The sequence below is a fragment of the Pantoea sp. USMM079 genome (assembly GCF_037153115.1).
In the GTDB taxonomy this organism is placed as follows: domain Bacteria; phylum Pseudomonadota; class Gammaproteobacteria; order Enterobacterales; family Enterobacteriaceae; genus Pantoea; species Pantoea communis.
The window spans coordinates 1-57,671 of the sequence record NZ_JBBCKX010000011.1 but is presented as its reverse complement, the minus strand read 5'-3'; the positions used below and the strand labels follow the sequence as shown (position 1 = coordinate 57,671).

The window sequence follows — 57,671 nt, the reverse complement described above, 5'->3', positions numbered from 1 at the left end:
TCCCTCATCACACCGATTTAGCCGCGCTGGTGCAGCAGGTACAGGCGGAAATCCGCAAAGCACGCCGTCATCAGCGCTATGAAGCAGAGCAACTGCGTCGCGATCTTGGGTTGGTCGGCAGCAGCCAACAGCTTTACGGGCCGGTGATTAACGTCAAGGTCTACCATGATGATCTGCAATTCGATGGCATTCCGGCGGCGACCCAAACCTTAGCCATGGGCCCGGTCGATGATATCGAGTTTGAAGTGGGCTTCCGTGATGGCGCATTGCAGTTAACGCTGGTGGCTAACCCGACGCGCTACGACGCGCAAATGTTACAGCGTCACGCCGATCGCATTCGTCATCTTCTCATGCAGTTCGCTGCAGAACCACAAGCCACCCTCGATACGCTTTCGATCATTGCTCCGGACGAACAGGCTGATTTACAGCGCTGGTCCACCGGCCCGAAAATCACCCCGCCAGCGGGGGCGACCACTATCGTGGATATGCTGCTGCAACGCACGGCACAAAGCGCTGACCTGACGGCAGTCGTCTGCGGCACACAGTCACTGACGTATCGCCAGCTGACCGACCGCGCCATGCAACTGGCACATGCCTTGATGGCGCGTGGCTTACAAGCAGACGACGTGGTGGCGATCGGTATTCCGCGCTCGGTGGATTCGCTGGTCGCCATCTTTGGTGTGCTGGCGAGCGGCGCGGCGTATATGCCGCTGGACCTCGACTATCCACGCGAACGTCTGGCACTGATGTGTGACGATGCCCAACCCGCATTATTGCTGACTCACTCCACGACACTGGCGCAGATGCCAGCCCTTTCCGCACTGTGCATCGATCAGCTGGAGAGCGAATTGGCGTCACAGCCGACCAGCGTACCGAGCACCCTGCAGTGCGGTGACGATCTCGCCTATATGATCTACACCTCCGGATCCACCGGCCGGCCAAAAGGGGTAATGAGCACGCACCAGGGGCTGTTGAATCTGTTCCTGTCACACCGCGAGCATCTGTTTGGACCGGCGATTGACCGTTTCCACGCCAGCAGTCCGCGCCGCATGCGCGCCGGTCACACGGCTTCGTTCTCGTTCGACTCTTCGTGGGAACCGCTGTTCTGCATGCTGATGGGCTGCGAGCTGAATATCTTCGACGAAGAGCTGCGCCGCGATGCCTGGGGTTTGATTCAGCAGATGAACGCGGTGCCGGTCGATCTGCTGGACATCACGCCGTCATTCTTCTCTCAGATGATCGACAGCGGATTACTGGAAGAGGAAAACCACCGCCCTGCGTTTGTCATGATTGGCGGTGAAGCGGCCACGCCGACGTTGTGGAAACTGATGCAGCAACAGCAGCAGATGGAAATCCACAATTACTACGGCCCGTCTGAGTACACCATTGATACCCTCGGTGCCAGCGTGCTGGCTTCCCCGCAGCCGGTGATTGGTCGCCCGGTGGGCAACAGCCAGGTTTATCTGCTCGACAGCCAGTTGCGTCCGGTGCCGATTGGCTGCACCGGCGAACTCTATATTTCCGGAACCGGCATCGCGCGCGGCTATCTGCGCCGCCCGGATCTGACAGCCGCCCGCTTTGTGGCTAATCCCTTCCGCGAAGGCGAGGTGATGTATCGCAGCGGCGATGTGATGCGCTGGCGTCATGATGGTCAACTGGCGTTTATCGGGCGCGTGGATCACCAGATCAAAGTGCGAGGTTTCCGCGTCGAACTGGGTGAAATTGAAAACGCGCTGGTGGCGCTGCCCGAAGTCAGTACCGCAGTGGTGATTGCCGAAGTGATGGGCGCCACTCACCGTCTGATTGGCTACTGCTCAGTGCAGGATGATGTCCTGCGCGCCGATCCGCAGCTCAGCAACCGCTTGCTGGCGCAGTTGGGTAGCCAGTTGCCGGACTATATGCTGCCAGCCGTGCTGATGGTGCTGGATGACCTACCACTGAATGTGAATGGCAAAATCGACCGCCAGGCACTGCCGAAACCCCATCAGGCTCAGCAACAGCAAAGCCGCGCGGCGCGCACCCCGCAGGAAGCGTTAATTTGCCAGGCGATGGCCAGCCTGCTCGGATTGGAGAGCGTCGGCGCGGAGGATGACTTCTTCTCACTCGGTGGTGACAGCATTTCGGCGATGGGCCTTAGCACCGCCGCTCGCCGCGCTGGTTATATGCTGCGCCCGCGAGACATTTTTGCCGAACGCACCGCCGCACGTATGGCGCAAGATCTCGCCCTGCTAACGCAACACACTCAACATGCCCGCGTGTCGCAACAGGGCGCAATTGGTGGTCTGCCGATTCTGCACTGGTTCCATGCGCAGGCGGGCATCAACGCGCGCTTCGCTCACGGCGTGCTGCTATCGGTGCCACCTGAGCTGCAACTTTCGCAGCTGGAACAATTGATTGAGCAGCTCGCCAGCGCGCATCCAGCCCTCAACGCCTTCACGCGTGATAAGCAGTTAGTGGTGGGCGAATCGCTCTCTGCGCGCCCTGCGCGTTGTCGTGTTATCGAAGTGTCAGCATGTGACCAGGCCGCCGATCAGGCCTTCCGTGACGATGCAGCACGCCTCGATCCGGCGACAGGATCATTGCTACAGGCAACCCTGCTCCAGACACAAGGTGCAAGCTGCGGATTGGTGTTAACGCTGCACCATCTGGTGGTGGATGGCGTGTCATGGCGAGTATTGCTGGATGAACTGCAACAGGCCGGTGATGCACTGCTAAGCGGTACACCGATCACGTTGCCTGCCGAAGAGACCTCACTGCATGACTGGTCCGCTACGCTGCTGGCTAACCTGGCATCACGCGCCAGCGAAATGCCGTTCTGGCAACGCATGCTGGAACAGCCGCTGCCGGCGCTGGGTGAGCGAGCCTTAACGGGTAACGAGCGTGTCTTGCATCAGCGCACCCTGCTGGATGTGGCCACCAGCTCTGCCTTGCTACATACCCTGCCGCAGCAATTCCGTGCCACCAGCGAAGAGTTACTGCTGACGCTGCTCTCACTGGCGCTGCGCAGCATGAACGGCAGTGCGTTACAACGCGTGACGCTGGAGTCACACGGCCGTGCCGAGTTGCACGATCATCAGGATCTGGCGCGCACGGTGGGCTGGCTGACAGCGGAGTTTCCTCTGCTGCTCGCCCTGCCTGCTTCGGCCGACCTCAATGACAGCGTGCGCGCGGTAAAATCCGCGCTGCGTGCCGTGCCGGATCGCGGCATCGGTTATGGCCAACTGCGCTGGCTGGATGCCCACCGTGGCATTACATTGGCGAAACTGGCCGCCGACCATGCGCCACAGGTGCTGTTCAATTATCTCGGCCGCTTCACTCAATCCGCCGGTCACTGGCAGCCTCAGCGGACCGCGCAGCAGTTCCGCGACACTTTTGCGGTGATTCAGGACGATGCCATGCCGTTACAGCACGCACTGGAACTCAACGTGTTTGTTGATGACCAGCAGCTGGCGCTGAACTGGAGCTGGGCGGAGGGCGTCTTGCATGCCGATCAGATTGAGCAACTGCATCAGGCCATCGCTCTGGGTGCGCAACAGCTTTACCACTTCGCAGAGCAACAGCCACAGCAGGCCGCCAACACGCTGGTCGCTGCGGAAATCAATCTTGAAGGCGTTGATGATGCGCTGCTGCAACGTTTGCGCGCACGTCACGGGGCCTTTAGCCACGTCTTGCCGCTGCTGCCGTTGCAGAAAGGATTACTGTTCCACGCGCAGACCAGTGGCGCGCAAGGCAGCTATAACTCACTGACGCGATTAACCCTCAGCGGTGATGTGTCGGTAGCATCGGTGCAGCAGGCGCTCAACCAGGTGTTGCAGCGCCATCCGCAGCTCGCCGCCAGGTTTGATAGCGAACTCAGTCTGCAACCTTTGCAGTTGCTGCCGGAAGGCGATCTGCATTGGCCGCTACAGGTGCTGGAAGTCGAGGATATTGACGCCACTGAACATCAGGCGCTGTCACAGGATCTGTTCCGGCAGCCGGTGATGTTGCAGGCGACGCTGATCCCGCATCGCCATGAAGCACGCTGGACGCTGCTGCTCAATGCGCATCATCTGGTGGTGGATGGCTGGTCAACGCCGGTGATTTTAAACGATTTACTTAGCGCATTGCGTCAACAGCCGCTGGCCGCCCAACGCACCCATTATGCCGACATCGTGCGCCAGCTTAGCCAGCGTGATGAGCATCAGGCTCGCCAGCAGTGGCAAGAATGTCTGCGCGACGTGCGGCCCACATTGCTATATCCCAATGCCGCCGAGAGTGCTGTTCAGGAAAAACGCATTACGCTGGACGCCTCGCTGGAGCGCGAACTCTATGCGCTGTGCCGCACTCGCGGATTGACCCTCAACACCGTGATGCAGGGCCTGTGGGGCATGATGTTGTCGATTGCCAGTGGTCAGCAGGACGTGATATTTGGCGCACCGGTTTCCGGTCGTTTCGGCCAGATTGAAGGGATCGATCAACATGTCGGTCTGTTCAGTAACACGCTGCCGGTGCGCGTGCGGTTTGATACTCAACGCCCGTTGCTGGAGCAGTTAGCCGCGCACCAAAATCAGCAGATCCAGCTGATTGAGCAGGATTGCCTTGGACTGGCTGAAATCCAACAGCTGGCGGGTGCGGGTACGCTATTTGATACCCTGCTGGTGGTGGAGAACTACCCTGATAATCAGACATTACTCGACGCCAACGCGAAGGTGCGCTGCGACGCGATCCACAACCGCGGCTATACCCACTACCCGTTAACGCTGCTGGTGCTGCCGGGTGAACAGTTGACGCTATTAATGGAATACCGCGCCTGCGTCACCGATGCCGACCGTCTGGCTGAACGCCTGTTGCTGCTGTTACAGCAGCTGGTGACCACACCGGATCTGCCGTTAACGCAGTGGCGTTTGCAAACCCTCGCCGAGCAATCGCTGCTCGAGTGGGTCAATAACACCGGCGTGCAGCTGGAAAATGAAACCCTACAACAAGCCATCGCCCAGCAAGCCGCACGCACACCGGACGCGCTGGCGCTGTGTGATGTTGAGCATCAGCTCAGCTACCGCGAGATGCAGCGTCAGGCCACATTGCTGGCCGATCGACTGATCGAAGCGGGCGTGATGCCAGGCGATATCGTTGCCGTTGCCTTGCCGCGTTCGGTTCGTCTGAGTATTGCCCTCACTGCCATCTTGCAGGCGGGCGCAGCCTGGTTACCGCTGGACATTGGCTATCCCGATGAACGTCTGGCGTACATGGTGGACGATGCAAGACCGTGGGTGGTGATCACCGAATCGGCCTTGGAAAGTCGATTCGCCAACTTTGGCACTCTGATGATGTTCGATCGCCTTGCCAGTGAGCAGAGTGTGGCACGTCATCCATTGCCTAAACCCGACGCGCAGCGACCGGCTTATGTGCTTTACACCTCAGGTTCGACCGGCAAGCCAAAAGGTGTGGTGGTCAATCAACGCGCCATCGTTAACCGCTTACGCTGGATGCAGGCCAGCTATCCATTGCGTAGCGACGACGTGGTGTTGCAGAAAACGCCGTGCAGCTTTGATGTTTCGGTGTGGGAGTTCTTCTGGCCATTGATGACCGGCGCACAGCTAATGATGGCGCCGCCGGATGCCCATCGCGATCCACAGGCGCTGTGGCAGTTGATTGACGATTATCAGGTCACCACCCTGCACTTCGTTCCGTCGATGCTGGCCGCCTTTGTCGGGCATGTCAGTGCGCAAACCGATCGCGCCTGCGCTTCACTGCGCCGCGTATTTTGCAGCGGAGAAGCGCTGGCCTGCGATCTGGCGCGCAGCTATCAGCAGGTGATCGCCGCTCCACTGCATAATCTGTACGGCCCGACCGAAGCCGCCGTGGATGTCACCTGGCAACCCGCCAGCGGCAACGCGCTCGAAGGCCTGAATGGCCCTGGCGTACCGATTGGTCGTCCGGTGTGGAACACCCAATTGCATATCCTCGATAACCTGCTGCGCCCGGTGCCGGTCGGCGTGCCGGGCGATCTTTATCTCAGCGGCATCCAGCTGGCAGATGGCTATCTGCATCGTGCCGATCTTACCGCGCAGCGCTTTATTGCCGCTCCGTTTGCTGATGGCGAACGTATGTACCGCACCGGTGATATCGCCTGCTGGCGTGAGGATGGCGCCGTAGAGTATCTGGGGCGCAGCGACGATCAGTTAAAGATGCGCGGACAACGTATCGAACCGGGTGAAATTGAGCAGGCGCTGGTGGCATTGCCGGGCGTGGCGCAGGCAGTCGTGGCTGCGCGCAATTTGACACAACAGGCGGCGGCGGACGTCGATAATCGCCAGCTGCTCGGCTGGCTGGTGGCTCAGCCTGGCGTGGCACTGGACATCGAACAGGTAAAACATCAGTTGAGCACTCGCCTGCCCGCCCACATGCAGCCGGTGAGCTATTTGCTGCTGGACGATTTGCCCCTCAGCGCTAACGGCAAACTGGATCGTAAAGCGTTGCCGTTGCCGCAACGCAGCACGCAGGCTGGCCGTCTGCCGGAAACGCCTCACGAGCAGATTCTGGCAGAACTGTTCCAGCAGCTACTGGGATGTGAGCAGGTGTATGCGGACGATGATTTCTTTGCGTTGGGCGGTCATTCCCTGCTGGCGATGCGACTGGCAGCAGAAATGCGCCGCCGTGTAGCGCAGCCGGTGAGTGTCGGACAGATCATCGCCGCACGCAGCGTGGAGAAACTGGCAGCGCTGTTGTCAGGCGATGCCAGCGACAGCAGCGGCAACGGGGAACTGCTGCCACTGCGTGCCGGTCAGGGGCCGACGCTGTTCTGCATCCATCCGGCATCGGGTTTCGCCTGGCAGTACAGCGCGCTGCTGCACTATCTCGACGGCGATTTCCCGATTGTGGGACTGCAATCACCGCGCCCGGCGGGTGTTATCGCAGCCTGTACAAGTGTAGAAGCCATGTGCGATCGCCATCTGGCTGTGATTCGCGAGCAGCAGCCGCATGGGCCTTATTTCCTGCTGGGCTACTCGTTGGGCGGCACGCTGGCACAAGGCATTGCGGCGCGTCTGCAGGCCAATGGCGAAAGCGTGGCCTTCCTTGGTCTGCTGGATACTTACCCGGCCGAAGGACAGGACTGGCGCACGCCCGATGCTGAAGAGGCGGAGCAGGAAGTGGCGCGGGAACAGGCCGAGTTTATGGCTGCTACTGAAGATGAGCGCGATCCCCTGTTACGTGCCGAGAAAGCCGCGATGTTTAGCACCATCGTCGCCAACTACAAGGACGCAGTCGCACGGCTGGCGGAAGCGCGTACGCCGCGTTATGCCGGTAAAGCCACGCTGTTTATGGCAGAGAAAACCCTGCCTGCCGAAATGGATGTGCCTGCGACCTGGAAACCATTTGTTTCAGACCTGGAAATCTGGCCGCTGGATTGCGAGCACGCTGACATTTTGTCTGCCACCTCGCTGAAAGTGCTGGGTCCGCTGATCAACCGGTTGCTGACGGCAACTCGCTTATAACCCGGCCCTCGGCCAATGAATGTGGGCGCGCTAATGTGCGCCCCAGCTCATTTTTAACAATGGATATTTATGGCTAAGCCTTCAATTCTTCTAGATTTCAGCCTGTTGAAAAACAACGCCGCGTTTCGCGCTATCTTCTGCGCTCGCATGCTATCCGTGTTTGCGCTGGGCATGCTGGCAGTGGGCGTGCCGATCCAGATTCAGGCCATGACCGGCTCGACCTTGCAGGTCGGCGTGGCCGTGATGCTGGATGGCATCGGCATGTTTATTGGCCTGCTGCTCGGGGGCGTGCTGGCGGATCGTTATGATCGCCGCAAGCTGATCCTGTTTGCGCGTGGCACCTGTGGTATCGGTTTTGTGTTGCTGAGCCTGAACGCGTTTAGTCCTGCCCCTTCATTGTGGGCGCTCTATTTCCTCGCCTTCTGGGACGGATTTTTTGGTGCGCTGGGCATGACGGCGCTGATGGCGGTGATTCCGCTGATTGTAGGACGCGAGCATCTGGCGGAGGCCGGTGCGTTAAGCATGTTAACCGTGCGGCTGGGTGCGATCCTGTCTCCGGCGCTGGGTGGCATGATTATCGTGGCGGCAGGAGTCGGCTGGGCGTTTGCCGTGGCCGCCCTCGGCACGCTGGCGACGCTGATCCCGCTGGTACGGCTGCCCGCGATGAAACCTGAACAGCAAGAACCAGAACACCCTTTGCGCGCGCTCGCCAGTGGCATTCAATTTGTCTGTCAGCACAACGTGGTGGGTGCCGCGGTGTTGGTCGGCTTACTATTGAGTATGGTGGGCGCGGTACGCATCCTGTTCCCGGCACTGGCGCAAACGTGGCAGGTTGATGCTTCGGCGCTCGGGCTGATGTATTCCGCCGTGCCGCTGGGTGCGATGATCGGCGCATTCACCAGCGGCTGGGTGCGACAGTTGTCACGACCTGGTCTGGTGTTGTTGATTAGCGCGCTGGCCGCCTTTGGCTGTATCGCTTCTTTGGGGCTGTATAGCCAACTAATCCCGGCGTTGCTGGCATTGGTGGCTTATGGCTACAGCAATGCTATCGCTTCACTGCTGCAATTTATTTTGATTCAGCACCACACGCCAGATGCCCTGTTGGGTCGGGTCAACAGCCTGGGCACCGCGCAGGATGTGAGTGGCGATTCGCTGGGTGCGCTGGGGCTGGGTGCACTAGCACGCATGCTGACAGCGCTCAACAGCGTGCTGTGGTTCGGCGGCGTGGCGGCGGGTTTATTGCTGCTGGTCGCGCTGGCCGCACGCGGTTTGCGCTCGGCACAGCTACATCATGAACCACCGGCCACTGAGCAGGCCGCTGCTTAGTGCACGAACTGCCGTTCTATACTGCTGAGTATATTGCTGCCGATTAGTGTGCGAACTGCCGCTCAATACTGCTGAGCATATTGCTGGCACTGTAGTAATCGAGGCGGAAGGTGTCGTTACCCATAGCAAAAATGTCGTGATGCTGTACGGCAGGTAGATGTGCGAGGAACGGATTCTTCGCCACCTGCGGTACCGTTTTTTCATCGGCGGCGAACAGCAGCAGCGTATTGCCGGTGACGCCATCCGCCATGGTCTCGCCGTTGAGTTGGATGATGTCGTTGCGTTTGCCCATGCTGGTACTGCCCTGCAGGCTGGCAGGCGGCATCGCCAGCGTAAAGCCCAACGCTTTCAGTAACTCTCCCTGCGCCGAAGCCGGCGTCCACACATTCATGCCCCGCCCATCTTCGTAATAAACAATCGCAGAGGTCGGCTGCGGCGGCAGGGTAATTCTGCTGCGCAGTGTCTCGACGCGTTGGTCAAACTGCGCGATTGCCTGTTTCGCCTCCGCCTCGTGACCGGTGATGTGACCCAACTGCAACGCCAGCGCCTGCCAGCTCTTATCACCGTAATCAACCACCAGCACGGGCGCGATGGTTTTCAGCTGATCGTAGAGTTTCAGCGCGGAATCGCCGCCGGTCGCCGCGATAACGATCAGATCGGGTGCCTCGGCGGCAATCGCTTCCGCGTTCGGCTGGCTGACATACAGCGGCTTGACGTGACGGGCTTTGGCGACCTCCCCCCACTGGGTAAAGAAGCCCTGGGCATCGGACACGCTGCTGTTACGACTGGTGGCGCCAGAACCAATCAGCGGCGCGTTAATCGCCAGTAAGGTGCCGCTCAACGTCACGCTGGTAGAGACAATGCGCTGCGGTGGCTGCTGTAAGGTGAATGGGCCTTGCGGAGTGGGTATGGTGCGTGGCCAGCTGGCTGAATCTTCAGCGGCGGTAGCCTGGTTAAACACGGAAATGAGGCAGAAGAGTAAAGCCAGAACGGGCAGACGCATCAGGTTATCCATCACTTGATAATTGAGAATGGATATCATTATCAAAATAAAGATGGGGTGCAAGAGGATTTGGTGGCCAGGGCTAAGGAAGGTTGCCGAGGAGTGGTTGAGGGTTGATGATTGGTGAAATTTGATGCTGGAGCGCGGATGAAGATTGAGTGGTCATGCCGAATGGGCTAGTGGTTGCGTTCTGCGTTCTGCGTTCTGCGTTCTGCGTTCTGCGTTCTGCGTTCTGCGTTCTGCGTTCTGCGTTCTGCGTTCTGCGTTCTGCGTTCTGCGTTCTGCGTTCTGCGTTCTGCAGGTTAGAGCATAAAAGGTGAAAGGTGAAAGGTGAAAGTGTATTGCGGGCCAGCGAATTAGCCAGCCCGCACACCGGTTACTGCTCCAAAGAATAACGTGTCATCGGTGCCACATCTTTGATCAGCCCGTTGGCTTTCATATATTCACCAAACGCCTGATACCTTGCTTTATCAAAGGTGGCGCTGTGCCCATCAAATAGCGGCAATGTCGCTTCCCATGCCTGATGATTGAGTTTGGTGTTCAGCTCAGGATACTGCTTAATAAACGCCTTCCAGGCTTCTTCCGGATGCGCACGCAACCACACCACACCCGCGTCCAGACCGCGTAAGAATGCCGGAATACGCTTGTCCTGAGCGGCGCTCTTGTTGTTCGCCAGAATGATCAGCTCATCATAAGCGGGCACACCATAATCTTCGGGTTTGAACACCACCGGCTTCGCGCCCTTATCCTGGAGATCGATCAGCTCGTAATTGCGGAAAATGGTCATCGCGCCATCGATTTTGTGCGTCAGCAGCGCCGAAGTGGAATCCATATTCAGGCTGATCAATTTCACCGAATTGACATCCACGCCCTGCGATTTCAGCATATTGCGGATCGCCACATCTTCCGATCCTGGCACCGCATAGCCCAGCGTTTTACCCGCTAAATCTTTGAGCGAATGAATATCGCTGGACACGGTGGTCAGCGTATTCAGCGGCTGACCAATCAGCGTGCCGACGCGGATCACCGGAACGTCTTTTTCCACCAGCGTGTAAAGCTGTGGCTGATAGCTGATCGCCAGATCGGCCTTGCCTGCCGCCAGCAGCAGCGGCACCGACGCCGAATCAGCCGGGGCGATCATCTCGACATCCAGCCCTTCCTTCTTGAAAGCGCCGCTGTACTGCGCGGCAAAAATGGCTGCATGGTTAGGGTTCACAAACCAGTCGAGCAGCAGGCGAACTTTTTGTTCGGCGTGCGCGCTGGTGGTCGCCAGCAGCAGCAAAGCGGTAATCGCGTTACGTAGGGTGTTCAAGGGACGTCCTTATGTTGAGTGCCAGAGGAATTTTTTACGCAGCAATGCGACGCCGCCGGAGAGCAGCAGCGCCAGCATCAATAACAGCAACAAAGCAGCAAAGCTGGTGGCCGTTTCCAGCCGGGCGTTGGATTGCATCATCAGATAGCCCAGCCCTTCGCTGGCACCGACCCATTCGCCAATCACCACCCCAATCGGGGCCAGCACCACCGCCATCTGCAAACCGGAAAAGAACTGCGGGAGCGCTGCGGGCCAGCGCACGTGCCAGAAAATCCGCGCACGTGAAGGATTCAGCGTGCCCGCCAGTTCCAGCCAGCCGGAGGGCGTGCGGCACAGGCCATCAAATAGCGACAGACACAGCGGGAAGAAAACGATTAACGCCGCGACTACCACCTTGGAGGCGATGCCAAATCCCAGCCACAACACCAGCAGTGGCGCCAGCGCAAACACTGGAATTGCCTGGCTGGCGGTCACGAGCGGAAACAGCACGCGACGCAACGTTTGGCTGCCTGCCATCAGGACCGCCAGCATCACGCCCGTCCCAACGCCCAGCAGCAGCGCCAGCACAATCTCTGCCAGGGTAAACAACGCGTGATGCGCCAGCAGCTGGCGATGCAGCCATAATGCCTCCAACACCGCCAGTGGCGAAGGCAGCAAAAAGTCAGGCACGCCATGGTGCCGCGCCAGCAGCCAGCCACACAGCAGCACCGCGATCAGATAGATCGCGCTAAACAGTTTTTTCATCTTGATTCAGTCGGGAAAAGAGTTCGCCCTGCGCCTGTAGCAGGCGAGGATCATCAAGGGATCGGGGAGCATCACCCGCAGGCACCGGCCAGCTTTCAACCGCTAACGGCTGGCCATGCAACAGCACGATGTCATCGGCCATACGGCAGGCTTCGAGCGGATCGTGCGTAACCAGCAGCACCGTTTTGCCCTTGAGCAGCGTGGCAGTCAGGGTTTGCAGACTGAGTTTGGTCATCACATCCAGCGTGGCGAAGGGCTCATCCATCAGCACCACTTCGCGTTGGGCATACAGTGTACGTGCCAGTGCCACACGCTGCCGCATCCCGCCTGAAAGCTTATCCGGTGAGGCTTGCGCCACCTCACTCAGCTTCACCTGCTCAAGCAGCGCCAACGCACGCGCGCGGTCAGGTTTTTCACCGTTGAGCCGAGCGGAAAGCATCACGTTTTCCAGCACCGTCAGCCATGGATACAACAGATCCTGTTGCCCCATCCACGCCACTTTGCCCGGTAAGCCACTGATTTCGCCCTGTTGTGGCTGCAACAAACCTGCCACCAGCCGCAATAAGGTGCTTTTCCCAATGCCGCTGCGCCCCAACAGCACGGTGGTTTTACCGCCGCGCAGTTGCAGATTGAGTTGCTGGCACAGCGCCTGTTCGCCCCAGCTAAAGGTGATGTCGTTAAAACAGATCGGATTCATGGTCGCTTTGCCGCCAACATTGCCAGACGGGTAAACCCTCGCGCTTCCAACACCGAGGCCGCCTGCGCCGCGCGAATGCCGCTGGCACATACCAGCACGATGCGCCGTTCCTGCGGCGGCTGCCAATCGACTATGGCGTGCGGCAGAATGCGTTCGACGATGTTCGCTACGCTGACGGGGGCTTCTTCCACACTGCGCAACTCGACAATGCAATCATCTTTCGTCAGCAGTTGCTCATCGATAAAGGGCACGCTGTTTTCTGGCTCTTCCGCGCCGTCAAAACGAAATGCGCGCATATGCCAGTTGATGAAGTCACAGTTGATCACACTGCCGAGGGGTGAAGGTTGCAGATCCAACAGCACGCTGAGTGCCATCTGCGCCTGCATTGCACCCAAAGTCGCCACTGCCGGTCCCATCACGCCTGCGGTGTTGCAGTTGGCTGCGGAGGCGGGTAAGCGTGGAAACAGTGCCCGATAGCTCGGCGCGCTGCCGCAGAAGCCACCGACGTAGCCCTGACGACCTAATACTGATGCACTGATCAAAGGAATCTGCGTTGCCAGACAGGCGTCGGAGAGTTGATAGGTCACCGCGAAGTTATCAGCGGCATCAATCACCAGATCGATATCCGTGAGGAGGTGCGGCAGATCGCTGGCGCCGATAGCCCGTGGCACCACCTCTATCTGCACCTCGGGATTACGTTGCAACAGCGCCTGTTGCGCACGTGCTGCCTTGCTGTGACCGATGTCCTGCATCGTAAACAGCGTCTGGCGATGAAGATTGTGTAAGGCCACTTCATCGTCGTCACACAGGCGGATAAAACCGACGCCTGCGCCAACCAGCTGCGGCAGTAATGTAGCGCCCAACCCGCCTGCCCCCACCACCAGGACGCGCGCATCCGCCAGCTTTTGCTGACCTTCGACACCGATTTCCGGCAGCATCATCTGCCGTTGATAGCGATCCATGATGGCTCCTTAACTCAGACTCGCCAGACCGAAGATCGGCGTGGACGCTGCCGCCATATCGCGCTTCTCCATCAATCCGGCGCTGCGTGCAGCCTGTCCCGCTTCAATCGCCAGACGGAAACCGTTCGCCATGCCAACCGGATCGCCGGCTTGCGCCACGGCGGTATTGAGCAGGATGCCATCGAAGCCCATCTCCATCGCCTGTGCGGCCTGTGATGGCGCACCGATGCCTGCATCAATTATCAACGGGATGTCGCTGAACCATGCCCGCATCGCGCGTAATCCTTCAATGTTGCGCAGGCCCTGCCCGGAACCGATCGGCGCGCCCCACGGCATCAGCAGTTCACAACCGGCTTCCAGCAGCTTCTCACCGACGATCAAATCTTCGGTGGTGTACGGGAAGACCTGAAAACCGTCCGCACACAGGATGCGTGCCGCTTCAACCAGCGCAAAAGGATCGGGTTGGAGCGTGTCGGCATGACCAATTACCTCCAGTTTGATCCACGAGGTATTAAACAGCTCGCGCGCCATCTGCGCGGTGGTCACCGCCTCTTTCACCGTGTGGCAGCCTGCGGTATTGGGCAGCACGCGAATGTCCAGCCCGGTCAGCAGCTCGCGAAAAGCCGCACCCGCCGCGCCTTCACGACGCAAACTGACGGTGATGATTTCCGTGCCAGAGGCGGCAATGGCCTGTTGCAGAATCGCCGGTGATGGATAGCCCGCGGTGCCAAGCAGAAAACGTGACTGGGGATCGAAATCGTAAAACATGTTTCAACCTCCCTGCATCGGGGACAAGACTTCCAACTGACAGCCCTCTTCCAGCTGCTGGCTGCTGTACTGACTTTTAGGCACAAAGTTGCCGTTGAAAGCGCTGGCAACGCAGGCGGCATCAATTTGCTGCTCGATCAGCAATTCGCTGAGCGTGCTGGCCTCAGTGCGGATCGCCCGGCCGTTAAGCTGAATATTCATAGGATTGTTCCCCGAAAAGGCGCTGCATCAGTTGTTCTGCCATCATTGGCGCCAGCAGAAAACCGTGGCGATACATGCCGTTAAGATAGTAAGTGTCGTTTTGATAATGGATTTCCGGCAGGTTGGCCGGATAAGCAGGCCGTAAACCGCTGCCGCTTTCCACCACGCGGGCTTCGGCAAGAGCAGGATGAATGGCGTATGCCGCGCTGAGCAGTTCCATCAAGGCGCGTGCGCTGATCGCGCTGTCATCGTCGCTTTCCACCATGGTGGCGCCGAGCATGAAATGGCCGTTACTGCGCGGCACCAGATAGCACGGAAAGCGCGGATGCAACAGACGAATCGGACGCGAGAACTGCACCTCTTCGCTATGCAGAATCACCATCTCGCCACGCACCGCACGCAGACGCGGAAGGTCGGCTTTGGCATGCATGCCACGACAATCAATCACCCGACCCGAAGGGTGTTGTGCATCAAAACGCACGCCGCGCTGTAACAGCTTTTCGCGCATTTCGGTGAGCGCCAGGCGCGGGTCGAGATGCGCCTCCTCGGCAAAAAACAGCCCACGCGCAAAACGCCCGGCCAGCAGAGGTTCAAGCTCACCGGGATCGACCCATTGGTGCTGTTCGGTCATGCGTGCGAAGCGAGTCAGTTCCTGGCTATCGCGCGGTGGCGCCACCACCAGCGTTCCCTGATGTGCCACGCTGTTGACACGCTGTTGCCACCAGGCCGCAGCATGCTGCCCAAGAGAGATCACTTCCTGCGGTGCACTTTCGGATTCGCACCAGGGTGCAAGCATGCCGCCAGCAAACCACGACGCGGGCTGGCGGGAGTCGTCGCCAATGACGTCGACCTCTTCGCCGCGTTCAGCCAGCAGCGTTGCCACGCACAGGCCTGCCACACCGCAGCCTAATACCGTCCAGCGGCTCACAGCAGGTTATCCGGGATATAAAGGGAATTCACATCGGCCTCTCAGTGTTGACTGAGACCCGCAGATACAGGAGGAGGGAAAGGGCGCGAGCGATCCTCTGCGCCAGACAACACCGGAGCGGTGCTGTCAGTCTTCCTACGCCAGTATCAACTGGGTCAGGTTCAAAGGGTCGCTAAGCCGCGCATTGCGCTTTTAGCCTCTCAGTCTCTTAGGCGAGACTCCCCCGACGCGTCTATTTGTATTGCAGGCGCAGGTCGCCGTCAAGCACGGATTGCCGCAAATAGCCATCACGTCATCGGATGGCATTTATCGCTACGTGCACGTTCTGGATCGAAAACGTAACATATGGTATACAAAGGCATTATTGCTACTTTTCAAGCGCAAAGAAATTACAGGTGATGTTGGACTCATTATGAAAAATATTAGAATTGCCTTTATTAAAGCCGGTTGGCACAAAGAGATTGTGCACAATGCTTTGGTGGGTTTTGAGCAAGAATTAAAAGCACAGAACGTTGAAGCGGAATTAAAAGTGCTGGAAGTGCCGGGCGCATTTGAAATGCCGCTGCTGGCAAAACGCTTAGCGGAAACCGGCAAATACGACGCGATCGTAGCGGCTGCGCTGGTGGTGGATGGCGGTATCTATCGTCACGATTTCGTTGCTGCAGCCGTGGTTGATGGCCTGATGAACGTTCAGCTGACCACCAATGTGCCAGTGTTCTCTGTCTCACTGACGCCGCACAATTTCCAGCCGGTCGATGTGCTGGAAAACTTCTATACCGAACACTTTATTAAGAAAGGCAAAGAGGCCGCGCGTGCTGCGCTGGCGATTCATAATTTGTCGATCGATTAATTCCCTCTCAGGAACACTTCATTATTCGTGGTGAAGTGTTCTTGCTCTCAATAATACCTCCCTGCCCTTAAGAACAATATGTTCTACGTTATTTCGAAAATCGCATAAGCCACTTTCTTTACTCTCCTCTGCTACTTCAACTTACGTAAATTTTTGTCGTAAACAGCAAAAGGTGTACAAAAACACTTCACATTCATAGCATTCACTATAATGTATAGCACATGCTATACTTCTCAGGAGATGACTATGTTGATCAGGCACGTTGTATCGGTTGTGATGCTTACGCTCGCGATGAGCACTTCGGCGTTTGCTGCCGACAAACTCAAAGTGGTCACTACTTTCACGGTGATCGCAGACATGGCAAAGAACGTCGCAGGTGATGCCGCCGAAGTGACATCCATCACCAAGCCCGGTGCGGAGATCCATGAATACCAACCAACCCCCGGCGATATTCGTCGCGCGCAGGGTGCCGATTTAATCCTGGTAAACGGTTTTAATCTGGAACTGTGGTTTAGCCGCTTCTATCAGCGCCTGAAAGGCGTGCCGCAAGTCACAGTGACCGAGGGCATTGAACCCTTAGGTATTACCGAGGGACCCTACAACGGTAAACCCAACCCACATGCCTGGATGTCACCAGACAATGCGCTGATTTACGTCGATAACATCCGTAAAGCCCTGCAAAAATACGATCCTGCCAATGCCGCCGTTTATCAGGCCAATGCGGATCGCTATAAAACGCAAATCCAGCAAACCCTGGCGCCGATGCGCGCGGAGATTGAAAAACTGCCGGAAAACCAGCGCTGGCTGGTGACCAGTGAGGGCGCTTTTTCCTATCTGGCACGTGATTTGGGTCTGAAAGAACTTTATCTCTGGCCGATCAATGCCGATCAGCAAGGCACACCGCAACAGGTGCGCAAAGTGATTGATGCGGTGAGAGCCAACCACATCCCGACTATCTTCAGCGAAAGCACCATCTCCGCCAAACCGGCCCAACAGGTCGCGCGTGAAGCGGGTATTCACTACGGCGGCGTGCTGTATGTTGACTCTCTCAGCAACAGTGACGGGCCGGTTCCGACCTACCTTGATCTGCTGCGCGTGACCACCGATACCGTAGCCAAAGGCATCACCGCCGGGAGCCAAAAATGACCCTAAACGTGCAGGATGTTAGCGTCACCTACCGCAACGGTCACACTGCGCTGCGTCAGGCATCTTTCTCCGTGCCAGCGGGCAGCATCGCCGCGCTGGTGGGCGTCAACGGCTCCGGGAAATCCACACTGTTTAAGGCCATTATGGGCTTCGTGCCGCTTTCGACGGGTCAGGTCACGCTGGCAGACATGCCCGCGAAGCGTGCGCTCAAACACAATATCGTCTCCTATGTGCCGCAATCCGAAGAGGTGGACTGGAGCTTCCCGGTGCTGGTGGAAGATGTGGTGATGATGGGCCGCTACGGCTATATGAATATGCTGCGCATCCCGCGTGCGGAGGACAAACGCAGCGTGGATAACGCGCTGGCACGCGTCGGGATGAGTGATTACCGCCATCGTCAGATTGGTGAACTCTCCGGCGGGCAGAAAAAACGCGTCTTCCTCGCACGTGCGCTGGCGCAGAGTGGTCAAATTATCCTGCTGGATGAGCCCTTCACCGGCGTCGATGTCAAAACCGAGGCGGCGATCATCACCCTGCTGCAGGAGTTGCGCGATGAGGGCCGCACCATGCTGGTCTCCACGCACGATCTCAACACCATCCCTGATTACTGCGACCGCTGTGTGCTGGTCAAAAACACGGTGCTGGCTAGCGGCTTATTGCATGACACTTTCACCGCTGCCAACCTGGCGCGCACCTTTGATGGTGAGGTGCAGCAGCGTAATGCCGCACTGTTGCAGAAGATAGCCGCACGACCGGGGGCGAATCATGTCGTGGATTATTGAACCCTTCGGCTATCAATACATGCTGAACGCGATGTGGATCGCCGCGCTGGTCGGGGCGATTTGCGCGTTTCTCTCCTGCTTTCTGATGCTGAAAGGCTGGTCGCTGATTGGTGATGCGCTATCCCATTCGATAGTGCCGGGTGTGGCTGGCGCGTATATGCTGGGGTTGCCCTTCTCACTCGGTGCCTTTCTCTCCGGCGGACTGGCGGCGGGCAGCATGCTATTCCTTAACCAGCGCACGCGCCTGAAGGAGGACGCGATAATCGGACTGATCTTCTCCTCCTTCTTCGGCATCGGGCTCTTTCTGGTGTCACTCAATCCGACGTCGGTCAATATTCAAACCATCGTACTTGGCAACATCCTCGCGGTGGCGCCCGCCGATATCTGGCAGCTCGGCACCATCGGCGTGGTGACGCTGACGTTATTGCTGCTTAAGTGGAAAGATTTGATGGTGACGTTCTTTGATGAAAGCCACGCGCGCTCACTTGGGTTGAATACCACCGGCTTAAAGATCCTGTTCTTTACCCTGCTCGCGGCCTCCACCGTCGCCGCATTGCAAACCGTTGGCGCTTTTATGGTGATTTGTCTGGTGGTGACACCGGGTGCCACTGCTTATCTGCTCACCGACCGCTTCCCGCGTTTGTTGATGATTGCCGTGGCTATCGGCAGCATCACTAGCTTCCTTGGCGCGTGGAGCAGCTATTTCCTTGATGGTGCCACTGGCGGCGTGATCGTGGTGGCACAGACTCTGGTGTTCCTGCTGGCGTTCGTCTTTGCGCCTAAACACGGCGTGCTGGCGGCACGGCGACGCGCTCGTCTGGCGCAGGAGGTCAACCTCAATGATTGAAATACTGCTGAGTCCTTTCGAATTCGAATTTATGAATATGGCGCTGATCATCACGCTGATTTTGTCGCTGCCGTGCGCCATGCTGTCCGCATTTTTAGTGTTAAAAGGCTGGTCGCTGCTCGGCGATGCCATGAGTCACGCGGTATTTCCCGGCGTGGTGCTGGCGTGGTGGATCGGCTTTCCTTTTGCGATTGGCGCTTTTATCGCGGGCATGCTGTGCGCACTCGCCACCGGTTTTATCAGCCAGAACAGCCGCATCAAGCCTGATACCGTGATGGGCATTGTGTTTTCGGGGATGTTTGGTGCCGGACTGGTGCTCTACCTAAAACTGAAACCGGAAGTCCATCTCGATCACATTCTGTTCGGCGATATGCTGGGCATTGGCTGGGCGGATATCGCGCAAACTGCCGCCATTGCACTACTGGTGGTGCTGGTGCTGAGTGTGAAATGGCGCGATCTGTTGCTGCATGCCTTTGACCCACAACAGGCGCGCGCATGCGGTATCAATGCAAATCTGATGCATTACGGGCTGCTGTGTTTGATTGCGCTCACCATCGTTGCCGCGCTGAAATCGGTGGGCGTGATTTTGTCGATCGCCATGCTGATCGCGCCAGGAGCGATCGCACTACTACTGGCGCGACGATTCTTACATGTGATGTTGCTGGCGGCGCTGATTGCCATCCTGACAGGATTTTGTGGGGTATACGCGTCGTTCTTCCTTGATAGCGCGCCGGGACCGACCATAGTGGTGCTGTATAGCTTGTTATTTGTGGTGACGTTTGTGAGTGTGAGCTGGCGCGAGAGAGCGAATGGTCGCGGGTTAGCGGCTATCAAATAAAGTGATTCCGGGCCGCAAATTTCAAGATTGGGCCATAAATTTAATTTATTGGGCCGATAATGAGTGAAATGGGCTGTAAAATATTTATAATGGAACGTAAATGTTTAGTGTGGGCCATAAATATCGATATCATGGGCCATTAACGTTCAACATGGGCCACAAATCTATCTGGTCTTAAGCCTTCAGCGGGTGTAAAGCACAGGCCAGGTAGGTTTCTGATTTATGGATTTTAAGCTAATCCCAGGGGCATACGATTTTGATCCAGCCAATCTCCCCAGATGATCTTTCAGACCTACAACACCGAATTCTCTCAACTATCGCAGGTGCCGAGTCTTCGCTCAGTTCCGGTGATCTCGCGGGCCGTCTTGGTGTGGGTCGTTCTACGATCAAACGGCATATCGGGGTATTGCTTGGTCAAAACAAAATTACCCGGCACGGCGTAGGACGGGGGACTCGGTATACCGCGCTGGCGCCCTTGAACAAGCTACCCCAATCCGGTTCATCGGTGACGGAGAAGACCTCTGAATATCATTCCTCTTCCCTCACTACAGCTCAATCATTGCATCAATATCTAAACTTACCCCTGTCAGTAAGGGATATTTCCGGGTATGACCGAAGCTTCGTGGACAATTATATTCCGAACGAAACGTTCCTCCTGCCTCAGACGCTAGCCCTGGCCTTGATGAATGAAGGAAAAATGGCAGGGCAACAGCCCGCGGGTACCTACGCGCGAAAAGTTCTGGAGCAATTGCTCATTGATTTGTCCTGGTCATCTTCTCAACTTGAAGGAAACCGATATTCATTGCTGGCCACCGAAGAACTATTCAAAAGTGGCGCGGCATCAAATGATTTAGATGCCGTCATGCTGCTTAATCATAAACAGGCAATAGAGTTTTTGGTCGATGCAGTCCCTGAATCTGGATTAACTGGGCCGGTAATCAGCAATTTACATGCTTTATTGATGCATGATTTACTGTCAAATCCTGACGAGTTGGGAGCGATCAGACGCAAAATCGTGAATATTTCGGGAACCACCTACACTCCACTACAGGCACCTTTCTTATTGCAGGAAATGTTCGACATTATTATCAAAAAAGCACGGCTGATTAATAATCCTGTGGAGTCAGCCTTTTTCCTGTGGGTCAATATCGCTTATCTGCAACCCTTTGAAGACGGGAATAAAAGAACCAGCAGGCTGGCCGCAAATATTCCACTCATGATCTACAACAGTGCTCCACTCTCCTTTCTTGATGCTGATGTCACAAGCTATGCCTACGCGATGATGGGGATTTATGAAAAACGTGACGTGACTTTAGCCGTTGAGTTGTTCGAACATTTATATCGTCGTTCAATCAAACGCTATGCCGTCACACTGGAAGCCATGGGCGTTCCGGATCCGTTTAGACTTCGTCACAGAGAAGATTTAAACACCACTATTCGCTTAATCGTTGCAGAGGGTCAGAATATTGACTCTGCGATGCAGGTAATTGATCTTGCTCCTGAAGACAGAGCGCGATTCATGCAGCTTTTACAGAACGAGCTACGCATATTGAGTACGTTAAATTGTGCCCGATATCGTCTATCAATATCGCTAACGGAGCAGTGGATCCGTCAGGGGCGGCCATGTTAGTAGTGAGGCCGACATACATCGTACATACCCGTTTTTGGCTAACCCGCATCGCGGCTTAACGTTATAGTGCCCTCTCTGATGACGATATGAAACCGGCATGAAACTCACCCTCGACAATGATCTCACCATTCGCAAGCTGCTGATTTTCAGCTGCTACATGGAAACGGAAAACCTCGCAAGAGCGGCAGAAACGCTGGGGATCAGCACCGTGAGCGTGCATCGTGCGCTGCACACGCTGGAAGAGAGTTTGCGTTGTCCGCTGTTTGAACATAAAGGCCGCAACCTGGTGGCACTGCCCGCCGCTACGACGCTGCTGGAATACAGCCGGGAAGCGCTGGCTACGCTGAGTCAGGGCATTGATGAAACACGACGCACTGCAGGCATAGGTCTGGGGCATTTGCGCGTTGGCACCTTGTATTCTCTGTCGCTGGAAACCGTGCCGCGTCTGATCATGAAAATGAAACTGCGCCGCCCCGAGTTAGAACTCAACCTCACCATGGGTTCCAATGATTTGCTGCTGCGCGCGCTGAAAGACAATCAGCTGGATGCGATTATCATTTCTGTCAGCGAAGCCGAGATTGATGAAAAGATTTTTGAACAGGTCGCGCTGTTTCAGGACGATATCTTTCTTGCCGTGCCAGCGGGTAACAGTGACAACAGTGAAAGGGATATCGACCTGCGTCGCTACAGCGATAAACCCTTTGTCTCGCTGGCAGAAGGCTTTGCTACCTTTGCCGGTTTTCAGGAAGCCTGCCACGTGGCCGGTTTTGAACCCAACATCGTCACGCGCGTGAATGACATCTTCTCGATGCTCAGTCTGGTGCAGGCCGGCATGGGCTATTCGCTGGTACCGGGCAGGATGCGTAAGCAGTATGAAAACGATCTGCGTTTTCTCCGCTTAGCCGAGCCGTATCAAATGCGACAGCAGATCGCTATCGTGTTTCCGCGCAACCGCGAACATGATCCAAATCTGCTGGCACTGGTGGCTGAAGGGCGTATGTTCGCTCTGAGTTTGCAGGAAAAGATTCAGCGTGCCAGCCGCTGAAACAGACGCAGCGCCAGTTCAGCGCCGCTGCGCTCAAGGGCGATACACTCGCCCTGGCACTGCACACTGCGCGTTAAACCCGTTAGCACTTCGCCGGGCGGCATCTCAATCACCAGACGCACTTCACGTTCTTTCGCCGCCACCATCGCCTCATGCCAGCGCACGCTGCGCGCCATGTTCATCGCCAGATCGTCAGCAATACGCTCCGGCTGCCAGAGAACGCGAGCGCTGCTGCCGCTTAAATACGCTAATGGCGGACGTTGTAACCTGACCTTGTCCAGAGCGGCTTTGAGCTGCTGCGCGGGGCTATCCAGTAGCGCACAGTGTGAAGGCACGCTGATCGCCAACCGCTGCGCTCGATGAGCCCCCTGCGCCAGCGCCTGCTGCGCCACCGCCGCCATGGCATCATCGCTACCCGCGATCACAATCTGTGTTTCGGCATTAATGTTGGCGATAAATGTGGTTTGCCCATCCACCAGCGCTTCGACTTGTGCCAGCGTCAAGCCACTGATCGCCGTCAACCCATAGCCTTGAGGATACGCCTGCTCCATCAATTCACCGCGCAGTGCCACCAACTGGAGGGCATCGGTAAAATCCAATGCACCGGCGATAACTGCCGCAGGATACGCACCAATCGACAGGCCACACACCATATCGGGCTGCACTCCGCGGGATATCAGCTGGCGTGCCGCCGACACGCCCGCAATCAGCAGCGCCAGTTGTACCGCGCGCGTATGTTGCAGTGCGACGGGAGAATCGAGTTGCATCAACTCCTCCCCCAGCACCTCATGCGCCACTTGCCAGGTCTCATCGCGCGCCAGCGACTGCAGCATGCCAGGCCGTTGCGTGCCCTGCCCCGGAAAAGTGAACAGCGTTTTCATTTTATGTCCTCCGTCCAGGGAAGCGTTGTCAGGCGTGGACCGCGTGCGGTTTTCAGCAATACGCGCCCCTCGCGCAGCCACTCATTAAGCGCGAAGGCACCCACCGGCGTTTCCACCTGGGTATCAGCCCGACAGGGCAAACGTGACACTTGTTGCTGCCAGGCCGTCACCTCCTCCGCCTGCAACGGCTGCGGTGCGCGAATTAACAGGTCGAGATCGCTCGAGGCATGCAGCACCGGCAATCCGGTCGCTAAGGCAAATCCCGTGCTGCCGGTCACGCCCCACGACCATGACCAGCGCTGCTGATGCAGTTGCATCACTGCCTCAACCGTGGGTAATGCGCGAAACATAGAGTCGCTTGCATGCGCCAGTAGCCCCTCCGGTGTATCAATCCGCAGCACATCCTGCTCCCGCACCCATCCCGCCGCCCGTTGATGGCGTGCACTGCCACGCACGCCAATCGGAATGCGATCCTGCCGCATCACATCACGCCGCACCACGACCGGCTGCTGAGCGTTCCACTGTTGCGCCACCCAGCTTTCCTTAATGTCGAGCAGCGTGGTATCAGCGTGCAGCCAGAGCAGATCGTGTGGGCGGATATTCATGATTACATTCCTGAAGTTAGGCTAATAAACAGCGGCAGTGACACAATCGACAGCAGCGAACTCAGTAACAGTACCGCTTCGGCATCCGGTGACTGCACACCAAAGCGATTACCAAATACCACACCAAAGAAACCGGCTGACAGCGCAATCATCAGAATCGCGGTGATCGCGACGGTGCCGTGCAAACCAAACAACATCACAATGCCCCACGCCAGTAACGGTTGGATCAGCAGTTTGGTCACTGTCGAGCTGATCACCATGCTGTTGATTTTCAGTTGACGTGCCGAGAGGATCACCCCGGTCAGGAACAGTGCGGCGGCGGTGGCAGCCAGACCGAGCGGTTTAATCGCGGCCAGCACCAAATCCGGCATTTTGATGCCAATGGCTGACAGCACCACGCCCAATAGCGGTCCCAGCACAATCGGTTTTTTCACCGAACGCCACATCAACACCGGCAGCATCGCCAGCGTTGAACGCTGTGTTTCCCCGGCGGTACGCGCTTTTTCACGTTCGAGAATCAGCAGGCAGAAGGGGGTCATCAGCACTGAACCGCAGGCAATGGAGACGGCAACAGAGAGCGATGTCGCCGAACCTTCTCCTACCACGCTGCCAAGGATGGGTAAACCTAGCGCTGCGTAATTAGGCAACGCCACAGTCAGCGTCAATACAGCCGCATCCTGTGGCGACTTTTTGAAGATTTTAGTGGCAACAAAATAGAGCACCGCATAGGCCACCCACATCGCCAGCGTCAGCACCACAATCAGCGGCATCTGCGCCACAATCCCGCTCCACGGCGTTTGTACCGTGGCGCTAAACAACGCGGCGGGCAGCGCAAAATCCATCACAAAAATATTGAGTAAAGAGACGTTCTTGTTATCAACCATTTTGGCTTTGCCGGCCCAGAATCCGAGCAACATGATAATGAAGATCGGAGCCAGAGCATGCAGAATCACGTAAGTCATAAATCACCTGTTTGTTATTAAAAGAGTGAGTACTGACGCGATGGTGTTGAATTTATCAGTTGCCGCAGAGGCCGGACGCCGCGTGCGTCCGGCATACTGACAGCCGGCAGGTTGATTTAATGCTTTTTATTATTAGGGTATTACCAACTGGCGCGCAGACGTTCGCGCACCAGTGCCGAGCTTTGACGATTCGGTGCCGCCAGGCGCGAACCTCGACCCGGCACACGGCGCGTATCGTCAATCGCTTCCGCCAGCGTGGCTTTAACACGCGTGACCTCTTCGGCCGTCGGCGCATCCGGATGGGTGATGTCCAGCAGAGATGACAACAGGCCGAGCGTGGCGTAATTACCGATGTCATAGGCCATCGGCGGTACGCTGGCAGCAAGTTTCTCCAGCGCTTCCACGGTGCGCAGGGTGATACGCGCCGCCGAGGCTTTACCCATGGCGTGCACCTGCACGGCCGGGTCGTTAAACGCGATCAGTCGATTGGCCTGATAACCGTGCGCCAGAAACGCGCCGGACATTGCCTTACCCACGATCAGCCCAATCACCGGATGCCCGGCCAGACGCGCTTGTGCATAAGCGCCCGCAGCGCCCGCCAGTGCCTGATGAATACCAAAGCCCTCTTCACGGCGGCCATAAGCCTGACTTGGCACATCAATCACCGCAATGATGGGTCGCTTCACTGCGTTTGCGGCGTCTTCCGCAATGGTCTCTTGCACCACTTTTGCCAGCGTCCAGCCTTCCAGCAAACCGACTTCGCCTTGCGCAGCGCGTGGATAGCGATTGTGCGCATCCGGAACGACAGCAATGAAACGAGCGGTTTCGCCATTAAGTTCGGCATCCGCGACCTGCACGGACGGACAAAGCCCTGTGTGGCTGGCAGCGCCGCCGGTTAACTGGCTGAGCCACAGCTCACCCCGACTGTTGTGTGCGCTCATGATTTCACCTCCGGGGTAAAGACCTGATGAATGGTGGCTGTGCTGGCCTGTTGAGCGGTATCGAAATGGCTTAAACGCTCAAGATAGAATGCATAGTTTTCGCTGCGATGCTGTGCCGGAACCCCTTGCGCCAACGCTGCATCCACTGCCGTTTTCACCGCCTGGACACCGTCTGACACCAGCGCATCGACCAGCCCGCTTTGATAGCGAATCTCGCCACCGGTCATGCTCCAGATAAATGGACGGTCACGCGAGTCATACTCATCAATGCCCGCTTCCTGCTCAATCACCTGCGGGCCATTCAATCCCAGACGTGCTTCACGCGTCACAATCAGATGGCTGCACAGCGCGGCGGCAATCGACATTCCGCCAAAGCAGCCAACGGTCCCGGCAACGATGCCGATCACCGGGGTGTATTGACGCAGATCGACGATGGCGGCGTGAATATCCGCAATCGCCGCCAGCCCCAAATTGGCTTCCTGCAAGCGCACGCCGCCGGTTTCCAGACACAGAATGGCCTGGGTTGGAATGCCGTTGCGATTGTCTTCAGCCGCCAACTCCAGCGCACCGGCCATTTTTGCGCCGGAGACTTCCCCCATGCTGCCGCCCTGGAAGGTGCCTTCAATGGCAATTACCACGGTGGGATGGCCGTTAAGCGTGCCTTTCATCACCACCATGCCGTCATCGGCCTGCGGCACAATGCCCTGTTTCTCCAACCAGGGAGACATCACGCCTTCGAACGGATCGAGCAGTTCGCGCGCACTGCCGCTGTCCAGCAATGCCAGCGCACGCTGACGGGCGCGTAATTCGATAAAGCTGCTGTCATCACGCATGGTTCACCTCCTCAAACACCTGTTCGATACGAATACGCGCAACGCCCGGCGTGGCACCAAAATCGTGGATCACCAGTTGGCCCGCCGGTAGCTCAGTCAGTTCCGCCAGGCGGCTGAACAACGCGTCCCAACGCGCTTTGCTGTTATCCACCGAGGTGGTGATCGCCACGCTGAGCACGGCACTGTTATCCGCGCGGTACAGCACTTCCATATCACCCGATCCCACTACGCCCGCCAGCGCATTTCCGCTAAGCGTGCGACGTGCCGGGTAAGACAACGTTATCTTTTCCATAGCAACCTCTTAATCAATGAGTGGCGATGCTGACGCGATCGATAAACAGCGTGGCGGCAAGTAAATCAGCCGCGCCGCCGGGAGACGCATTCAGCGCCAGCATCGCGCTATCCAGTTGTTGTAAAGCCTGACGACCCGCTATGTGCGCAGTGCCACCCGCCTGTAACACCGCGTGCGCACCACGTTGTAGGGTCATCAACCCTGGCATGCCCGCACGGTTCAGCACGCAGGTATCACTGAGCGAGGTCAGAATCGCCATCAGCGCATCGAGCCGCGCCTCGGTTTCATCGGCCCCGGCTTCTCGACTGCGCTGCAACTGCGGCAATGCCAGCTGCGTGATATGCGGAAAGCCCTGTTGCGCTTCTTCACGTGCGCCCGGCACCTGAAAGCGATGCACGGCACGTAACCCTTTACTGAAGGTTTTGGGTGCGTGGCGATCCGGTAAACAAGCCAGTTCAGCGGCACGAGTGCAGAGTTGATCGCTGCTTACCTCACCGCCGCGCATCGCCGCCGCGCTGACCAGCAAACCCAATGCCCAGATCGCGCCACGATGGGTATTCACCCCGTCGGTGGCAGCCATCATCTGACGCTCCCCTTCGCGACCAAGGCGGCCCACGGTTTCGCGCAGTGCGATATCCGCTGGACGCTGCCAGCACTGTTGCGCCAGCGCATAAAAGGTCGGCTTCAGGCTGCGTGCGGAACGTTCCATCAGCGCCAGCGAGAGATCCTGATGCGCGCCGCTGCCGCGACGATCCACCAGCCCAGGCTTGGGCGTCAGGTTCACTTCTTCGATCAGGCAATCGGTGGCGTGCTGAGCCAGCTGATGCAGGCGGCTTTCAACCGATTGCGGCGCGAGTCGTTTCATTACCAGCTCCGGAATTTTGCCGGTGGGTTGTAGAGGCCATCCGACCACTCGACCAGATCGGCCACGCTACCCGCCGCCAGCAGTGAACGGGTGGCATCAGAACGGCGAATCCCGAGATCTTCCGGGAACACCACTTTGCCGCTGCGACGCAGTTCTGCCACACGTTTGGCATCCACGCCCAGTCCGATATCGGTAATACCGGCCACTGCCGCCACCATCGCCCGACGCTCTTCGAGGTCCTGCGCACGATAGAGATAGGCAATACCCTCTTCGGTCAGCACATGCGTGACGTCATCGCCATAAATCATCACCGGCGCCAGCGGCATTCCAGAGTTTTTCGCCACTTCAATGGCATCGAGTTTCTCTACGAAGGTCGGCTTCACGCCTGCCTGGAAGGTTTCGACCATCTGCACGACGAGTTTGCGGCCGCGTTCCATGGCATCTTCGCCATTTTTCATTGCCAGCCAGGCGGCAGTGGCATGGCGACGACCGTGCGGATCGTGGCCCATATTCGGGGCGCCACCAAAGCCAGAGAGACGACCGCGCGTGACCGTTGAGGAATTTGCCAGGCCATCGATTTGCAGCGTCGAGCCGATAAACATATCGACGGCATATTGACCTGCCAGCTGGCACATGGCGCGGTTAGAGCGCATCGAGCCATCGGCCCCGGTGAAAAAGATATCCGGGCGCGCGCGGATGTACTCTTCCATCCCCAGTTCACCACCGAAGCAGTGCACACTCTCGACCCAGCCGCTTTCAATCGCCGGGATGAGCGTGGGATGCGGGTTCAGCGTCCAGTGCTTACAGATTTTGCCTTTTAGGCCGAGCTGTTCACCGTAGGTCGGCAGCAGCAGTTCGATAGCGGCGGTATTGAAACCAATGCCGTGATTGAGCGATTGCACCTGATGTTCGGCGTAGATGCCTTTGATCGCCATCATCGCCATCAGGATGTGTTCCTGTTTGATCAGACGCGGGTCGCGGGTAAACAGCGGTTCGATAAAGAAGGGTTTGTCAGCTACTACTACGTAGTCGATCCACGAACCAGGAATATCCACGCGCGGCAGATCACACTCGTCGTCCACCAGTTCGTTAACCTGGGCGATCACAATCCCGTCGTGGAAAGCAGCCGCTTCGACCAGTGCTGGCGTGTCTTCGGTACTTGGCCCGGTGTAGAGATTGCCTTTACGGTCAGCTTTGTATCCGGCAATCAGCGCGACATTCGGTGCGAGGTCTACGTAGAGGCGAGAGTAGAGTTCAATGTAGGTATGAATCGCGCCGATTTCCAGCTGATCGTCTTCCAGTAGCTGCGAAATACGCAGACTTTGCGTGCCGGAAAAGGAGAAATCGAGCTTGCGGGCGATGCCTTTTTCAAAGATGTCGAGGTGTTCACTGCGGCCCACGCTCGGCATGATCATATGCAGATTGTGCACTTTTTGCGGGTTAACCTCGGCCAACATACGTGAGAGGAAATCGGCTTGTTTCTGGTTATTGCCTTCCAATACGACACGGTCACCTGGCGAGATTAATTTTTCCAGCATCTCAACCATTTGATCGGTGGGTAATACTTTGCCCTGCACCGGCAACGACGCCTGTCGCCGTTGTTTCTCGGTACGGCGCGTATTCCACACCCGCGCCGTTTGTTGTCCTGATGACATGACTAACCTCCTGAATGAGCGAATCGCTTGATTACGTCAACGCAGGAAAGTGTGGTCTTAAGCGGTTCAGCCATCAATCAACCTGAGGATGTGATCGTTAGCCTGAGAGTAATGATTGAGAAGATAGAAATTTGCGGTCGATCAACGATTAGGGGGGAGAATTGTGTCCCGCTGCTTTGGGAGGAGTTAGGGGTGGAGATGTGAATAGTGTCAGGTAGCTGTGGGCGGCCCTAAGGCCACCCACACTCAATGACTGCCGCAATCCACATAGTTACAACGGCTTATGCGCCGTCTCTTTTGCCTTCCACAAGGCAAACAGCGTGATCAGCAGCGCCAGCGTAACGTACAGCGACACCCACAGCGTGCTGCCCAATTCTTTATAGAGCGTGGTGATGATCAACGGCGCAAATCCGCCACCAACAATACCTGCCAGCGTGTAGGCCAGTGAAGACCCGGCATAGCGAACGTGGCTGGGAAACTGTTCAGTGACGAACGCGGCTTGTGGTCCATACATGATTGCATGGATCAGCAGACCACCTATCACCGCCAGCACAATCAGCACCGGCTGCGTGCTGTCTAACAACACGAAGAACACGAAAGACCAGACGATAGCTAATACAGCACCCGTGATGTAAACCGGTCGGCGTCCCCACTTATCCGATAGCGCGCCAAACATCGGGACGGTGATCGCATTCCCTATTGCACCTAACATCGTAGCCATCAAAGCCAAAGGGCGTGGCAGTTGCAGCACGGTGGTGACATAAGTCAGGGTAAACACCACTACCAGAGCGTACAGCACATCGGAACCGATACGTGATCCCCCCGCAATCAGTAGCTGTTTAGGATAGTTGACGAACACCTCTTTCAGTGGCGTATGCGTCGTTTTTTCTGCAGCCTGCATCGCGACAAAGGTCGGCGTCTCTTCCACGCCACGGCGTAACCACAATCCAAATATCACCAGCAGCAGACTCAGCAGGAACGGAATGCGCCAGCCCCATGCCTGGAACTGATCGGCGCTCATCATCACCGTTACCAGCGTGATAAAACCGGTGCCAATCAAGGTACCGCAGGAAGGGCCAACCTGCGCAAAGGAGGCATTACGGCCTCGCTTGTCGGCATCACCGTGTTCCATCGATAATAAAACGGCACCCGCCCATTCACCGCCCAGTGCAATACCCTGCACAAAACGCAGCGCGACCAACAGCACCGGACTCCAGATGCCCCACACCGCATAGCCTGGCAGCAAGCCCATTAAGGCGGTGGTGACGCCCATGATCACCAGCGTGATGATCAACACGGCTTTGCGCCCTGCGACATCCCCCAGATGACCAAACACAAAACCGCCCAGCGGACGTGAAATGTAACCTACCGCATAGGTCGAAAACGCCAGAATGGTGCCAACCAGCGGATCAAAACTGGGGAAGAACACATGGTTAAACACCAGTGCCGCCATAATGTTGTAAACGGTGAAGTCGTACCATTCCAGCGCTGTGCCGATGGAACTGGCCGCGGCCAGGCGCCCGGTTTTCGACGCCGTCCGCTTATCACGCACCGTCTGCTGCAATGAAGAGTCTGTATTAGCCATGTGCCAACTCCTGTTTGGTTAACTGCCAGCTAAAGGCATAGCGTTGAACATCGCCCATCATCAGTTCCGCCGCCTGTGCGGCCAGCTGGTCACAGCTTGATGCATCGCTGCAGTGAATCAGCAGCATGGGCAGCATTTGACGCTGTTCTTTGTTCTCCATTGGCAACGGAGAACTGAGCACCACATCCGGGGTCAGTAGACTGGATGCGATATAGCCCGGCGTGTGGCTAATTTGCTGCTGCCACGCGGTCAACACATCAGCATCCAGCACGTTCAACGTCACCACTGCCAGATGGGTGCCGGTGCCTTTGCCATGCTTGTGGGTGACCGCGCTGACGCGACGCATCGGATTAACCATCTTTTGCAGGTTCTTCACTGACCATTCGGTCTGGCGTGTGAAGGCTGCGTGATAATCCGCACTGGTAAAGGCTTCAAGCGCCTCGGTTTCATACAGACCAAGATATTTGCGCTCAGCATTGATTGCCTGATAGCGCGTTCCGGTCAGGAAGCCAGCGATCGCGACGCGCTCCTCTACATGTTCATGGTCATACCATTGGTTGAAGTCTGCTTCGTCTTCAGCGCCAATGTTGGTAGCAACAAACAGCATGCCGTGGGGTTGAGTCATCATCAGGATCTCCAGTTGAGGGCAGTTTCCACGGCGAGCGACCAGCTGATTAAGCGGGCGTCATCACCATGAACAGAAGCAAGGCTTAGGCCAACCGGCGCACAACCGGTTTGATGGCAGGGTAATGAGAGTGCACAGCCGTCCAGCATGTTGATTACGCTGGTGTTACGCAGCATCAGAGCGTTGACTTCCATGTACTGCTGCGCATCCTCCAGAGAAGCGAGGGTCGGTGCGATACGCGGAACGGTGGGCATGAGTAAGGCGTCAAAGTCTGCCAGCGCGCTATTAATGCGGTGCTGCCACGCTTTGCGCTGTTGATGAAGTTCACGGGCATCTTGCTCCGTCAGCAAACTGCCGCGCTGCACACGCACTAACACTTGAGGATCGTAAGCTTCGGGTTGCGCCAGTGCGGTTTGTTGATGCCATTGCCATGCTTCGTATGCGGTAATGCCGCCACGCGCATTCATGCTGTTCAACTCGTCCAACTCTTCAAGCGGCAGTGCAACCAGGGTGGCACCGGCCTGTTCCAGTGCTTCGATGGCATTTCTCCAGGCTTGCGCAACGTCTTCGTCGAGTCCCTCCAGCACGCGGGTCTGCGGGATGGCGAAACGAGCATTGCGTAACTCCACCTGCTGGAGTTCAAGCGGCTGTTCCGCGATGACGCTGTCCAGCAGCCAGCAGCTGCGCACGTCATGGGCAATCACGCCGATGCTGTCGAGCGAGGCAGAGAGCGGCAACGTACCCGATTGATTGATGCGATTCGCAGTGGGTTTAAAGCCGGTCAAGCCGCACAGCGCGGCTGGAATGCGCACCGATCCACCGGTGTCAGTACCAATGGCACCAAGACACATGCCATCGGCGACGGCGACAGCTGCGCCCGAGGAAGAACCGCCTGGAATGCGTTTTTCTGCGCGCTGCCACGGGTTGGCCGGAGTGCCATAATGCGGATTGATACCCAGCCCGGAGAAGGCGAACTCCGTCATATTGGTTTTACCCACAATCGCGGCGCCTGCTTGATGTAAGCGATCGACCACGCTGGCATTCGCTGCCGCCGGTTTTGCATTTAGCAGCAAATGTGAACCCGCGGTGGTTGGCTCGCCTTGCACATCAAACAGGTCTTTGATGCTGACGGGTAGCCCATCAATGGCACTCAGAGACTGTTGGGTTTTCCAGCGCTCACCTGCCGCGATGGCCTGCTGTGTGGCCTGTGGGGCATAGCGTTGGGTGAATACCAGCTCCCCTTCCTTTGCCGAATCCTGCATCGCGCGCAATGCCGATTCAGTGAAAACCTCAGGAGACGCGTTGCCGGCCTGAAGCTGCTGACTTGCTTGCCAGAGTGTGGTCATTAGCATGCTCCTTAAGCGACCACTGGCAGCGCGCCAGTGCAGTAGGCGTGTTCCAGCGTGCGGTTCAATTGGGGATCGTGCAGCGCCATGCGGAATTCACTGGAGGGACGAATACCGCCAATCGCACCCAGCGTGCCGCAGGACATCGCCAATCCTTCTTTAGCCGGGCTGTCGTTCAGATAGCGGGACAGCAGATCTTGTGGTGTCAGTAATGAGGCCAGCGTACCCTGCTGATAAACCACCCATTCGCCCTGCTCTTTTATCCACGAGGTCAGCTCCAGCGTATCCCAGTGCTCAACCACCTCGCTCATGCGCCAGGCTTTGCTGGCAACCGGTTTAATACAGGCCTGTTTGGAGAGGGCAACGCTGAAGGTTTCCAGATAACGATCGGTGTGATCTGAAGTGAGGGAGACCCACCATTCGCCCCGATGGAAAAACACAAAGGGCTCAGCTTCCCCGGAGGTTTCATCGCCGACCACTTCCAGCAGTGGCTGTTGGCTCAGTTGATTGGTCGCTACGCGGTAAAACAACGGTACTGCACCGGGAGCGGGCACGCCCAGTGCTTCAAGCTCCCTGATATGGTGCAACACCGCATCACTATCGCGTCCGGCCCAACCCGCAATAATGAAATGGGAAACCTCGACATCGAGCGTGCTAGCGGCTTTATCGCCGGTTGTGAACTGAAGGTGCATGTGATGATCTCCATTTGAAAAATCACTGTGAAATTTCACTGTGTTTTCAAACTGGCGATTTTCATGCCAGCTTTTTGTGTAATATGTCTCATTGGCAAAAAAAGGAACGTCGTGATGAGTGAGTCAGTTACTGAAAATGTGAACCCAGCCAGCCGGGAAAAGAGCCTCTCTTTAAATGAACAGGCTTATCTGGCGTTCAGGCACAAGCTCATCACGCTTCGCTACAAACCAGGGGAGTATTTAAATACCGCTCAGGTGATGGATGATTTGGCAATGGGTCGGACGCCGATCAATCAAGCGATTCATCGGCTGGCCACCGAGGGGCTGTTGCAGATCATCCCGCGCAAAGGCGTGATGGTGGCACCTTTGTCGATAGATGATGCACTGGAGTTAATTGAGGTGAGATTGGTCAATGAAACCCTGTGTGTTGAGCTAGCCAGTCAGAAAGTGATTGATTCACACATTCAACAGCTGCGCGAACTGAACCAGCAAATCGCCAGAGCGAGCGAATCACGTAGTCGCGAAGAAATGATGTTGCTGGATCGCGAATTTCATCAGGTGCTGGCCGATATCGCCGGAAACAGTCGGCTGTCAGATATTCTGAGTGTGATTCATGCGCAGGCACAGCGCTTTTGGGCGACAACGTTGTCCAATGTTGTCCATATGGATGAAGTCATTTCGGAGCATAATGAGATTATTGACGCACTGGAATCCGGTGACACGCAACGAGCGGCCGATGCCGCACGGGCTCATATTTTCTCGTTTAAGCGCGCCCTGCTCTCGACCTGACTTCTCCGGAAATTTTCCACATGGCGAGGTGTTAAGCGCTTTTGCTGACAAGGCGCCCAGCAACCGACTCGCGGTGACTGGGCGATTCAATTTTGCTGCCGAATTTAGCGGCGACTTGAAATTCTTCTGCTGTAAAAGCGCTTTTTCTTTTTACCATGAACGATGGCATAAATAGAAAATGCCAGCACTAAACATAATACAAAAACCAAAACCAGCTGTGACATGACCCGCCTTATTATTGTTTACAGACAATACCTTTCGCAATATAGATCAGTGCTCGCTCAGAGAATGAACTCCTGATATGCAAACGCCTTTTGCAGTATGAAAAGTTGTTTTTTATCGTTGAATAACTTCTGTTCATCAGCGATGCAATATCCGCAATCTCAACACCCAATGATTTCATGTAGATGATTTGCATACTTTGTAGCGATAACCTGACGGCTCTACTTTCATGCAGTATCACCGCACTCATGATGTAACACAGTAGTGCATTGGCTGAAGATCTCAGCGAAACAAAATGAATACGAGAATAGATCTCGTAATTGTCGTTATCCTGCGTCAGCACAAAAATAAATGCGCGTTCGCCGTATCTTTTTCTTAATACGAAAACATCATTTATTCTTGCCTCCAGAGACATCGAGCAGGCATTGACGATAATGATGGTACTGCCGGTTGGTTGCTATGGAAATCTCTCACGCATCATGGCTGAAATGCCGGCTACGGTATATTGGCAATCTGAATACAGCACGAGCGAAGTCGTTCCCAGATTAAGTACCCTGGCGTTAGTAAGTGGCATACGAATACTCACGCAATGTTGCAATGAATTAGGTTTTTTCTGATTTACATTGGACTTAAGTCTCAAAAAAATCATACACCTTTCATATCTTGCCGCGCAGGGTTATTTCATTTTGCTTGCGTGTTCTTAGCGGAATGCTTACGCACCAGCAATAAGACATGCCGATGCGGGGTGATTTATTCAAATAATTGGGGTTTGGAAAGGAAAAAATCTTCGATAAATTTGAATATGAAGAATTTGGCACGCCGTTACTAATGAACTTTACGTGCCACTCTAAAATGGTGTCTGCGTGGCAAGCGTTGCGCTGCTAACGGCAGCGCACCCATTTATTTCACGCTCATCAGCCGCTCATCCGCCCCGATTTTACGTGGAGCTGACGGATTGATATCGCAATTACGCGGTAGCAGTGCCGTAATAATGCCGGCCACCACCAGCGATCCCGCCAGCCAGCACACCGCCACACTCTGCCCATATAGCATCGTCATTATGCCGACCAGGTACGGCCCGCAGAATCCGCCCAGATTACCCAGCCCGTTGATTACGCCACGCGCACCTCCCGCCACCTCTGGCGAGGCAATACGTCCGGGAATTGACCAAAATGGGCTGGTCGCCGCTTTCAGGAAGAAACCGCACACCACCAGCGCGATATAAGACGCGACGATATTGCTGTGCAGCACCACCGATGCCAGCAGCGCAGCGGCGAAGCAGAACAGGGAAACCATCACCCACAAACGGCGTTTTCCTGTACGGTCGCTGAGCCACGAAATTGCATATATCCCCAAAATAGTGGCAACAAACGGGATCGCCGCTAACAAGCCGACCCCAGCCATATTCGTGCCGGTGAGATTTTTCAGGATGCTCGGTAGCCACAGCGTGTAACCATAATCGCCGGTCTGGTAGAAGAAGTTCAGTGCCACTAACTTCATCAACCCCGAATTGCGGAACACGGCTTTCAGTGGTGTCTTGCTGATCGGTGCCGCATTGCGATGCACCGCATGATCGCGCGCCAGTTCGCGTAACAGATACTCTTTTTCACGCGCAGGCAGCCAGCGCGCCTCTTCAGGACGATCGGCAATCACCAGCCACCACACCAGCAATACCGCTGCAGACAGCAAGCCTTCAATAATAAACAGCCAGCGCCAGTCGAGCACGTTGATGATGTAACCGGAAATCGGGGCGGTAAACATGCCACCCAGCGGCGCGAACATCATCACGAAGGCGTTGGCGCGTCCGAGCTCTTTTTCCGGGAACCAGTTGCTGACCATGGTAAGTACCACCGGTAACATACCGCCTTCGGAGATACCCAACACAAAACGCAGCGCCAGCAGTTGGTAGTGGTTGGTGACGAAGCCCGTGGCGATGGACACCACCATCCAGGCGATTAGTGACCAGGCGATAAAGCGTTTGCCGCTACCATTAACGGCGATGCGTCCGCCCGGCACTTGTAAGAATAGATAACCAATAAAGAAGATGCCGCTGACCATACCGGCCATCTGGCTGGTGATCGCCAGGTCCTGATCCATGCCGCCCGGCAGTGCGAAGCTGATGTTTACGCGATCCATAAACGAGATGATGCAGGTGATTAGAATTGGGGCAATAACGCGATACCAACGTGTTCCGGGGATTTTCTCGTGCATAACGCCCTCTCTCTTTGCGCAAACATGCGTAAGCTCTATGGCTTCTTATTAAAGAGAGTTTGGTAATAATTATTGCGATCCTAATCACTGGGATGAATGTTAAGAAACTGTGTTACTTACGGCGTGATCGCAGGGGCAAAATTCTCCGGTTTTAGAGCCATCAAGCGCAGCCATACGATTTTTGGCGGGATGATTGATTAGGATTGGTGGCTGAAATAGCTGATGTAACCTGATGCCGTAACATGACACGCAACAAGGTCGCCATAAGAGGCGACCTTGCGGAGGTTAATGCAGTTTGTAGTGTGCGCATTCTTGCGCACCTGGAATCAATCTACACGCCTGCGACGCATCAAGCGCAACGCGACAATCACCACCAGCAACACAATGATCGCGCCGATCATACCCGGCAACATCATCGGTTGCAGACGCGCCAGCAGCGGTGGATGACCGCCCTTTCTCACCCACGCCACATCACCCGCCGTCACGGTAACCTCGGCATTGCCGTAATGCGCTAACACGAAGTTACTGATATCGGCGACCTGCTGGTCATTCAGTTTGTCGACATAGGACGGCGAACTGAAGCCCGGCATCAGCACCTGATGATCGGCGGTGTCACGTTGCACACCAAACAAAATGGCAGAGATCAGGTTGTTCGGATTACGCAGCCCGGTTGCCGTGTTGTGGAACAGCGATGGATAAGCCTGATTAGCACTGCCCGCGCCATCCGGCTGGTGACAGCTGGCGCAGTTGCCGCTGAACAGCGCCGCGCCGTTGTCCAGCGAGTGATTGGCGTTGTTCGGATTGCGCCCACGCACGCTATTTTCCACATCATAAGGCGCGCCGTAACTGAATGCGGGTACGGTGTCACCTTCATCGCGAATCGGCGCGGTGCCTTTCAGATAGGTGGCGATAGCGTGCAGATCGCTGTCCGGCAGATACTGCAGGCTGTGCTCAACCGCTTCCGCCATACCGCCTGCCGCCTGATTCTTGCCGGGCGCGCGTCCGGTTTTCAGATACTGCACTAGCTCGTCATCACTCCAGCCGCCAATACCGCTCACCTCATCCGACGTGATGTTTGGCGCATACCAGCTGCCCAGCGTTCCGCCAGCCAGTGGACGATCCTGCTGCTCCTGCATCATAAATCCGCGCGGAGTATGACAGGTGTTGCAGTGTGCCAGGCCGTTGACCAGATAGTTACCGCGATTCCACTCCGCGCTTTTGCTGCCATCGTTCTGCCACATCTTGTTGTTGGCGAACATCATGTTCCAGAAGCGCATGCTGAAGCGCAGATTAAACGGGAACGGCAGATCGGTCTGCGGGTTGTGCTGCGCCTGCGCTTTGACGCCATGCATCATGTAGTAGTAAAGCGCGTGCAGATCTTCATCGGTCATCATGCTGTAAGAGGTATATGGCATCGCCGGATAGAGTTGCGCGCCGTCCGCGCGTACACCGTGCCGCACCGCCTCGGAGAACTGGGCCTCGCTATAATTGCCGATGCCGCTGCTATCCGGCGTAATGTTGGTGGCGTAAATGGTGCCCATCGGTGACGCAATACCGTATCCACCGCTGTAAGCGGTTTTACTGCCCGGCGCAGTGTGGCACGCCTGGCAATCAGACGCGGTGGCAACCTGTTCACCCTGACGCAGCAAATTCACGTCCAGTGTTTCCGCTTGTGCGCCAAACGCCATCAGCGCGAATAAGCTACCTGCAAGCAGCGTTTTCATGCGAACTCCTTCATACGCAGGCTGATGTCATGTGCCGCTTTCAGGCCCAGTGCCGCCATAGTCAGCGTACTGTTGACCACGCTGGCGGATGGGATCGCACCGCCGCCCGGCAACCACAGGTTCTCATGATCAAACGCACGGCAGTTGCCATCCACGACTGCATCTTTGCCGCTTTTGCCCATGATCACGCCGCCCATGATGTGGTTGTTGGCATTAAGACCTTTACTGATGGCGAACTCTTTGCCGTTAAACAGCTTGCCGATTTTCTCCAGCTGATCGTGAGACACTTCCGCGCCCTTGCGCACGTAATCGCCGACGTCGTAATAGATATCGGGGCACGCCAGACCGTGCGGATCTTTACGGGTTTTACTTAGGGTTAAGCGGTTTTCCGGATCCGGTAGCGGTTCAAGACTGATCGAGATATCGACGCTGTGCACTGAGCGATAGCGAATCTCCTCATCCAGCGCTTTGCCGACCAGTCCCTTTTTCAGCGCCTGCTGGGTGGCGGCCACTACGCGTGAGATGTTGTTCAAAATCATTTTGTTGGCCGAGTAATCACGACGGAACTCGCCATCACGATAGCCGACCATGCAACTGCTCTGCGCCGGTCCACGTCCCAGCCACACCGGTTCTTCGGTGAGGAACGAACAGTGGAAGCCGGAGTGATCCATCATATTGCGGCCGACCATATCAGAACCGTTGGCAATACCGTTCGGGTTACCACCGTTAGCGGCCAGCAGCAGCAGGCGCGGCGTTTCGATACCGTTACAGGCCAATGCAAACGCTTTACCCGTCGCTTTGTGCGAAGCGCCAGATGCATCTTTCCAGTGCACAGCGGTGATGCGGTTGTTGTCGTCGGTATCGATTTTGTAAACCACCGCTTCGGCCAGCACCACTGCGCCATTCCGCTCGGCGCGTTCAATGTGGTGGATGCCGTTGTACATCGCGCCGATCGGGCAGATCGGTTGGCAGTTATTGTTGCCGCAGCAGGTTGAACGCCCTTCCCACGGACGCGTACTGCGCCCTTGTGGAATCGGCACCAGGTTGTAACCGTGCGGATTCACCACGCTAGCGAAATAGTTATCACCGTGGGCAAACGGCACCATATCCATCGGGTACGGCTGGCTGCGTTCAACCGGCGACTGCATATGCGGATCGTTTGGCCCCGCCACACCAATTTCATTTTCCGCGCGGCAATACCACGGCTCCAGTTCGTCATAGCTGATTGGCCAGTCACGCCCCACACCGTATTTTGACTGCATCACAAAATCGCTCGGGTGATGACGCCAGCACGATGCCGCCCAGTGCCAGGTGGTGCCGCCTACGGTGCGCAAATAGCCCTGCTGAAAACTGGACGCGTTAGGGCCGGTCACGTTGACATAGTTGTTCGGCGGGAAGTAAAGCGGCGCGGGCGCGAATTTGGACTGCGGATACAGTCCCTGGAAATCTGACCCAGCGCGATTCGCAAACGGCATGTTGCGCCAGTTTTCTACCGCTTGCGCGCGGTCAATGCGTAAACCTGCTTCCAGTACCAGCACCGAGTAGCCCTGACTGACGAGTTCGTTCGCCATCAATCCACCGACCACACCTGAGCCCACAATCACAATGTCCGCGGAGGCATCACCCTGCGCAGTAAAAGTTGGTTTTTTCAAGATTTTTCGTCGTTTTAGTTTTGAGGAAATTACAACTGTTCGATATGACCGTCGTGCTCATCCGGCACCGGTGCGGTCCACCAGATTGGTCCATTGCCGCAGTAAGTCGGCACCACCAAACCGTCGCTGACCGTCTGGTACATCAGCGCCTGTTTGTAAGCCACCAGCGTGCCGTGGTAGTCATCCCCTACCGTGCCGGTGTACCAGGCCGTGACGATTTGATAGAGGAAATCATGCAGGCCCGCGCTACTGGCTTTTGCCAGAAAATCATCGGCGCTGATGTGCGGAGTGACCAACGCGCTGAGTTGGGCAAGACGGGGCACAAACTGCGCGTCACGCTGCGCCAGGACCTCGTAAAAGCGCGCAGCAAGAGTCACATCCAGGTGTTTGTGTTCGGTGATTGCTTGTGAGATCTGCACAAACTGTTTCACCGCGTCGCTGGCGTGAATCACGCTGGCTGCAAACGCCCGCCCTGGCAGGGCTGCGACTGCGCCAGTCACGGTTAATCCAAGTGTGGCAAGCAGAAATTCCCTGCGAGTGGAACCGGTTCCATTTTTGATTACAGAAACGGTTTCGGGTGCAAAATGTCGTTTCATGGGGTTACCTGATGCTGAGACAAAAGAGGAGAAAGCCAAACGGCGCTATCCTAACGATTTCGTTGCAAAACTGTTATCAGGATTTGAACGAAATCCCATTAAAGGGTGTGGATTTAGCTCTAAATGTTAATTTAGGTCAAAAATTGTTGGGTTTGGGATAGTTGCGAGGAGGGATTGAATGTGGGTAAAAATTAATCACACAGACAGTCGAACGCTATTTAGGTTATGATAATTTTCAATAATCAACATAACCAAATCAGGAGTTCCTCTATGAGTCTCATCGAACAACATGCAGGGGTTTCCACATTGATTGGCACCCCTAAAGAAGTCAAAACACGGTTAGGAAAATCTCAGGCTAATCAGGTATTAGTAGTGTCCTTCGATAACATCAGCAACCTGCGTGTGCTCAGTACGCTGACAGAAAATATTTCTACTGTAGCTTCAACCATGTTTGAAGTTTTTAAAGAGCGGCAGGAGAAGCAGTCACTCGAGATATTGGTTGGATCGATGCTGCCCAAGGCCCCTGCCTCACCACACCTGATGAAAGAAGCGGCCATGCTGTTGCAAGCACGTAAAGCCGTGTTGGAAAGTGGGAACTGGTTAACCGCCGCTGACGTCTCGCAGTTAGCCGGTTTGAGTACTACCAATCCCAGTGCTCAACCGAATAAATGGAAAAAAAGCGGCCAGATATTTGCGATTCACCACAATGGCATTGATTACTTCCCGGATTACGGTCTGGATCGCAATACGCAATTTCGACCATTGAAAGCGCTCTCTGATGTGCTGAAGATATTCGCAGATCATAAAGATGGTTGGGGAATAGCGTTCTGGTTCTTGTCAGTGAACAGCTTTCTTGGTGGTCAACGCCCACAGGATATGCTGGCGAAACACTCAGAGCGGGTGATTGAAGCCGCAAGGGACGAAATCGAGGGGGTTGGACATGGATAAACGGCCAGAGCAAATGAAGGCTCAGCCCCTTTGCATTAATAATTCATTGACGTTGGTAAATGACATTTAGTTCGATAATACAGTTATTGACCTGGATATAAGAAATACGAGGCTGATAGATACCGGTCAATAACAGCGCCGGATTTCGTTCAATTAAATAACCCTGTAATTAAAATAGCCACATATCGCTTATTAGTCTTATTAGTCTTATTAGTCTTATTAGTCTTATTATTTTATTCCGGTTCTTAAATGTGTTCTGATGATGTTATTGCCACTCCCATGGATTGAGCAACATAACGCCTAGTCCTTCAAAGTCCCTGGTATTTCGCGTAACTGCAGTCATATCATGACGAAAGGCAGTGGCCGCGATCATTGCATCATTCGCGGAACGTTGGTCGGGTACATGGAGGCTCGCACAATAAATGGCAGTTTCGGCATCAAAAGGCAGTACACGGCCTGAAAACTCACGTAATACCACTGATGCAAACCATTCGCGTAGCATTTCTCCCTGACGCACATCCTTTCGCAACACCTGAAGGATGCCTTTTTCGATCTCCATAATCGTAATCGCTGATATGAACATATCACCCGCATCTACCGTATCCGTCCAGTTGGATACTTGTGGATCAATTTTGGGCGTCCTTGCCTTACGCATTTCCGAAATGACATTGGTATCAAGCAAATATCTCATGAAAAATCCACATCCCTGAAGTCTATGTCCACTCGTTGAGGATCAAAATCGATATCAGCGACACCGGGCATAGCAAGTGCATCCTGGATATTGCGTCGTGTACCCGTTAGCTTTTTATATTCCTCAAACGTCATCAATACGTGGGCTGGTTCTCCGCGATCAGTGATGTATACAGGGCCTTCCTCCGCCAGTTTTTTCGCAGCTGATACCTGCTGATTGAACGAACGGCTCGAAATTGTTGAGATACCCATAACAGCCTCCTGAGAATGTAGAAACATAACTACATGATACGTCAGCTGCACGATATTTCAACACCATGCTGAAAATAAGCATGTTTCAAGGGTACTGGAAATCTAGCTGATTGAAGTTCAAGAAAAATAAGAATAGCGGTGATAAATTAGCAGCGGCGTTTTCACATCCTCCGGCAAGCGCTCACTCAGCGGCTGCTCAAATATCGCCAGGCACTGCTCGATCTCGCGCCGCATATCATGTCCCAGCACCATATCCATCGTGCCTTTCTCCAGCAGTAAGCGACTCGATTCACTCAACTCATGTCCGGCGAAGATCACCTGATCTTGCACACCAAATGCCTCCAGCGCTTTGGCTACGCCTTCGTTGCCGCCCGCCGTGTTGTAAATCCCGGCCAGCGGCTTCCCCTCTTCCAGCCACTTTTTCACGCTGTGCCAGGCGGTTGCGGCTTCGTCGTTAATGTTGACGCGGTCGCGAATCGTCAGCCACGGGAAAGCCTCTCGCAGCACGCGACGAAAGCCGATCTCGCGCTCCTCCTGGGTGCGATAGGTCGAACTGCAAATCAGCAGAATATTGCCTGGTTGCTGCGGCGGCAGCATGCGGCCCATAAACCAACCGGCAGTCGCGCCTGAAGCGGTCTGATCGATACCCACATAAGCAGTACGCCGCGAATTGGGCAGATCGCTGGTGAGGCAAATCACCTGCACACCATCATCAATGGCGGCTTTAACCGCACGGTTGATCTTCACGTCATCGCGACACACCAGAATAATGCCGCTGGCTTCAGTAGCGCGGCGTTCAATCAGCTTGCTAAAGCGGTCAGCGTGGAATTGCGCACTCGGCAACGTATCCAACGTGATGTGCAGTTGTGGACGTTCGCGCATTACCGCGCGTGCATGAAACTCAAGCTGCGCGACAAAGCTGGTGCCGGATTCACACACAATCGCGATACGTTTTGCCGCTCCGCGAGGGTCTTCTGTGTCACTCAGCCCCAACCGCACCATGGCATTTTCAACTTTCTTGCGCGTCACCTCGCGCACGCCTTGCCGTCCATTGATCACGCGGTCTACGGTGGCGGGACTGACGCCCGCTTCCTGCGCGATGGCTTTAATGGATGGCGATTTCCAGTTTTGCAGCGTCATAATCTTTCCTGATGTCCTTCACCTCATGGATGAAACAGTAGCTTGATAAGACACTGATAATCAAATTGTTATAACTCCATGAATCCAGCGAACAATCATATATTTGAGGTCATTAACCTCAAATTTTCATGTGATCGGCCTCATCCTTTTAGCATCCGTTTCAGGCTTTGCTTTGACTTAAAACTTCACCAATACGCTTAATAGCGCCATCACCTGTCGCCCTCATAGGAATTAAAAAATGCTCAATGTTGCTCTCTTAGGTGCTGGCCGTATTGGACAGATCCACGCTGGGAATATCGCCGCGCATCCGCAATGTCGTCTGGCGTATGTGATGGATGTCTACGCCCCTGCTGCTAATGTGCTGGCAGAGAAATACGGTGCCAAAGTGGCAGATCTCGACACCATTCTGGCGGACAGTTCGGTTGATCTGGTGGCGATTTGCAGCGCCACTAACACCCATGCAGATTTGATTGAAGACGCCGCGCGCGCCAAAAAAGCCATCTTCTGTGAGAAGCCGGTGGATTTAAGTTTGCAGCGCGTGCAGAGCTGTTTAGCCACGGTGCGTGAAGCAGGCGTGCCATTGATGGTTGGCTTTAACCGACGCTTTGACCCGAGCATGGCGCATTTGCAGGCGTGTCTGCGTGATGGCGAGATTGGTGAAACCGAGTTGGTGACCATTAGCTCGCGTGATCCAGGCGCACCGCCCGCCGAGTACGTTAAAGTCTCAGGCGGTCTGTTCCGTGATATGACGATTCATGATTTTGATATGGCGCGCTGGTTGTTAAATGAAGAGCCGGTATCGGTGTACGCCAGCGCGGCGGCGCTGGTTGATCCCGAAATTAAAGCGCTGGGCGATGTCGATACCGCCGTTGTCACCCTCACTTGCGCCAGCGGCAAGATGGCGGTGATCACCAACAGCCGTCGTGCCAGCTACGGCTACGATCAGCGTATTGAAGTACACGGCAGTGAAGGGATGTTGCAGGTAACAAATCAGCTGGAATCACAGCTGGTGAAATCCGTGGCGAACGGAGTGGTGGCGCAGAAGCCGCAGCACTTCTTCCTGCAGCGTTATGCCGATGCTTACCGCAATGAACTGGCGACCCTCATTGAGGCGCTGGCAAAAGGCGAAGGCCAGTACCCCGGCGGGAATGATGGGTTGCAGGCGTTGTTGCTGGCGGATGCAGCGCTCGAGTCATTGAAAACCGGCAAATCGGTGGCACCGCAGTCGCTGTTGTAGTCGGTGCTGATAAGGGGCGAACTCTGGTCCGTCCCTTCAACAACTCCCCATCAAGATGGAAGCTTAATTGAAAGCTCACTGAAGCTTAAGCAAAACGGCCAAGCGCGACACAGGCAGCATGATGTTGCTCATTCATGGCGACGTTAAGCAACCAAAACGCATAGGCTTCAGGGCGTCCGTTAAGACACCCTGATGTGTTTTAACGCTGTGGATGATTCACTTCCAGCGGACGCAGGTCAAACAGCAACACTTCCGCATCATTGCCATTGCTGAACTGCAGCGCTGACTCATTACGCACACGCGCACCGTCACCCTCTTTGAACTTCACGCCGTTCACTTCGATGCTGCCGCGTGCCACATGAATATAGGCGTAGCGATCGGCATCCAGTGCGAAAGTTTGCTGCTCGGCACCATCAAAGAAACCGGCATAGATGCGGATATCCTGACGAACGCTCAAGCTGCCCTCTTCCCCTTCCGGCGAGATAATCAAACGGAGTTGCCCGCGTTTTTCACTCTCTGGCACGGAGATCTGCTGATAGCCCGGCTGGGTGTTGCGCTCGCCCGGTACAATCCAGATTTGCAGGAAGTGCACGTTGTCGCTCTTCGAGTGGTTGAACTCGCTGTGCGTCACACCGCTACCCGCGCTCATCAACTGCACATCACCGGGGACGATCACCGAGCCGGTGCCCATTGAATCTTTATGCTCCAGCGCGCCGTCCAGCACATAGGAGATAATCTCCATATTGTTGTGTGGATGCGCACCAAAGCCACGACCCGGCGCGACACGGTCATCGTTGATCACCAGCAGATCGGAAAAACCGGTCTGTTTTGGATCCCAGTAACTGGCGAAAGAGAAGGTGTGGTGTGAGTTCAGCCAACCGTGGTCACCCACTCCGCGTTGTTCTGACAGACGTTGTTCAATCATGGTTTGCTCCTCAAATGTGCGGTGGAAAGACGTTTGCCCTTCCGAATGAGGATAAGTATACGTAAACTAATTTGCCCAACAATGCGCTAACCTGACAATGACTGTCACCGAAAAGTGGACAATATGCAGATAGAAGATCTTCGTATTTATGTCGCAGTAATTAAAGCCGGTAACTTCACCGCCGCCGCCGAACAGTTGATGCTGTCGAAGCAATACGTTAGCCGCCGAATTGCCGCGCTGGAGGAATCACTCGGTGCGCGTCTGCTGAATCGCAACACGCGTAAACTGTCGGTGACGGATAACGGCCAACTCTTTGCCCAACATGCGCAACGTATTCTCGATGATGTGCAGGAAGCCCAGCAGGCGGTATCTGGCCGGCAACAGGTGTTGCAAGGCAGCTTTCGTCTTAGTGTTCCGATGTCGTTTGGCATCAGCCATTTGTCACCGTATATCGCCGAGTTCCTCAGTCAGCACCCCGGATTGCAGTTCCAGGTGGAGTTGGCGGACCGCTACGTCGATATGGTCGGTGAAGGCTTTGATATGGCGATCCGCATTGGCACCCTGCCCGACTCAAGCTTGATCGCCAAACGTCTGGGCGTGTTTCGCCGCGTGATCTGTGGCAGCCCGTCATACATTCAGGGCGCGGGCGCACCACGTGAACCGGAGGATCTGCTCAATCATGCTTGTTTGCGTTACGGGCGAGAAAGCCAGACCGGCTGGGAACTGTTTAACGGTGAACAACGCAAGGTGATGGCGGTGCAAGGCCCGATGGTGAGCAATAATGGCGAGATGCTGCGTGATGCGGCAGTGGCTGGATTGGGGCTGATTCTACTGCCGGAGTTTATCGTGGCACCGGCCTTAGCCAGCGGTGATTTGATGACCGTGCTGGATGAGTGGCAGCCTTCCTCACTCAACCTGAACGCGCTCTATCCACAGCATCGTCAGCGCAGCGAAGTGAATCGAGTATTTATGGCGTTTTTGCAGGAAAAGTTGGCAGGATAATGAAACGGGCGACCTGATGGCCGCCCGATAAGAATCAACTAGGCGCTTTCATGCGCAAACGTAATCGACTTTCTCCGTGCATCGCGCACCGCGATACCATGAATCAACAAGCCCAACACCGCCAGAATCGCACCGACCCAACCAGTGGACTGCCAGCCAAGGCCCGCAGAAATGGTCACGCCACCCAGCCATGCGCCGAGCGCATTCGCCAGGTTAAATGCCGAGTGATTCAACGCCGCCGCCATGGTTTGCGCATCGCCCGCCACATCCATTAAACGGATTTGCAGCACGCTCGCCAGCGCCACCATGGTACCGACCAGCATCACGTTGAGTGAACCGGCAAACGCATAGTGCGCGGTGAACACAAAAGCACTCAGCACCAGCACCGACCAGATCAGCACCATACGAATGGTTTTCTCCAGTCCACGATCCGCCAGACGCCCCCCCACCACGTTGCCGATAATCATGCCGAGTCCAAACAGCGCCAGCACCACCGGAATCCAACTCACCGGCATTTGTGCCAGTTCGGTCAGCGTAGGTTTCACGTAGCTGAACACCGAGAACAAGCCGCCGCTGCCGATCGCACCAATCGCCAGCGTCAGCAACACCTGCTTGCGCGTCAGCGCCGAGAGTTCACGCAACGGACTGGCGGTTTTGTCACCCGCCACGTTCGGCACCCACATGCCCACCAGCACCATGGTCAACAGCGCTAATACGCCAACAATGGCGAACGCTTCACGCCAGCCAAACACCTGTCCAATCGCGGTAACCGCAGGCACGCCAAGCAGGTTGGCGATCGTCAGGCCAAATAGCACCATCGAAACGGCCTGAGCACGTTTTCTGCGCTCTACCAATCCAGCAGCGACCAATGCGGCGACACCAAAGAACGTGCCGTGCGGAAAACCGGCGAGGAAACGCGCCAGCAGCATTGAGTAGTAACCCGGTGCTACCGAGCTAAACAGGTTACCCGCGGCAAACAGGCCCATCAGCGTCATCAGGAAGTTACGACGTGAAGCGCGAGCACCGAGCACAGCCAACAGCGGTGCGCCGATCACCACGCCCAGCGCGTAGATACTGATCAGGTGGCCCGCCGTAGGGATAGAAACATTGAGGCCGGTGGCGGCATCGGGCAGCAGGCCCATGATGACGAATTCGCCGGTACCAATGGCAAAGCCACCGGTGCCGAGCGCAAACAGCGCTTTGAGCACACTGGCGCGTGGCAGCGATGCCTGCTCCGGCAGCTGATTAAGTTGAGGTTGTGCAGATGACATGGTTTTCCAGTAACGCAGGTGAAGAATCCAATCACAATCGTGGCGGCATTGAAGGCCACCATCGTTGAGACTGAAAGGATTTAGCGGCACATGATAACTGATTTAGATGAAAATTCGATGGCAGAGAATTATGTGGCTGCTAATTAATCGTTGATTAGCCGCCTTGCGCCCATCACGGCGCAAAGCAAGGGTATCTTGACCGGCACCGCTGCAGTGTGTGCATTTTCGTTAAGCAACCTGCCGTGCTAGCAACGCCGCGCCGATCATTCCGCCGTTATGGGCAAACACGCCGGGCACCACCAAAGGATGCTGAGTGCTGCGCAACACATAACGCTGCACTTCCTCATTCAATGCTTCCATCAACGCTGTCACCGAAGCCAATCCTCCGCCCACCGCCACCAACGATGCACCGGTGATATTGATAGTGTAAGCCAGCGGCTGACTTACCAGTTGTAACCACACCTGAATCGTGCGATTAGCCTGCACTTCCTGCTGTTGCCAGCCGGCGATAATGTCGAGGCTGCTCGCATTAACGTCATGCAAAGTGCGATGGAGATTCTCCAGCCCGCGCGCGCCGCCGTAACTATCGAGACAGCCTTTTTGACCGCAGGGACAAGGCTGGCGCGGCAAGCGTATTGTCTCGCCTTCAATGTCCACTTCGGTCAGCGTAATCGGACCATGGCCCCATTCACCCGTCAGGCCATTCTGTCCGGTGATGATTCGCCCATCTGCCACCAAACCGCCGCCGACGCCGGAACCGAGAATGGCGCCAAACACCACTTTGTGCCCTTTGCCCACACCTGCCTGCGCTTCCGCGAAAGTGAAGCAGTCGGCATCGTTATGCACGATCACTTTACGTTGCAGTAACGCACCCAGCGCCTGGCTGAGGTTGCGTTGATGAAAGGCTGGGATGTTACTGGCAAACATCTCACCGCTATCCGGTGCCACGATGCCCGCAGTGGAGATCGCCAGCGGTGAATCCGTGCTGAAATGCTGATGTTGTTGGATCATGCGGCTCACCAGCGCGGTAAAATCCGGCCAGCTGTCTGCCGGGATTTTTTGCTGATCGAGGATCGTCAGCTGCTGCTGCGCATCCATCACACCCAACTTCACGAACGAACCGCCCAGATCGAGGCAGATCACTGCCGGTGTTGTACTCATAAACGTTTATCCATCACATCACGCAGGCCGTCGCCCAGCACATTAAAGCCGAGCACAGTAATCAAAATCGCCAGTCCGGGAAACAGCGACACGTAAATATTCAGCCCAAGGAAGTTGCGCCCATCACTCATCATGGTGCCCCACTCCGGCATCGGCGGTTGCACGCCTAACCCCAGAAACGACAAGCTGGCCGCCGACAGCACCACTGCGCCCGCCGTTAGAGTCGATTGCACAATCAGCGGTCCGATTGAGTTGCGCAGAATGTAATGGGTAATGATACGCGGATAGCGCACGCCCAGCATATGCGCGGCTTCAATGTACTCCATGTTCTTAAGGCCGAGCGTCAGGTTACGACTAAGGCGCGCATACACCGGAATGGAGAACAGCGAAATCGCGATTAGCATATTGGCCAGCCCTTCACCCAGCACGCTAACAATCAAAATCGCCAGTACGATACCGGGAAAGGCGAAAATAATATCCATCACCCACATAATCAGCGCATCGATTTTGCGTCCTGCCAGACCGGAGATGATGCCAAGCGGAATACCAATCACCATCGAGATCGCCACACTCAGGCAGACCTCGAACAGCGTGATGCGCGCGCCATAAATCACGCGGGCGAAGATGTCGCGGCCATAGTCGTCCGTGCCAAACCAGTGCGCAGCAGAGGGAGCCTGCAAGGTGTTCAGCAGATCCTGTTCGATCGGATCCCAATGGGTTAACAGCGGTGCTAACACCGCGGCCAGCACCACCAGCAGCACCAATCCGCCGCCAATCGCTATCGACGGATTGTTCTGTAGCATGCGCAGGAACTGGCGACGGCGCGATCGTGTCGGCAGCAAAGAGGTATCGAGGCTGTTCATCAGTCGAACCTTATTTTTGGATTGAGCAGGCCAATCAATATTTCACCCACCAGGTTCATCAGCACCACGCCGGTGACCGCCACCAGCGTCACGCCCTGAATCACCGGGTAGTCGCGGTACTTCACCGAATCCACCAGCAGGCGGCCAATACCTGGCCAGTTAAACACCGACTCCGTCACCACGGCGCCACCAATCAGGCTACCGAAGTTAAGTGCGACGATGGTGACAATCGGGATCAAGGCGTTGCGCAGCGCATGTTTCCAGTGAATATTCGCCGACGATAAGCCTTTGGCTTTGGCGGTACGAATATAGTCCTGACTCAGCACATCCAGCATGCTGGAGCGTGTCATGCGGGCAATCATCGCCATCGGCAAAATCGCCAGCGTGACGGTCGGCATCACGTAGTTCTTCCAGGAGTCCGCGCCCAACAGCGGCAACCAGCCGAGTTCCACCGCAAAGTAGTTCATCGCCAGCAGCGCGAGCCAGAAGTTGGCTATCGATGCGCCCGCAATGGTCAGCACCATCACGATTTGATCGGGAATACGCTGGCGATAGATCGCCCCGGTCATGCCCGCAGGCACGCCGATAGCAATCGCCAGCAGATAGGCCAGCGCCGCCAGCGACAAGGTGTAGGGCAAACGCTCGCTGATTTCGGTGATTACCGGGCGCTGTGACTGCAACGATTCCCCCAGATTGCCGTGCAGTGCTTCAGTAGCAAATTTGATGTACTGCAGCGGCAGCGGCTGATCCAAACCCAGCCGGATGCGCATGTTATCCACCGCTTCCTGCGGCGCTTCCGGGCCCGCCATCAGGCGTGCCGGATCCCCCGGCAACGCGCGGATGGCGATAAATACGATGATCGACACACCGAAAATAATCAGCGGCAGCGAGAGCACCTTTTTCGCGACATACGCTTTCATCTATCAGTTCTTCACTGCATCGCGAACCACAATCTGTCCGCCAGGCTGCATGGTGACGCCGCTGATGTTTTTGCGCGAGGCGTAGAGATCATCCTGATAGAACAGCAGCACCTGCGGAGCCAGCCCGCTGATCTGTTTCTGTGCCTGGAAATAGAGATCTTTGCGTTTCGCATCGTCAAGCGTGGAGGCGGCGGTATCGATCAGGTCATCGGTTTGCTTATCACTAAAGAAGCCGAGGTTCGCGCCGCCCGGTGCAAAGCTAGCGCTGTGATATAGCGGGCGCAGCTGCAAGTCGGAACCGTATAAACCGGATGACCACGACGCCAATACTGCATCAGTGCCCTGCTGGGCTTTCTCTTTGGCATCGGCGAAGGCGGCTTTGGTCCAGACGCCGCTTTCCATCTGGCGCACATTCAACTTCACGCCGATTTTCGCCCATAGCCCCTGCAACACCTGCGCGGTGCGCGCATCGGGTGCCTGAACAGCAATTGACATGCTAAAGCCATCCGGGTAACCCGCCGCTTTCAGCAAGTCTTTGGCTTTCTGCACATCGTAAGGATAATCCTTCAGGTTCTTATCGTAGTTGGCATCGACCGGTGCCAGTGAAGAGTTAGCCGGCTGTGCATAACCAAACATGATGGCTTTCACCAGCGCCTGCTGATCGGTAGCAAAGTTCAGCGCCTGACGCACGCGCACGTCGCTCAACGCTTTACTTTGCGTATTAAGATCCACCCAGAACACGGCCGCGCCAGGCGACTGTTTCAAATTCACGTTAGCATTGTTTTTCAACATTCCGGCGAATTGCGGCGGTACCGGATTAATAATATCGACCTGGCCGGATTGCAGCGCCATATTCATCACGGAAGGCTCACTGCTCCACGTCCATTTAATTTCATCAGGGCCGTTTGATTTACCCCAATAATCGCTGTTCTTTTTCTCCAGCACATATTCGCCAGATTTATATTGTTCCAGCTTATAAGGCCCGGTGCCGTCGGCTTTATTATTGATGCTGCCCGCTTTATCGGCGGTGGGGCTGACCATTAATCCCGGCCCTGAAGCCAATACGGTTAGAAAGGCCGGATTGATTTTTTTCAGCTCAAACTCAACCGTTAAATCATCGGTTTTCTTCACATCCTGAATAAAGGTGCGAACTTTACCGCTGCCCGCCAGACCGCGTTTGGTATCCAAATGGCGCTGGAAGTTTTCCACTACCGCATCGGCATTAAACGGCGTGCCGTCGTGGAATTTCACATTGGGGCGAAGCTTGAATGTCCAGTGTAATCCGCTGCTATCCGCACTCCAGGAGAGCGCCAGCGCAGGGATAATCTTGCCGTCATCACCCAGACGCGTCAGGCCTTCATACATGGGATCGAGCACCGTGCCGGTAAAGGTAGCGGTCTGGTTGCCCGGATCCATGCTGCGTGGCGGTTCGTTTTGCATAATCACCAGCTGGCTGGCCATTGCCGCCGAGCTTGCCAGTGACGCCATGATACAACCGGCCAGCGTCAGTACCTTTAAATGCTTGAATGTGCTTTGCATGAAGGCCCTCAATGAATCATTGAAATGTTAGGTGAATTAACAACGCTATATAAGGCACACTCTCTGAACAAAAGCCAATACGTAAGTTCATATATTTTACTTATAGTTAGATCTGCGTTCAGAAAATTAACTAAATATCGTTGAATTTGTTTTCCAGCCTCATTATTGTCAGGTCATATCGCTAATGCAGTGAGAACCAACATGCTCAATGCCCACCAGCAGCAAATTTTGCGTCTGCTTATTGCCTCGCACGGCATGAGCCGCACTGCTATTGCGGAAAATATGAAGTTGAGCAAAGCCGCGATTAGCCCACTGGTCAAAGAGATGCTGAATGCCGGATTGCTGGAAGAGAGCCTGGCGGAATCCAGTGGTCAGGGTCGGCCATCGGTATTATTAAAAATGCGTGCTGACAGCGCCTATTTTCTCGGCGCCTCGCTACTCGGCGAGTACGTCGTTTTAGTGCTGATTGATATGCATGGACTGGTGCTGGCGAGCACGAACATGCCACTCGATCCTGATCCCCAACAGCTGAGTGTGACGCTAGCTGCAGCGATTCCCGATTTGATTGCGCAGAAAGGCATTTCAGCCGATCAATTAATTGGCCTGGGCGTTACGCTCTCCGGATTTGTCGATGAAAATCAGGCAATTTGCGTGCAATCAGCGCTGCTGGGCTGGAAGAATGTCCCGCTGGCCGACATGCTCAAACAGCAAACCGGCCTTGATGTCTCGCTGGAGAACGATGCCAAAGCGCTGGCCGTCAGCGAGAAGATCTTCGGCGTGGCGAAAAAAGCCCGCAACTTCACCCTGATTTCCCATGGTGACGGCATCGGTTCCGCACACTTCTTCCAGGGCCAACTGCATCGCGGCGCACACGGCGGGGCCGGTGAAATCGCCCACTGCACCATCGAACCCGGCGGCCGCCCTTGCCGATGCGGCAAACGCGGCTGCCTGGATACTCTCGCCTCGCTGACCGCGATTCGCGAGAGCATGCGCGATAAAGCACTCGAGAGCCAAACCATCGCCGAACTGGAAGCGCTGGCGGTGAAAGGCAACAGTGCCGCCATCGCCATTCTGCATCAGGCTGGTCACGCGCTGGGCCTCTCGATCGCCAACATTATTCAGATGAACGATCCCGAATTGATCGTCATCGCACATCAACCCGATGCTTTTGACGGCTTACTGAAAACCGTGGTGATGCAATCCATCGATAGCCACGTGTTGCCGTCGATCATGGGCAAAACCCCGATTTCCAGCATCGTGATCAGCGAACAGAGCTGGGCGCGCGCCGCGGCAAGCGTGGCGGCATATCGATTCATCATTCAATTACCTGACTAGCGGAGGCTGTATGCGCATTGCTTTTGGTGGCATTCACACGGAGTGCAGTACTTATAACCCGGTGCTGAACTATGCCGACGACTTCCGCATCGTGCGCGGTAACGATCTGCTGACCAACCCCTACTTTGCCTTCTTGCAGGATTATGATGCGGAGTTTCTGCCGACCTTCCATGCGCGCGCCATCGCCGGTGGTCCGGTGGCGCGGGTCACTTATGATGACTTCAGGCAGGATTTTCTCACCCGTCTGCAAGCACAGTTGCCGGTGGACGGCGTCTACCTCGCCATGCACGGCGCGGTGTATGTGGAAGGGATGGAAGATGCCGAAGGTGACTGGATTACTGCCACGCGCGAACTGGTCGGCCCGGATTGTCCGATCACCGTCAGTTACGATCTGCATGGCAATGTGACGCAGCGCATCATCGATGCCATTGATATGTTCTCCACCTATCGCACGGCGCCGCACATCGATGTGGAAGAAACCATGCGTCGATCCGTGTCGATGCTGGTGAAAAGCCTGCAAACCGGCGTGAAACCCGGTGTGATTTGGGCACCGATTCCGGTGGTGCTGCCCGGTGAGCGCACCAGTACCGAAGATGAACCGGCAAAAAGTTTGTATGCGCGTTTGCCGGGTATCAATGAAATCGACCACATTTGGGATGCGTCGCTGATGGTCGGCTATGTCTGGGCCGATGAACCGCGCGCCACTGCGGCGGCGATCATGACCGGTACCGACGCCGATGTGCTTTCCGAACAGGCAGCAAAACTGGCGCTGGCATACTGGCAGGCGCGCGACGAGTTTGTCTTCGGCTGCGTCACAGGCAGCACCGAAGAGTGCGTGAAAATGGCCATCACCAGTGAAACTGCACCGGTGATTTTGGCCGACTCGGGCGATAACCCGACCGGTGGTGGCGTGGGCGATCGTGCCAATCTGCTGGCAGAGTTGATTCGCCAGGGCGCGCAGGATGTGATCGTCGCCGGAATCACCGATAAACCGGCCACTGATGCTGCTTTTGCGGCAGGCGTTGGGGCGAAACTCACTCTGACGATCGGTGCCACGCTCGATCCCGCAGGGGGGAAAGTTACTGCAGAATTTGAAGTCCTGCTGGTGAGTGATGATGCGCGTTCGCTGGCTAAACAGGCGCTGCTGAAAACCGGCGGCATTACGGTGGTGGTCGCCGATCGTCGTCGCCCTTATCACAATATCGCTGATTTTGAATTGCTGGGGCTTCATCCTGCGCAGGCAAAAATTGTGGTGGTGAAATCGGGTTATCTGTCACCAGAACTGGCACCACTTGCTAATCCTAACCTGATGGCGCTGTCTGAAGGCGTGGTGGATCAGTACGTCGAACGTCTGGAGCGTAAACGTAAACTGCAGCCTGCCTATCCTTTCGACACTGACTTTGAATTTCTGCCGGTCAGCACCCGTTCGGCTCGCTTTGTGGCGGCCAAATGAGTCGCGAGCCGGTCTTGCAGGTAGAAAACCTCACCGTTGCGTTTCGCCATGACGATCAGTGGCGTGAGGTAGTGAAGAACGTATCGATGACCATCAACGCCAGTGAGACGCTGGCGATTGTCGGGGAGTCGGGTTCGGGCAAAAGCGTGACGTCGATGGCGATTATGCGCTTGCTGAATATGCGCCACGCGCGCGTGACCGGCAAAGTGCTGCTGAACGGCGTGGACCTGCTGAATCTGAGCGAAAAAGCGATGCGCGATATTCGTGGCAACGCCGTGGCGATGATTTTTCAGGAGCCGATGACCAGCCTCAACCCCTCTTTCACCATTGGTCACCAGATCGCTGAAGTCCTGATCAACCATCGCAACATCAGTAAGCGGGCGGCGCGGGAAGAGACGGTGAAGCTGCTGGAGAAAGTGCGCATTCCTAATGCCGTTAAACGCTTCGATGATTATCCACATCACTTTTCCGGCGGCATGCGCCAGCGAGTGATGATTGCCATGGCGCTGGCGTTGCGACCAAAACTGCTGATTGCCGATGAGCCGACGACCGCACTGGATGTCACCATCCAGGGGCAAATTATCGACCTGATTAAGACATTGCAGGAAGAGGAAGGCACCGCGGTACTGTTTATCACCCACGATATGGGCGTGGTGGCGGAAGTTTCGGATCGCACGTTAGTGATGTATCAGGGTGATGTGATGGAAACTGGCACCACGGCGGACATTTTCTCGGCGCCAGCGGCGGATTATACGCGCACGCTGATCGCTACCGTGCCGCAGCTCGGCGCGATGCGTGGCATTACCGGGCCGCAGAAGTTTGCGCTGAAAGGTGATGCGGTGGCACTGCTACCTGAGCGCCCCGCTTCGCAACAGCCGCTGCTGTCGGTGAAAAACCTCAGCACCCGCTTCAGCATCCACGAAGGGCTGTTAAGCCGCAAAACCGGTGCGGTGCATGCGGTGGAGAATATCTCTTTCGATCTGATGCCCGGCGAAACCTTGTCGCTGGTCGGTGAATCCGGCTGTGGAAAATCCACCACCGGTCGCTCCCTCACCCGGCTGGTGAAAGCCGATGCCGGCGAGATCGCTTTCGACGGTTATGACGTGCTAAATCTCTCCTCCAGCGAACTGCGCCAGTTACGTCGGGCGATGCAGATGATATTTCAGGACCCGTTCGCCAGCCTTAATCCAAGGATGTCGATTCTCGAAGCCCTGACCGAGCCTTATCTGCAACATCAACTCGGCAGTAAACAGGCTGCTCGGGAAAAGGCGGCGGAGTTGATGGAACGTGTGGGTTTGTCTTCGGCGATGATGAAACGTTATCCACATGAGTTTTCCGGCGGTCAGCGCCAGCGCATCTGTATTGCCCGTGCATTGATGCTCGACCCCAAAATGATTATTGCCGATGAATCCGTCTCTGCGCTGGATGTGACTGTCAAAGCACAGATTATTAATCTGCTGTTGGATTTGCAGAGCAGCCTTGGCTTGTCGTATTTGTTTATATCGCACGATATGGCGGTGGTAGAGCGCATCAGCCATCGCGTGGCGGTGATGCTGTTGGGCGAGATTGTTGAAATCGGTCCACGCGCGGCTATCTTTGAGAATCCGCAACATGACTATACGCGCAAGTTATTGTCATCGGTGCCGGTGCCTGATCCAGCTCGACGTCATCTCAAGCGCCATATGGACGTTAGCGAGCTGAAAAGCCCGGTGCGCGCTCTGGGGTTTGTGCCGGAAACACGGCGCTATCGCGAGGTGAGCGCCGGGCATTGGGTGATGGAGAGTTAAAGCAGACTGTAATAGCCCCCGTTTAAACCGGACACTTCACCAGTAAGACATAGTCATAGAGCTATGTTTAAGGAGTGTCCTGTGCAAAGAATCGAAGTGATCACTGGCGAGCAAAAAC

General features: G+C 55.9%; 49 protein-coding genes and 1 riboswitch (1 of these 50 running past the window's edge). Of the genes, 16 read left to right on the top strand and 33 right to left on the bottom strand.

The features are described from left to right. Nucleotides 1–7,475, top strand: partial view of an amino acid adenylation domain-containing protein gene (locus tag WFP70_RS15735; protein ID WP_337023772.1) — the 3' portion only. Its footprint begins 910 nt before the window's first position; the window shows 7,475 of its 8,385 coding nt (coding positions 911–8,385); its start codon lies beyond the left edge, outside the window; the stop codon is at nucleotides 7,473–7,475. Between the two features lie 69 nt (nucleotides 7,476–7,544). Further along, complete coding sequence (gene entS, locus WFP70_RS15730) at nucleotides 7,545–8,801, top strand: enterobactin transporter EntS (RefSeq protein WP_337023771.1); 1,257 nt, start codon at nucleotides 7,545–7,547, stop codon at nucleotides 8,799–8,801. Nucleotides 8,802–8,844: 43 nt separating this feature from the next. On the opposite strand, the gene fepB is transcribed toward entS, so the two are convergent. From fepB to WFP70_RS15690, 8 genes are all read right to left on the bottom strand, one after another. Next, nucleotides 8,845–9,804, bottom strand: a complete 960-nt coding sequence (gene fepB / locus WFP70_RS15725) for a Fe2+-enterobactin ABC transporter substrate-binding protein (protein ID WP_337023770.1) — start codon at nucleotides 9,802–9,804, stop codon at nucleotides 8,845–8,847. Nucleotides 9,805–10,180: 376 nt separating this feature from the next. Then, nucleotides 10,181–11,116, bottom strand: coding sequence for an ABC transporter substrate-binding protein (locus tag WFP70_RS15720; protein ID WP_097118814.1), 936 nt, complete (start codon nucleotides 11,114–11,116; stop codon nucleotides 10,181–10,183). A 9-nt stretch (nucleotides 11,117–11,125) separates the two neighbouring features. Beyond that, nucleotides 11,126–11,860: an ABC transporter permease gene (locus WFP70_RS15715; protein ID WP_337023769.1), complete on the bottom strand. Its 735-nt coding sequence runs from the start codon at nucleotides 11,858–11,860 to the stop codon at nucleotides 11,126–11,128. Continuing rightward, a complete protein-coding gene (locus tag WFP70_RS15710) occupies nucleotides 11,844–12,557 on the bottom strand; it encodes an ABC transporter ATP-binding protein (protein ID WP_337023768.1) in 714 nt (237 codons plus the stop codon). Before WFP70_RS15710 ends, WFP70_RS15715 begins: the two co-directional genes overlap by 17 nt. Continuing rightward, the gene (locus WFP70_RS15705) at nucleotides 12,554–13,519 is read right to left on the bottom strand and encodes a HesA/MoeB/ThiF family protein (protein WP_337023767.1); all 966 of its coding nucleotides are present in this window, start codon (nucleotides 13,517–13,519) and stop codon (nucleotides 12,554–12,556) included. Before WFP70_RS15705 ends, WFP70_RS15710 begins: the two co-directional genes overlap by 4 nt. A 9-nt stretch (nucleotides 13,520–13,528) precedes the next feature. Further along, a complete protein-coding gene (locus tag WFP70_RS15700) occupies nucleotides 13,529–14,287 on the bottom strand; it encodes a thiazole synthase (protein WP_337023766.1) in 759 nt (252 codons plus the stop codon). Between the two features lie 3 nt (nucleotides 14,288–14,290). After that, nucleotides 14,291–14,488, bottom strand: a complete 198-nt coding sequence (gene thiS, locus WFP70_RS15695) for a sulfur carrier protein ThiS (protein ID WP_034830370.1) — start codon at nucleotides 14,486–14,488, stop codon at nucleotides 14,291–14,293. Further along, nucleotides 14,472–15,416, bottom strand: coding sequence for an FAD-dependent oxidoreductase (locus WFP70_RS15690; RefSeq protein ID WP_337023765.1), 945 nt, complete (start codon nucleotides 15,414–15,416; stop codon nucleotides 14,472–14,474). Before WFP70_RS15690 ends, thiS begins: the two co-directional genes overlap by 17 nt. A gap of 115 nt (nucleotides 15,417–15,531) precedes the next feature. Next, a riboswitch (TPP riboswitch) is annotated at nucleotides 15,532–15,651 on the bottom strand. A gap of 177 nt (nucleotides 15,652–15,828) precedes the next feature. Between WFP70_RS15690 and WFP70_RS15685 the strand changes: the two genes are divergently transcribed. From WFP70_RS15685 to WFP70_RS15655, 7 genes are all read left to right on the top strand, one after another. Beyond that, nucleotides 15,829–16,266 carry a 6,7-dimethyl-8-ribityllumazine synthase gene (locus WFP70_RS15685; RefSeq protein WP_034830445.1) on the top strand — a complete coding sequence of 146 codons (438 nt, stop codon included), beginning with the start codon at nucleotides 15,829–15,831 and terminating at the stop codon, nucleotides 16,264–16,266. A 276-nt stretch (nucleotides 16,267–16,542) separates the two neighbouring features. After that, the gene (locus WFP70_RS15680; protein ID WP_442956352.1) at nucleotides 16,543–17,412 is read left to right on the top strand and encodes a metal ABC transporter substrate-binding protein; all 870 of its coding nucleotides are present in this window, start codon (nucleotides 16,543–16,545) and stop codon (nucleotides 17,410–17,412) included. After that, complete coding sequence (locus WFP70_RS15675) at nucleotides 17,409–18,194, top strand: manganese/iron ABC transporter ATP-binding protein (RefSeq protein WP_337023763.1); 786 nt, start codon at nucleotides 17,409–17,411, stop codon at nucleotides 18,192–18,194. Before WFP70_RS15680 ends, WFP70_RS15675 begins: the two co-directional genes overlap by 4 nt. After that, complete coding sequence (gene sitC / locus WFP70_RS15670) at nucleotides 18,178–19,041, top strand: iron/manganese ABC transporter permease subunit SitC (protein ID WP_034830381.1); 864 nt, start codon at nucleotides 18,178–18,180, stop codon at nucleotides 19,039–19,041. Before WFP70_RS15675 ends, sitC begins: the two co-directional genes overlap by 17 nt. Beyond that, nucleotides 19,034–19,879, top strand: a complete 846-nt coding sequence (locus WFP70_RS15665) for a metal ABC transporter permease (RefSeq protein WP_337023762.1) — start codon at nucleotides 19,034–19,036, stop codon at nucleotides 19,877–19,879. Before sitC ends, WFP70_RS15665 begins: the two co-directional genes overlap by 8 nt. Nucleotides 19,880–20,135: 256 nt before the next feature. After that, entirely contained in the window at nucleotides 20,136–21,509 is a 1,374-nt protein-coding gene (locus WFP70_RS15660; RefSeq protein WP_337023761.1) for a Fic family protein, read from the top strand. A gap of 97 nt (nucleotides 21,510–21,606) precedes the next feature. Next, entirely contained in the window at nucleotides 21,607–22,554 is a 948-nt protein-coding gene (locus WFP70_RS15655; RefSeq protein ID WP_337023760.1) for a LysR family transcriptional regulator, read from the top strand. Here WFP70_RS15655 and mdcH read toward each other — a convergent pair. The 12 genes from mdcH to WFP70_RS15595 form a co-directional block, all read right to left on the bottom strand. Then, on the bottom strand, nucleotides 22,536–23,435 hold the full coding sequence (mdcH, locus tag WFP70_RS15650; RefSeq protein WP_337023759.1) for a malonate decarboxylase subunit epsilon: 900 nt from the start codon (nucleotides 23,433–23,435) through the stop codon (nucleotides 22,536–22,538). The genes WFP70_RS15655 and mdcH overlap by 19 nt on opposite strands. Then, on the bottom strand, nucleotides 23,432–24,040 hold the full coding sequence (locus WFP70_RS15645) for a malonate decarboxylase holo-ACP synthase (protein ID WP_337023758.1): 609 nt from the start codon (nucleotides 24,038–24,040) through the stop codon (nucleotides 23,432–23,434). Before WFP70_RS15645 ends, mdcH begins: the two co-directional genes overlap by 4 nt. A gap of 2 nt (nucleotides 24,041–24,042) precedes the next feature. Continuing rightward, nucleotides 24,043–25,002 carry an AEC family transporter gene (locus tag WFP70_RS15640; protein ID WP_058961684.1) on the bottom strand — a complete coding sequence of 320 codons (960 nt, stop codon included), beginning with the start codon at nucleotides 25,000–25,002 and terminating at the stop codon, nucleotides 24,043–24,045. 140 nt (nucleotides 25,003–25,142) lie between these two features. Next, nucleotides 25,143–25,943, bottom strand: a complete 801-nt coding sequence (gene mdcE, locus WFP70_RS15635; RefSeq protein ID WP_337023757.1) for a biotin-independent malonate decarboxylase subunit gamma — start codon at nucleotides 25,941–25,943, stop codon at nucleotides 25,143–25,145. Beyond that, nucleotides 25,940–26,776: a biotin-independent malonate decarboxylase subunit beta gene (locus tag WFP70_RS15630; RefSeq protein WP_337023756.1), complete on the bottom strand. Its 837-nt coding sequence runs from the start codon at nucleotides 26,774–26,776 to the stop codon at nucleotides 25,940–25,942. The genes mdcE and WFP70_RS15630 overlap by 4 nt, the downstream gene beginning before the upstream one ends. After that, nucleotides 26,769–27,068, bottom strand: a complete 300-nt coding sequence (gene mdcC / locus WFP70_RS15625) for a malonate decarboxylase acyl carrier protein (RefSeq protein WP_034830400.1) — start codon at nucleotides 27,066–27,068, stop codon at nucleotides 26,769–26,771. The genes WFP70_RS15630 and mdcC overlap by 8 nt, the downstream gene beginning before the upstream one ends. Nucleotides 27,069–27,081: 13 nt before the next feature. Continuing rightward, nucleotides 27,082–27,933 carry a triphosphoribosyl-dephospho-CoA synthase gene (locus tag WFP70_RS15620; protein WP_337023755.1) on the bottom strand — a complete coding sequence of 284 codons (852 nt, stop codon included), beginning with the start codon at nucleotides 27,931–27,933 and terminating at the stop codon, nucleotides 27,082–27,084. Continuing rightward, entirely contained in the window at nucleotides 27,933–29,588 is a 1,656-nt protein-coding gene (mdcA, locus tag WFP70_RS15615; protein WP_337023754.1) for a malonate decarboxylase subunit alpha, read from the bottom strand. Before mdcA ends, WFP70_RS15620 begins: the two co-directional genes overlap by 1 nt. A 271-nt stretch (nucleotides 29,589–29,859) precedes the next feature. After that, nucleotides 29,860–31,173 carry an MFS transporter gene (locus WFP70_RS15610; RefSeq protein WP_337023753.1) on the bottom strand — a complete coding sequence of 438 codons (1,314 nt, stop codon included), beginning with the start codon at nucleotides 31,171–31,173 and terminating at the stop codon, nucleotides 29,860–29,862. After that, on the bottom strand, nucleotides 31,166–31,801 hold the full coding sequence (locus WFP70_RS15605) for a hypothetical protein (RefSeq protein WP_337023752.1): 636 nt from the start codon (nucleotides 31,799–31,801) through the stop codon (nucleotides 31,166–31,168). The genes WFP70_RS15610 and WFP70_RS15605 overlap by 8 nt, the downstream gene beginning before the upstream one ends. After that, nucleotides 31,801–33,144: an amidase gene (locus WFP70_RS15600; RefSeq protein ID WP_337023751.1), complete on the bottom strand. Its 1,344-nt coding sequence runs from the start codon at nucleotides 33,142–33,144 to the stop codon at nucleotides 31,801–31,803. Before WFP70_RS15600 ends, WFP70_RS15605 begins: the two co-directional genes overlap by 1 nt. A gap of 11 nt (nucleotides 33,145–33,155) precedes the next feature. Continuing rightward, nucleotides 33,156–33,836 (bottom strand): DUF2848 domain-containing protein, encoded by a 681-nt coding sequence (locus WFP70_RS15595; RefSeq protein WP_283004125.1) that lies wholly within the window; start codon nucleotides 33,834–33,836, stop codon nucleotides 33,156–33,158. A 114-nt stretch (nucleotides 33,837–33,950) separates the two neighbouring features. Here WFP70_RS15595 and WFP70_RS15590 point away from each other — a divergent pair, with 114 nt between their 5' ends. Further along, nucleotides 33,951–34,625: a GntR family transcriptional regulator gene (locus WFP70_RS15590; RefSeq protein WP_337023750.1), complete on the top strand. Its 675-nt coding sequence runs from the start codon at nucleotides 33,951–33,953 to the stop codon at nucleotides 34,623–34,625. 1,122 nt (nucleotides 34,626–35,747) lie between these two features. On the opposite strand, the gene WFP70_RS15585 is transcribed toward WFP70_RS15590, so the two are convergent. The 4 genes from WFP70_RS15585 to WFP70_RS15570 all read right to left on the bottom strand — a co-directional run bounded on the left by WFP70_RS15585 (nucleotide 35,748) and on the right by WFP70_RS15570 (nucleotide 41,030). Continuing rightward, a complete protein-coding gene (locus tag WFP70_RS15585; RefSeq protein WP_337023749.1) occupies nucleotides 35,748–37,058 on the bottom strand; it encodes an MFS transporter in 1,311 nt (436 codons plus the stop codon). A gap of 326 nt (nucleotides 37,059–37,384) precedes the next feature. After that, nucleotides 37,385–38,782: a c-type cytochrome gene (locus WFP70_RS15580; protein ID WP_337023748.1), complete on the bottom strand. Its 1,398-nt coding sequence runs from the start codon at nucleotides 38,780–38,782 to the stop codon at nucleotides 37,385–37,387. Continuing rightward, on the bottom strand, nucleotides 38,779–40,434 hold the full coding sequence (locus WFP70_RS15575; RefSeq protein ID WP_337023747.1) for a GMC family oxidoreductase: 1,656 nt from the start codon (nucleotides 40,432–40,434) through the stop codon (nucleotides 38,779–38,781). The genes WFP70_RS15580 and WFP70_RS15575 overlap by 4 nt, the downstream gene beginning before the upstream one ends. Before the next feature lie 29 nt (nucleotides 40,435–40,463). Next, complete coding sequence (locus tag WFP70_RS15570; protein WP_337023746.1) at nucleotides 40,464–41,030, bottom strand: sugar dehydrogenase complex small subunit; 567 nt, start codon at nucleotides 41,028–41,030, stop codon at nucleotides 40,464–40,466. Nucleotides 41,031–41,300: 270 nt separating this feature from the next. On the opposite strand from WFP70_RS15570, the gene WFP70_RS15565 reads away from it, so the two are divergent. Then, the gene (locus WFP70_RS15565; protein ID WP_337023745.1) at nucleotides 41,301–41,978 is read left to right on the top strand and encodes a hypothetical protein; all 678 of its coding nucleotides are present in this window, start codon (nucleotides 41,301–41,303) and stop codon (nucleotides 41,976–41,978) included. A gap of 265 nt (nucleotides 41,979–42,243) precedes the next feature. On the opposite strand, the gene WFP70_RS15560 is transcribed toward WFP70_RS15565, so the two are convergent. The 3 genes from WFP70_RS15560 to WFP70_RS15550 all read right to left on the bottom strand — a co-directional run bounded on the left by WFP70_RS15560 (nucleotide 42,244) and on the right by WFP70_RS15550 (nucleotide 44,060). Next, a complete protein-coding gene (locus tag WFP70_RS15560; protein ID WP_337023744.1) occupies nucleotides 42,244–42,669 on the bottom strand; it encodes a type II toxin-antitoxin system VapC family toxin in 426 nt (141 codons plus the stop codon). Beyond that, nucleotides 42,666–42,920, bottom strand: coding sequence for a type II toxin-antitoxin system Phd/YefM family antitoxin (locus WFP70_RS15555; RefSeq protein ID WP_034831240.1), 255 nt, complete (start codon nucleotides 42,918–42,920; stop codon nucleotides 42,666–42,668). The genes WFP70_RS15560 and WFP70_RS15555 overlap by 4 nt, the downstream gene beginning before the upstream one ends. Before the next feature lie 117 nt (nucleotides 42,921–43,037). Continuing rightward, entirely contained in the window at nucleotides 43,038–44,060 is a 1,023-nt protein-coding gene (locus WFP70_RS15550) for a LacI family DNA-binding transcriptional regulator (RefSeq protein WP_337023743.1), read from the bottom strand. A gap of 238 nt (nucleotides 44,061–44,298) precedes the next feature. Here WFP70_RS15550 and iolG point away from each other — a divergent pair, with 238 nt between their 5' ends. Beyond that, the gene (gene iolG / locus WFP70_RS15545) at nucleotides 44,299–45,297 is read left to right on the top strand and encodes an inositol 2-dehydrogenase (RefSeq protein WP_337023742.1); all 999 of its coding nucleotides are present in this window, start codon (nucleotides 44,299–44,301) and stop codon (nucleotides 45,295–45,297) included. Between the two features lie 199 nt (nucleotides 45,298–45,496). On the opposite strand, the gene WFP70_RS15540 is transcribed toward iolG, so the two are convergent. Further along, entirely contained in the window at nucleotides 45,497–46,222 is a 726-nt protein-coding gene (locus WFP70_RS15540; RefSeq protein WP_337023741.1) for a pirin family protein, read from the bottom strand. A gap of 123 nt (nucleotides 46,223–46,345) precedes the next feature. Here WFP70_RS15540 and WFP70_RS15535 point away from each other — a divergent pair, with 123 nt between their 5' ends. Then, a complete protein-coding gene (locus WFP70_RS15535) occupies nucleotides 46,346–47,224 on the top strand; it encodes a LysR family transcriptional regulator (protein WP_166932559.1) in 879 nt (292 codons plus the stop codon). Nucleotides 47,225–47,262: 38 nt separating this feature from the next. Here WFP70_RS15535 and WFP70_RS15530 read toward each other — a convergent pair whose 3' ends face one another. From WFP70_RS15530 to WFP70_RS15510, 5 genes are all read right to left on the bottom strand, one after another. Then, nucleotides 47,263–48,495 (bottom strand): MFS transporter, encoded by a 1,233-nt coding sequence (locus WFP70_RS15530; RefSeq protein ID WP_160834111.1) that lies wholly within the window; start codon nucleotides 48,493–48,495, stop codon nucleotides 47,263–47,265. Between the two features lie 228 nt (nucleotides 48,496–48,723). Next, nucleotides 48,724–49,656, bottom strand: coding sequence for an ROK family protein (locus WFP70_RS15525; RefSeq protein WP_337023740.1), 933 nt, complete (start codon nucleotides 49,654–49,656; stop codon nucleotides 48,724–48,726). Further along, on the bottom strand, nucleotides 49,653–50,519 hold the full coding sequence (locus WFP70_RS15520) for an ABC transporter permease (RefSeq protein WP_058961660.1): 867 nt from the start codon (nucleotides 50,517–50,519) through the stop codon (nucleotides 49,653–49,655). The genes WFP70_RS15525 and WFP70_RS15520 overlap by 4 nt, the downstream gene beginning before the upstream one ends. Continuing rightward, nucleotides 50,519–51,439 carry an ABC transporter permease gene (locus WFP70_RS15515; protein WP_097118783.1) on the bottom strand — a complete coding sequence of 307 codons (921 nt, stop codon included), beginning with the start codon at nucleotides 51,437–51,439 and terminating at the stop codon, nucleotides 50,519–50,521. Before WFP70_RS15515 ends, WFP70_RS15520 begins: the two co-directional genes overlap by 1 nt. A gap of 3 nt (nucleotides 51,440–51,442) precedes the next feature. Further along, nucleotides 51,443–52,978: an ABC transporter substrate-binding protein gene (locus WFP70_RS15510; RefSeq protein ID WP_097118782.1), complete on the bottom strand. Its 1,536-nt coding sequence runs from the start codon at nucleotides 52,976–52,978 to the stop codon at nucleotides 51,443–51,445. A 201-nt stretch (nucleotides 52,979–53,179) separates the two neighbouring features. On the opposite strand from WFP70_RS15510, the gene WFP70_RS15505 reads away from it, so the two are divergent. From WFP70_RS15505 to WFP70_RS15495, 3 genes are read left to right on the top strand one after another with little or no spacing between them, the layout of a single operon-like run. Then, nucleotides 53,180–54,313 carry an ROK family transcriptional regulator gene (locus tag WFP70_RS15505; RefSeq protein WP_337023739.1) on the top strand — a complete coding sequence of 378 codons (1,134 nt, stop codon included), beginning with the start codon at nucleotides 53,180–53,182 and terminating at the stop codon, nucleotides 54,311–54,313. 10 nt (nucleotides 54,314–54,323) lie between these two features. Continuing rightward, a complete protein-coding gene (locus tag WFP70_RS15500) occupies nucleotides 54,324–55,766 on the top strand; it encodes a M81 family metallopeptidase (protein ID WP_337023738.1) in 1,443 nt (480 codons plus the stop codon). Next, the gene (locus tag WFP70_RS15495; RefSeq protein WP_337023737.1) at nucleotides 55,763–57,553 is read left to right on the top strand and encodes an ABC transporter ATP-binding protein; all 1,791 of its coding nucleotides are present in this window, start codon (nucleotides 55,763–55,765) and stop codon (nucleotides 57,551–57,553) included. Before WFP70_RS15500 ends, WFP70_RS15495 begins: the two co-directional genes overlap by 4 nt. Nucleotides 57,554–57,671: the final 118 nt, after the last annotated feature.

Coding starts and splice junctions, on each gene's coding strand:
- entS (WP_337023771.1), top strand. CDS start 7,545: ATGGCTAAGCCTTCAATTCTTCTAGATTTCAGCCTGTTGAAAAACAAC.
- fepB (WP_337023770.1), bottom strand. CDS start 9,804: ATGCGTCTGCCCGTTCTGGCTTTACTCTTCTGCCTCATTTCCGTGTTT.
- WFP70_RS15715 (WP_337023769.1), bottom strand. CDS start 11,860: ATGAAAAAACTGTTTAGCGCGATCTATCTGATCGCGGTGCTGCTGTGT.
- WFP70_RS15710 (WP_337023768.1), bottom strand. CDS start 12,557: ATGAATCCGATCTGTTTTAACGACATCACCTTTAGCTGGGGCGAACAG.
- WFP70_RS15705 (WP_337023767.1), bottom strand. CDS start 13,519: ATGGATCGCTATCAACGGCAGATGATGCTGCCGGAAATCGGTGTCGAA.
- WFP70_RS15700 (WP_337023766.1), bottom strand. CDS start 14,287: ATGTTTTACGATTTCGATCCCCAGTCACGTTTTCTGCTTGGCACCGCG.
- thiS (WP_034830370.1), bottom strand. CDS start 14,488: ATGAATATTCAGCTTAACGGCCGGGCGATCCGCACTGAGGCCAGCACG.
- WFP70_RS15685 (WP_034830445.1), top strand. CDS start 15,829: ATGAAAAATATTAGAATTGCCTTTATTAAAGCCGGTTGGCACAAAGAG.
- WFP70_RS15680 (WP_442956352.1), top strand. CDS start 16,543: ATGCTTACGCTCGCGATGAGCACTTCGGCGTTTGCTGCCGACAAACTC.
- WFP70_RS15675 (WP_337023763.1), top strand. CDS start 17,409: ATGACCCTAAACGTGCAGGATGTTAGCGTCACCTACCGCAACGGTCAC.
- sitC (WP_034830381.1), top strand. CDS start 18,178: ATGTCGTGGATTATTGAACCCTTCGGCTATCAATACATGCTGAACGCG.
- WFP70_RS15665 (WP_337023762.1), top strand. CDS start 19,034: ATGATTGAAATACTGCTGAGTCCTTTCGAATTCGAATTTATGAATATG.
- WFP70_RS15655 (WP_337023760.1), top strand. CDS start 21,607: ATGAAACTCACCCTCGACAATGATCTCACCATTCGCAAGCTGCTGATT.
- mdcH (WP_337023759.1), bottom strand. CDS start 23,435: ATGAAAACGCTGTTCACTTTTCCGGGGCAGGGCACGCAACGGCCTGGC.
- WFP70_RS15645 (WP_337023758.1), bottom strand. CDS start 24,040: ATGAATATCCGCCCACACGATCTGCTCTGGCTGCACGCTGATACCACG.
- WFP70_RS15640 (WP_058961684.1), bottom strand. CDS start 25,002: ATGACTTACGTGATTCTGCATGCTCTGGCTCCGATCTTCATTATCATG.
- mdcE (WP_337023757.1), bottom strand. CDS start 25,943: ATGAGCGCACACAACAGTCGGGGTGAGCTGTGGCTCAGCCAGTTAACC.
- WFP70_RS15630 (WP_337023756.1), bottom strand. CDS start 26,776: ATGCGTGATGACAGCAGCTTTATCGAATTACGCGCCCGTCAGCGTGCG.
- mdcC (WP_034830400.1), bottom strand. CDS start 27,068: ATGGAAAAGATAACGTTGTCTTACCCGGCACGTCGCACGCTTAGCGGA.
- WFP70_RS15620 (WP_337023755.1), bottom strand. CDS start 27,933: ATGAAACGACTCGCGCCGCAATCGGTTGAAAGCCGCCTGCATCAGCTG.
- mdcA (WP_337023754.1), bottom strand. CDS start 29,588: ATGTCATCAGGACAACAAACGGCGCGGGTGTGGAATACGCGCCGTACC.
- WFP70_RS15610 (WP_337023753.1), bottom strand. CDS start 31,173: ATGGCTAATACAGACTCTTCATTGCAGCAGACGGTGCGTGATAAGCGG.
- WFP70_RS15605 (WP_337023752.1), bottom strand. CDS start 31,801: ATGATGACTCAACCCCACGGCATGCTGTTTGTTGCTACCAACATTGGC.
- WFP70_RS15600 (WP_337023751.1), bottom strand. CDS start 33,144: ATGACCACACTCTGGCAAGCAAGTCAGCAGCTTCAGGCCGGCAACGCG.
- WFP70_RS15595 (WP_283004125.1), bottom strand. CDS start 33,836: ATGCACCTTCAGTTCACAACCGGCGATAAAGCCGCTAGCACGCTCGAT.
- WFP70_RS15590 (WP_337023750.1), top strand. CDS start 33,951: ATGAGTGAGTCAGTTACTGAAAATGTGAACCCAGCCAGCCGGGAAAAG.
- WFP70_RS15585 (WP_337023749.1), bottom strand. CDS start 37,058: ATGCACGAGAAAATCCCCGGAACACGTTGGTATCGCGTTATTGCCCCA.
- WFP70_RS15580 (WP_337023748.1), bottom strand. CDS start 38,782: ATGAAAACGCTGCTTGCAGGTAGCTTATTCGCGCTGATGGCGTTTGGC.
- WFP70_RS15570 (WP_337023746.1), bottom strand. CDS start 41,030: ATGAAACGACATTTTGCACCCGAAACCGTTTCTGTAATCAAAAATGGA.
- WFP70_RS15565 (WP_337023745.1), top strand. CDS start 41,301: ATGAGTCTCATCGAACAACATGCAGGGGTTTCCACATTGATTGGCACC.
- WFP70_RS15560 (WP_337023744.1), bottom strand. CDS start 42,669: ATGAGATATTTGCTTGATACCAATGTCATTTCGGAAATGCGTAAGGCA.
- WFP70_RS15555 (WP_034831240.1), bottom strand. CDS start 42,920: ATGGGTATCTCAACAATTTCGAGCCGTTCGTTCAATCAGCAGGTATCA.
- WFP70_RS15550 (WP_337023743.1), bottom strand. CDS start 44,060: ATGACGCTGCAAAACTGGAAATCGCCATCCATTAAAGCCATCGCGCAG.
- iolG (WP_337023742.1), top strand. CDS start 44,299: ATGCTCAATGTTGCTCTCTTAGGTGCTGGCCGTATTGGACAGATCCAC.
- WFP70_RS15540 (WP_337023741.1), bottom strand. CDS start 46,222: ATGATTGAACAACGTCTGTCAGAACAACGCGGAGTGGGTGACCACGGT.
- WFP70_RS15535 (WP_166932559.1), top strand. CDS start 46,346: ATGCAGATAGAAGATCTTCGTATTTATGTCGCAGTAATTAAAGCCGGT.
- WFP70_RS15530 (WP_160834111.1), bottom strand. CDS start 48,495: ATGTCATCTGCACAACCTCAACTTAATCAGCTGCCGGAGCAGGCATCG.
- WFP70_RS15525 (WP_337023740.1), bottom strand. CDS start 49,656: ATGAGTACAACACCGGCAGTGATCTGCCTCGATCTGGGCGGTTCGTTC.
- WFP70_RS15520 (WP_058961660.1), bottom strand. CDS start 50,519: ATGAACAGCCTCGATACCTCTTTGCTGCCGACACGATCGCGCCGTCGC.
- WFP70_RS15515 (WP_097118783.1), bottom strand. CDS start 51,439: ATGAAAGCGTATGTCGCGAAAAAGGTGCTCTCGCTGCCGCTGATTATT.
- WFP70_RS15510 (WP_097118782.1), bottom strand. CDS start 52,978: ATGCAAAGCACATTCAAGCATTTAAAGGTACTGACGCTGGCCGGTTGT.
- WFP70_RS15505 (WP_337023739.1), top strand. CDS start 53,180: ATGCTCAATGCCCACCAGCAGCAAATTTTGCGTCTGCTTATTGCCTCG.
- WFP70_RS15500 (WP_337023738.1), top strand. CDS start 54,324: ATGCGCATTGCTTTTGGTGGCATTCACACGGAGTGCAGTACTTATAAC.
- WFP70_RS15495 (WP_337023737.1), top strand. CDS start 55,763: ATGAGTCGCGAGCCGGTCTTGCAGGTAGAAAACCTCACCGTTGCGTTT.